Consider the following 40,851-nt stretch of genomic DNA (forward strand, 5'->3'; position numbering starts at 1 on the left):
GCCACCAATGGCACCACCACCGTGGCGGCGGGGAACGCTCCCAATGCCGTGGCTGTGAACCCGGTAACCAACAAGATTTACGTGGCCAATCGAAGCAGCAACAACGTCACGGTGATAGACGGGGCCACCAATGGCACCACCACCGTGGCGGCGGGGAACGCTCCCAATGCCGTGGCTGTGAACCCGGTAACCAACAAGATTTACGTGGCCAATCGAAGCAGCAACAACGTAACGGTAATCGACGGGGTCACCAATGACACCATTATCGTAGCGGCGGGGACCGCTCCCTATGCCGTGTCTTGCAACCCGGTAACCAACAAGATCTTCGTGCCGAATGTCTACAGTGCCAATGTCACGGTGATAGACGGAGCCACCAATACCACCGCTTCCGTGGCGGCGGGAGATAGTTCCCATGCCGTAGCGGTGAATCCGGTAACCAACAAGATCTACGTGGCGAATGGCAGCAGCGCTAACGTAACGGTGATAGACGAGGCCCCTGTTTACGATACCGGGGTGCGGGCGGTGATTAATCCGTTGGCAAACAACAGCACCTATCTGTCCCAGCCGACCTTGGCTGGCAAGGCCGTCAACCGCTGGCCTGCCGGTAAAACCGATATGATGGGTGTCATCAACGACTGCTTGCCCTGCCCCAATTCCTGGCAATGGTCGGCGGGCCCGTTCGACAGCACCTCATCGGATTCCATAGGGTTTAACTTCAACTGGGGTGACTCGCTGATCTGGGGGGAGAACTTCGTCACCTTCGTCCCGCTGGAGATGCAGGCCGCCACCAGCAACAACCTGGGTTTGGGCACGCCATTCGCCGGGAACATGCTGGTCTATCCGGTGTACCGGATAGATTCAACCGCCTATTATGGGGTGGGTGGCCAGCCGGCTGATGGCGGAAAGCCTCTGGTCTTACGGCTGGAACAGAACTGGCCCAATCCCATGAAGGATCGGACAACCATCAGGTATCAACTTTCCAAATCCACGGCAGTCAAGGTGGAAATATACAACGTGGCCGGTCAGAGGGTTAAGACCCTGGTTCAGGGGATACAGCCGGCCGGATATCATACGGTGCAATGGAACGCTATCGGCGTGTCGGCCGGGGTGTACTTCTATCGCTTGCAGACCGGGGAGTTCAGCTCTACCAAGAAGCTGATGATAGTCAGGTAAATATCTAATATCCGCAACGGGCCGCCCCAAGGGGGCGGCCCGTTCTGATCATCTATCAGCGATGCCCGGGCTCAAAACAGCTCACAAACGCTTAAAAATTCTTGACTTTGGGGCTGTTTTAAGCTATCATAATACGTTAATTTGTAAATACATCTACCAACATTGGATAATCAAACAGGAGGATTAAATGACCAAGAGAACCTACCAGCCAAGCCAGGTGAAGAGGGCCAGGAAGCATGGTTTTCGCAAACGGATGGAAACGGCTGACGGCCGGAAGATACTGGCCCGCCGGCGGGCCAAGGGCCGTCATAAGCTGACGGTGTCCGACGAAAAAGTCAGCCTGAAGCACACCTAAGAGCCGGAGAGCGGCAGTTGACGGTAATGGACCAGACATTCAAAAAGGATGAACGGCTGCGGAGATCGCAGGACATTACCGAAGCGCTGAAGACCGGCACCCGCCTGGGCCAAGACGGGATCTCCCTGACCTTCAGGGAAAGGAAAGGGGCGCCCGGCACCAGGGCCGGTTTTATCGTAAGGAAAAAGCTGGGAAAGGCGGTGTCCCGGAACCTGATGAAACGCAGGATGCGCGAAGCATACCGCAGGATCAAGAACCGGCTGAAGCCGGGCTACGATCTGGTATTCTCCGCAAATCAGATAATTGAATACATCAGGGTGCGGGAGGCGATGGCCGAACTTATCAAACGGGGAAAGATCGAACCGGAGGATCAGTAAAACATGCTGAGAGGGTTGCTGACAGCCATATTGGTATCCGTTATCCAACTCTACCGGATGACGGTGGGTCTGCTATTGCCAAATTCCTGCCGGTACAGCCCCTCCTGCTCGGTCTATGCCATGGGGGCCCTTAAGAGCCACGGGCCGTGGCGCGGGCTGTGGCTGGCTGTTCGCCGGGTGCTGCGCTGCCATCCGTTTCATGCCGGCGGTTATGACCCGGTCCCCGGCCTCAAAACAAAAGAAGGGAAGAATATTTAGTAATGGATTCCAACAAAAGAACATTTATCGCGTTGATCATGATCCTGGGGGTATTCGTGGCCTTCCAGTATTTAAGCCCCAAGGGCCAAGCCCCGGTCCAGCAATCGCAGGAACAACAGCCTGTGGCCGCCGTGCCGGAGGCGGAAAGCACCGCCGGACAGCAGGAAGCCTTGATAGCTGCTCAACCCCAAAAAAGAAACGCAGTCAAGGGAGCCGCCCCGCAGATCCCGGTGACCCAGTCAACCTTAGAGACCAAGGATTTTAGGGCAGTGTTCAGCAATCAGGGAGCCTGTCTGGTGGAGTACTCTCTTAAGAGATACAAACTGCCGGACGGCAAGGTGGTCCAGTTCATTCCCGAAAACGGCCAGGCCCTGACCATAGATCTTACCGCCAACGGCGTTCCGGTGGACCTTTCCCAGTATGGATTCACCGTGGACGAGGAGACCGCCAGATCGGTGACCTACCAGACCAAGCTGGCCAACGGCCTGATCGTTACCAAGCGCTATGCGCTGCTGGACAAAGGCCCCGGCCTGGCCCTTAACATCTCCATAGAAAACCCGGACGGAGTCGCCCTGGGCCCGCGCTACAACCTCTCTTGGAATTGCGGCCTCAATTTTACCGAGAAAGACCAGAAGATAGACGAGAACGAGTATGCCGCGATCTCTATGCTGGGTAAGGAGCTGGCTAGCGACAAGGCGGGAAAACTGGCCAAGCCGGACCTGGTCGAGATAGAAGGGGATATCATATTCAGCGGGGTGCGCACCAAATATTTCCTAGCGGCAATGGTCCCGATAAACAAGACGGCGGCTGCGGTCAAGCAGGGGATCAATGAAGGCCGGATATCCAGCCGGCTTTCGTTAAAGGCGGAACCACAGGGATATGACAGCATAGCGATATACTTGGGGCCGATCCACCACCAGATGCTATCCGGTGTTTTTCCCCAGCTTGACAAGGTGGCCGATACCGGGTGGAAGCCTTTGCAGCCGGTAACCCGGGGGATATTATGGCTGCTGCTGTTCCTGCACAGCTTCATCCCCAACTACGGATTGGTGATCATCCTGTTCTCGGTCATCATCAAGGTAGCTTTCTTTCCGCTGTCCTACAAGGGCATGAAATCCATGAAGCACATGCAGCAGCTCCAGCCCAAGATGAAGAAGATCCAGGAGCAGCACAAGAAGGATCCCGGCAAATTGAACCAGGAGACCATGGCCCTTTATAAAAAGCACGGGGTCAATCCGCTGGGCGGCTGCCTGCCCCTGCTTCTCCAGATGCCGGTATTCTTTGCCCTGTACAGCGTGCTGGCCAACACCATCGAACTGCGCCAGGCCCCATTCATCTTCTGGATCAACGATCTGGCCATCAAGGATCCCTATTATGTGCTGCCGGCCCTGATGGGAATAGCCATGTTCTTCCAGCAGAAGATGACCACGGTGGATCCCAAGCAGAAATTCATGATCTATATGATGCCGCCGTTCATGGTGTTCATCTTCAGCAGCTTGCCGGCCGGACTTAACCTCTACTGGCTGATATACAACATCCTCTCCATCGGCGAGCAGTACATCATCCATCTCCGCCACAAACCGATCGAGGACTGATCCGCCGTTCATCAAAAGGCTGGACAGACATCACTTTTAAATTAAGAACCAAATCAAAAGAGAACCAAATGAGCGTATTCATAGAAAAAGAAGCCAAGACCGTCGAACAGGCCATCGATAAGGGCCTGGCCCAAATGGGGATCCAGCGGGAGGACGTGGAGATTGAGATAGTCAGCCTGGGCACCGCCGGATTTCTGGGGATATTCGGGGGCAAGCCGGCCAAGGTCCGGCTTAAAGTACTTCCCCAGCCCAGAGTCAAGCGTCTGGTGGAGAGCATCCTGGAGAAGATGGAAATCCCGGGCATGGTCAGTTCCTTCCACGAGGAGGGGAACATCCTGGTGGCCACAATTGATTCCTTCGAGGGCGAAAAATACCTTAAGTCCAACCAGGGGGCGGCCATCTCCGCCATGGAATATCTGATTAACAAGATCTACCGTGATTCGGAATACGAGGTCCGGCTGGATATCGGGGGCTTTAGGGAGAAGCAGAACGACGACCTGAAATCCCGCGCTTTGCAGCTGGCGGCCAAGGTCAAGGAGAGCGGCCAGGAGCACAAGATGGAGCCGATGCCGCCGCACCAGAGAAAGATCGTCCACAAGACCCTGGAAAACAGCCCCGATGTCAAGACCTTCGCGGTGGGCAACGCCGACTTCCGCCGGGTGATAATCGCCCCGCGTTTGCCGGGAGATAAACCCGGCCAGAGGGGAGCCCCGATAACCCCCCGTCACGAATCCGGAGACAGGGGAAAATTCAGGGGATCCCCAAAAGGCAAGTTACCGCAGCCCCGGCCGGCCGGCAAAGGACAGCCGCAGGCCAGGCCCGCTCCGCCGAAGCCCCAGCCCGCCGGCAAAGTGCAGCCTCAGGTAAGACCCGTTCCGCCAAAGCCCCAGCCCGCCAGGGAGAGGCCGGCTCCCAAGCCGGCGAATGATTTCAAATCGAGGAGCAAAAGCCCCAAGGGGCCCAGACCTCAGACGGCAGCCAAGAACGAGAATGCCTTAAGAAGCACCACCGTTGCCAGCGGCATGGCCAGTCGCCCGTCGGAACCATTCGTGCCCCGCGGTAAAAAGACCAAAGGCGGAAGATAAAAACAATGTCAAGGGCAGAAGATAAAAAGGCTGTGTCCTTTATGTAGATTCATAAAAACCTCTTCATCATATATATGGAGAGGTTTTTATTTAAACAGATACCTAAATAAGATGTTATTAACCAGAGCGGGGTATTGATTGCATATGATATTGTCTGATTGCGTTCGTTTGTCATTCCCGCACTTCATTGCATTCAGCATAAACTCCGGCGGGAATCCAGTGTAAGCCTTCTGGATACCTGCTTTCGCTGGTATGACAAGAAGTTGCGCTGATACATTATTGTCGACATTACGCCGGATAAATGCAATCTATTAACCGCCCCCATTATTATTCTACTCAAACAATGAATAAACCTTCAGAAGTCATACTGATCCAAACCCTGGGCGTGCCCCGGGAACTGGTGCAGCAACGCTTTGCCGAGATACTGCCCGGACATTCCCTGGTCTGGAAGGGCTCCGAATTGGCCGAGGGAAAAGCGCTGGCCGATCTGGTGGGCAATGCCAAGTACCTGATCACCGGCAGCCTGCCGATAGACGGCCAGACCATTCGTAACTGCGCGCTGTCCATGATCTCCATTTCCTTCACCGGGTATGACCACGTGGACCTGGCGGCCTGTCGGGAGAAGGGAATTGCGGTCTACAACACGCCGGGATATTCCACTGATTCGGTGGCCGAGCTGGCGCTGGGTCTGGCCTTGTCTCTTCTTCGCAATATACCTAAGGGCGACTCCCACGCTCGCCAGACCGAGGAGAAGTTCTATGCTTTCCCGAATGGCACGGAGCTTAAGGGAAAGACCGTGGGGATAGTCGGCACCGGGGCCACCGGGAGGGCCGCGGCCAGGCTGTTCGCCGCCTTCGGCTGCAAAGTGCTGGGCTACAACCGGGCCAAAAAAGAGGAATTCATAAAACTGGGCGGGACCTATTGCGGCCTGGACGATCTGCTGAAGAACTCGGACATAGTTTCTCTGCACCTGGCGCTCAATGCCGAGACAAAGCATATCATGAACGCGGAGCGGATAGCCAAGATGAAACCATCCGCCTATCTGATCAACACCGCCCGGGGCGGGTTGATTGACGAGGCGGCTTTGGCCAAGGCGCTCAATAAAAATGAACTGGCGGGCGCCGGGCTGGATGTGTTCGGAAGCGAGCCGCCGGCTAAGGACAACCCCCTGCTGACCGCGCAGAACACAGTGCTAACGCCGCATTTGGGTTATAAGACCGATGAGGCGCTGTTGCGGAAGTTGGAAGTGACTTTCAGGAATATTGCGGATTTTGAGAATGGGATAGGAACCAACCGGGTGGCGTGATTTAACCATTAGATATTAAGTATGAAAGGCATGAAAATGTACAGAAAAATATCTTACATCTCTTTAGCGTTATGTCTATTATTTATCAATGCTATCGGGCAGACACTAAAAGAACAATTCAATGAATTGCTTTCAAAAAAAGATGATTCCGGACAACAAGCATTGCTTAAAAGGTGGGAACAACAGCATCCCAATGACCCGGAATTATATGTAGCCTACTTTAATTATTATGCGAATAAAAGCAGAAAAGAAGTTGTGGAGTTGGGGACACAACCAAAAGGCGAGAAATATCTGAAATTGCTTGACAAAGACAGCACTAAGAAAGAGCCTGTTGGCTATATGTACGGTGATATATATTATGAACCTGAAATATTAAATAAGGGAATTGCATATATTGATAAGGGGATACTTAAATATCCGAATAGGTTGGATATGAGATTTGGTAAGATTTATATGTATGGTCAAATCAAAGATTATGATAACTTTACTAAAGATATCATAAAAACAATTAAATATTCCACTGTTATCAATAATGGATGGACTTGGTCTGATAATAAGCCGTTAGAAGAACCAAAGAAATTCATGTTAAACGCCGTTCAAGACTATGTCAATCAATTATATAATACAGAGGAAGATGCATTACTTGAAAACATGAAGCAAATTTCCGAAACTGTGCTTAAACATTATCCAGACCATGTTGAGAGTATGTCAAATGTTGCAATTGTACATCTTTTGAAGAAGCAATATGAACAAGGTTTAAATATGCTTTTCAAGGCAGAAAAATTAGCGCCTAAAGACCCCATAATTCTAAACAATATCGCTCAGGTGTATAAACGAAAAGGTGATAGTAGAAATGCAATTAAATATTATGAAAAAACCATGAAATATGGTGATGGTCAATCAAAAGAATATGCAAAACAGCAGATTGAAGAACTTAAAAAGAAACAATAATATCTAACAGAAAACATGAACATTCACGAATATCAAGCCCGGCAGCTGCTGTGCGACCATGAGACCACGGTCATACAGATGAGCCTTTTGTGTCCGGCAGCAGACAATAAGTGTCCTGGAAATATATGAATTTAACAAACCTCTTCACCATCGCTGATGGAGAGGTTTTTTTTCTTTACAAGACCGGTAGATTTATGTTTTAATATAATATAACCAAATACCGAAGCTATTAAATATGAAAGGAAGTCGGGTTATGGCGAATTTTGATTTGACCCTGAAAAATCTGGAAGAATTGTTTCCGGAGGGTTTTACCCAGGAACAGTTGGCCAAGGGGAAAACGGTTCTGCTTAAAGAGCTGGCTTATGATCTTCATAAATATTACGGCGGCAAGATGATCACCGTGCCCAAGGCCGGGGTCTACGGTTTCAACTGGTTCAACATCTGGTACACGCCGGGCGTATCAAAGATCTCCACCACCATCAGGGACAACAATGACGCCTCGTTCGAACTTACCAACCGCGGCAACACGGTGGCGGTGGTCTCCGACTCCACCCGGGTGCTGGGCGACGGCGACTGTACCCCTCCCGGCGGCCTGGGGGTGATGGAGGGCAAGGCCTTTTTAATGAAGTATCTGGGCGGCTGCGACGGGGTGGCTCTGTGCATGGACAGCCGCAATAGCAAGGGCGAACACGATGCCCAAAAGATAATAGATTTTGTAAAGATGGCCGAGCCCAGCTTTGGGGCCATCAACCTGGAGGATATCTCACAGCCCAACTGCTACAAAGTGCTGGACACCCTGCGCGAGGAATGCAACATTCCGGTGTGGCACGACGACGCCCAGGGAACCGGCTGCGTTACCCTGGCCGGATTGATCAACGCCCTGAAGATAGTGGGAAAGAATATGTCCGAGGTCAAGATAGTATTCTACGGCGCCGGGGCCTCCAACACCACCATCTTCCGCCTGATCGAGACCGACGGCGGCGACGCCAAGAACATGATCATGTTCGACACCAAGGGCACCCTGGGCTCATTCCGCGAGGACATCAAGAACAACCCGGCCCATTACCGCAAGTGGGAGATCTGCCAGAAGACCAATCCCAAAAATATCAAGACCATGGAGGAGGCCATCAAGGGGGCCGACGTGCTGATATCCCTGTCCACCCCCGGCCCCGATGTCATCAAGCCGGAATGGATAAAATCCATGGCCCCAAAATCCATCGTCTTCGTCTGCGCCAACCCGGTGCCGGAGATATATCCCTACGCCGCCAAAGAGGCCGGGGCCTACATCGTGGCCACCGGGCGGGGCGACTTCCCCAACCAGGTCAACAATTCCCTGGGCTTTCCCGGCATCCTGAAGGGGGCGCTGATGGTGCGGGCCAAGAAGATCACCGACAACATGGCCATCGCCGCCGCCCACTCGCTGGCCGATTACGCCGAGAAGAAAGTGCTGTCGCCGGACAACATCATCCCCAAGATGAGCGACGCCGAGGTATTTCCCACCGAGGCCCGCGATGTGGCCATGCAGGCCATCAAGGACGGGGTGGCCCGGGTAAAGATGACCGCCGAAGAGGCCTTCGCCAAGGCCGAAACTGATATCAAAGAGGCCCGGGAGATAACCGACAGGATGATGGAGCTGGGCCTGATCAAGAAACCGCCGGTGGAAATGCTGGAGGCGGCGGTCAAGCGGGCTATCGCCCAGATAAAATAACCTTTACTACAGAGACACCGAGGCGCAGAGAAAATTCGAATACTTGTTCGAGTGCCCAGCCGTCTAATAATTTAGGACCATCAAAGAAAAAACTCAGTGTCTTTGTGCCTCTGTGGCAAGGATAAATTGTTATAAGGAGAAATATAATGCGGACCATCGAATACAAAAAGATAGTGGACGCGGTCAAGGAGATGTGCCTGGAGGCCAACTACGACCTGCCCCAGGACGTGGTCGACGGTTTTAAGAAGGCGGTGGCCCAGGAGGAATCGCCCCTGGGGAAATCCATTCTGGAGCAGTGCCTGAAGAATGCCCAGATAGCCAAGGATGAACGGGTGCCCATCTGCCAGGATACCGGCCTGTCGGTGTTCTTCATAAATATCGGCCAGGATGTCAAGGTTGAAGGTGGGTTGCTCAAGGATGCCATCAACGAGGGGGTGCGGCAGGGGTACAAGGATGGCTATCTCAGAAAATCATCCCTGGACGACCCCCTGTTCGCCCGGAAGAACACCGGGGATAACACTCCGGCCATCATCCATCTGGACATCGTGGCCGGGGATAAGCTGGACATAACCATGGCCCCCAAGGGCGGCGGGGCCGAGAACATGAGCCGGTTGGCTATGCTGCCGCCATCGGCCGGGGAAAAAGGAGTGATTGATTTCGTGGTGGACACCATCGTCAAGGCCGGGGGAAATCCCTGCCCGCCGACGGTGGTTGGGGTGGGCATCGGCGGCACCTTTGAGAAGGTGGCGTTCTTGGCCAAGAAAGCCCTGCTGTGGCCGCTGAATGCTCCCAACCAGGATGAACGATACGATCAACTTGAAAAGAAGATCCTGCAAAGGATCAACAATTCCGGGGTCGGCCCCCAGGGACTGGGGGGGAATATCACCTCCTTTGCCATCCATGTCGAACATCACCCCTGCCATCTGGCTTCATTGCCGGTAGCGGTAAATGTCAACTGTCATGCCCATCGGCATGCCCATCGCGTATTATAGGAGAAATGCAATATGGCAAATCCCAAAAAAATAACCACCCCCCTCAGCGAGGAGACCGCCCGGTCGCTTAAAATGGGCGATGAGGTACTGATCACCGGAACCATCTATACCGGAAGGGATGCCGCCCATAAAAGGCTGTGCGAGGCTCTGGAGAAGGACGGCAAGCTGCCGGTTGATCTGAAGGGCGAGATCATTTACTATGTGGGGCCCTCGCCGGCCAAACCGGGAAAGGCCATCGGCAGCGCCGGCCCCACCACCAGCTATAGAATGGACGCCTATTCCCCGGCCATGATCCATAAGGGCGGGCTGCGGGGCATGATCGGCAAGGGCGAGCGCGGCGAAGAGGTCATCAAGGCCATGAAGGAAAAGGGAGCGGTGTATTTCGCCGCCATCGGAGGGGCCGCCGCCCTGATCTCCAAGTCCATCAAGAAATCCACCCCCATCCTTTACGAGGAGCTGGGACCCGAGGCGGTATGCAAATACGAGGTGGAGGACTTTCCGGCCATTGTGGCCACCGATTCGGAGGGGAACGATCTGTATAAGGAAGGCCCCAAAAAATTCAAAAAAGCCTGAGGTGCATTCTGAATAGGCGTTCTTAACCCAGCCCTTAAGGACTGGGTTAAGAGCAGAGACTACCCCCCCCCCGGTCTTTGTCTCAACAACAGGAAAACATGCTGAGCTGGTTGAAGCCTGATCCAGCTCGGCATGAATTTTCCCAGATTCGGCATGGCTGAAAAATGACAAAAATTATCCGTATAACATTGGGAGCAGGTTAGATGAATGTCCACGAATATCAAGCCAAGGAATTGCTGAAAAGCTACGGCGTTCCGGTGGACCGGGGGTTCATGGTGCAGTCGCTCGAAGAGATCGGGAGAAAACTAAACGAGCTTCCGGGCCCCGGCTATGTGGTCAAGGCCCAGATACACTCCGGGGGGCGGGGAAAGGGCGGCGGGGTGAAGCTGGCCCGAAGCAAAGAGGAAACCCTGGAGCAGGCCGGGAATATTCTGGGGATAACCCTGGTGACCAACCAGACCGGTCCACAAGGCAGGCTGGTTAGCAGGCTGCTGATCACAGAAGCGGTGGACATAGACAAGGAATATTATATCAGCCTGCTGATAGACCGGGCGGTTCATAAGTACGTCTTTGTGGCTTCCACCGAAGGCGGGATGGAGATAGAAAAAGTGGCCCAGGAAAACCCCGGCAGCATCGTCAAAATTTACATCGATCCTTTCAGCGGGTTTAAGAATTTCCATGGCCTGGAGATGGCCGGAAAACTAGGATTCTCCGGGGACCTGGCCAAGCAGTTGACCGGCATCATGAAGGGGTTGTTCAATCTCTTTACTGAGAAGGACGCCTCGCTGGTGGAGATCAATCCGCTGGTGAAGACCAAAGGGGGCAAACTGCTGGCCATAGATGCCAAGGTCAATTTTGATGACAACGGCCTGGGCCGTCACCCCGATATCATGGAACTGCGCGATGTTGACCAGGAGGATCCCAACGAGGTCCAGGCCTCGAAATACGACCTGAGCTACATCAAGCTGGACGGCACCATCGGCTGCCTGGTCAACGGGGCCGGGCTGGCCATGGCCACCATGGACATCGTCAAGTTTCACGGCGGCAGTCCGGCCAATTTCCTGGATGTGGGCGGCAGCGCCACCGCCGAAAAGGTGACCGAGGCATTCAAGATCATTTTGAGCGACCCCAATGTAAAAGGGATCCTGGTGAACATCTTCGGCGGGATCATGAAATGTGACGTGATCGCCGAGGGTATCGTCTCGGCCTCCAGGAGCCTGGGGGTGAAGGTGCCGATAGTAGCCCGGCTGGACGGCACCAATGTGGGGCAGGGCAAGCGGATCCTGTCCGAGTCGGGCCTGAAGATCATCCCGGCATCGTCCCTAAGCGAGGCGGCCCAACGGATCGTAAAGGAATCGGCATGAATGAGAAATATGCCAGGGGACCGAGCTTTGTTTTTGCCAAGGAGTATGTGATTAAAACCAACGGCGAGCAAATCTGGGACGCTGTGCTGAAGCGTTTACCGCCAGAGTATGAGCAGGTTTGGAGAGGCACACTCCTTATCTCCGATGATTTTCCGTTTCAGGCCTTCAGGGACATGATCAAGGCTTGGTCGGAAACGACGGGAGCCGCCAGTAACGAGGCCACGGCCACGCTTTACGGGTATATCGCCGACCGCAGCCTGAGCTCGGTGTACCGCTTCTTTTTCAAGTTCGCCCAACCGGCGCTGGTGCTTAAGAACTTTCCCAAGCTGTGGGCGCGCTTTTTTAACACCGGGACGGTCACCGTGCCGATGGCCGAGAAGGGGCATGCCGTCATCCAGTTCCAGCTTCCCGAAATATTCCAGGGCTGGCTGGAACCCGCCTGTTACGGCTATTCCAAGAAGGCAATAGAAATGGCCGGGGGCAAGAACGTAAAGATGATGCCCTCGGGGAAAGAGCTGCTCCAAAACGGCACGCTGAAGGCCGCATACGAATTGACCTGGACAGAATAAGCATTGATCGAGAAATCAAATTGTTGAAGGAGTTTCCATGGCGATCCTAGTCGATAAGGACACCCGTTTGATATGCCAGGGCTTCACCGGCCAGCACGGCACGTTCCACACCCTGAAATCGGCCGAATACGGAACCAAGGTGGTGGGCGGCGTGGTGCCCGGAAAAGGGGGGACCGTTCATGAGGGCTTCCCGGTGTTCGACACCGTAGCCCAGGCCAGGGAAAAGGGCGGGGCCAACGCCTCGATGATCTTCGTTCCGGCTAATTTCTGCAAGGATGCCCTGATCGAGGCCATCGACGCCGAGCTGGAGTTGGTGATCTGCATCACCGAGGGCGTTCCGGTCAACGATATGCTGTTCGTCAAACGTTATTTGATGGGAAAGAAAACCAGGCTGATAGGCCCGAACTGCCCCGGGGTCATCTCCCCCGGCCTGGCCAAAGCCGGGATCATGCCGGCCTCCATACATAAGAAGGGCGGGGTGGGAGTGATCTCCCGAAGCGGAACTCTGACCTATGAGGCCGTCAACCAGCTGACCCAGATGGGTATCGGGCAGTCGACCTGCCTTGGGATCGGCGGGGACCCGGTGATAGGCACCACTTTCATCGACGCCTTTGAACTGTTCAAGAAGGACCGCCAGACCAAGGCGGTGCTGATGATCGGCGAGATCGGCGGGTCCATGGAGGAGGAGACCGCCCGGTGGATAAAGAATAATTTCGACAAGCCGGTGGCGGCTTTCATCGCCGGGGCCACCGCCCCCGCAGGGAAGCGGATGGGGCATGCCGGAGCCATCATCTCCGGGGGAAAGGGAACCTACCAGGAGAAGGTCAAGGTCCTGAAATCCTGCGGAATAAAGGTGGCCAAAAGCCCGGCCGAGATGGGGAAGACGCTGAAGAGCGTGTTATAATAAGTCTTATGTCCAAAGGAAAGATTATCTATTGACTTTTTGAGATTATGTGATAAACTTAATTGGTTAGGGACGTTACACCGAAGGTATTTCGGATAATAGAAGGGGATTCAATATCACCTTTTGATGAACGGCATTTTGTTTGTTGAGTCCTTTTTTTATTAGCAAAAATAAAATTTGGAGAATAATGATGGCCAAAATACCTCTGAATTATTCCCCGGTCGAGACCAACGATACCCTGCAACTCAGCGGAGAGAGGATCGGCGACAAGGTCTTTTTGAAGATCGAGGAGATCAGCGGGGAGAAAGTATTCCGCTGCATGCAATGCGGCTCCTGTTCGGCCGGCTGCCCCATGCACGATCGGATGGACATTGCCCCGAACCAGATCTGGAAACTGCTGCAGATGGGCGAGTACGAAAAGGTGAAGAATTCCGAATCTATCTGGGCCTGCCTGTCGTGCTTCACCTGCGGGGTGCGCTGTCCCAAGGGCATCGACCTGGCCAAGGTGATGGAGGCGGTGCGCCAGCTGCTGGTCAGAAAAAGGCTGGACCGGGTGGATGGCAATAAAATACCGAAAGAGATATTGGAGGAGGTTCCCCAAATCGCATTGATCAGTTGTCTGCGCAAGCAGTCCAGCTGATTTTTGTTTTATACCACAGAGGCGTCCCTCTATTCATCGGGATAAACTCCGTCACAATGAAATTCTTGAACAAGCTATACTTTAACACCGACATGATGAAACGGGGCATCAAAAGGGTCATCTTATAAATTATCTCTGGGTCTTTGGGCCTCTGTGGTTAAGGTTTAATGGAAATGGAGAAAACATGAACAAGATATCCTATTATCCTGGCTGTACTCTTAGCAACACTGCAAAGAATTTTGACCTTTCGGCCAGGGAATCGATGAAAGCCCTGGGCTGGGAGCTGGAGGAGTTGCCCAGATGGAACTGTTGCGGCACCGTTTATTCCCTGGCCTCGGACAACCTGATCAACCATGTGGCTCCAATCAGGCTGTTGATCCATACCCAGGAATTGGGCCGGGATAAACTAACCACCCTGTGCAGCATGTGCTACCATACCCTGAAAATGTCCAATCTGATGGTACAGCAAGATAAGGACAAGCTGGAGAAGATCAATTTCTTCATCAAGGACAAGGATGCCGAGTATAAGGGCAAAGTAGAGGTGCTGCATCTGTTGGAGATAATTAAAAACGACATCGGTTTCGATAAAATAAAGGAAAAAACCTCCAAACCGCTAAAAGGGCTTAAGCTGGCGCCGTACTATGGCTGCCTGCTCACACGTCCCAAAGCCGCAGCTATCGATGATGTGGAGATGCCGACCATCATGAGCGATTTTATCAATTCCCTGGGCGCCCAGGCGGTGTACGATCCCTGTCTCACCGAATGCTGCGGATCCTACCACACCGTGATGGACCAGGAGGTGGTGGCCGACAAGGCCGAGCGGATAATATCGTCGGCCATAAAGAACGGCGCCGAGGCCATAATCACCAGCTGTCCGCTGTGCTTCTTCAACCTGGATGAGCGCCAGAAGAACATCCAGGAAAAAACCGGCAAGACCTATGATCTCCCCATCCTGTATTTTACCCAGCTGCTGGCCCTGGGACTGGGATTGGGAGCGGAGGTCTGTAAATTCGACCTGCATCATATCGATCCCCGGCCGCTGCTAAGGGCTAAAAAAATTCTAGAGGAGGAATAAAATAATGTTTATTAGTACTTTTGTTGTGCTCGTTGATATTTCAAAGTATACTCAATTAACAGAGGAAGACCCAAATAAGGCATCACAGGCTTCGCGAATTCTTGAAGATATTACACAGAAAGTTCTAGAGATAAGGGATGGAGAGTATATTAAATCAAAAGGTGATTCGGTATTATTAAAAATTGAAACGTTCGATAATGCATATGATATAACCAAAATGATACATTCTAGATGGTGTTATGCGAAAAAGATTATTGGTATTGATAATGATCTACATTCTTGTATTACATACGGACAAGTTACTTATGATGGCCGACCGAAAGTTGATATTCTTGGAGGCCCTGTAAACCAAACAGATAGAATATCAAAGCAAACACCCACAAATAGCATATATATTTCCGAAGATGTAAAAACACAGATTGCAGGTGATAGTAATTATATAAGTGAAGATAAGGGTGAATTTGATTTGACTGATTTTGGGCAAAAACATTTATATTCTGTTATGCGAAAGAATGACGATTTGATATCTATCGTTAATAAGATCATTAATAAAATCAAAGAAATAAGAAAAACGATTTTAGAGGAAGTAAAATTCACTACAGCTCGAAGTGATCTGCCCCGACTTGGGGATCAACATCCTATGACGGATGATGAAGTCGCTGATAAATTTGAAAAGGCGTTAAGTGGTATTGATGTTTATTTTGTTTCTGAACATAAGACGGCAGTTGAACTAGATGAACTAAAGAAATATAAGTATGTTTGTATCCTTGATCCCATAGATGGTTCAGTAAATTCAATGCATGGTCTGCCCTTTGGTTCTAATTTTGCGATAGGTAAAGTAAGAGATAATGTATTTTCGATTAAGGATATTGATGCAGTAATTGTTGTTGATTATCAAAGTGGTATTTATCATAAATGGGTTATGGGTGATGCTGCGGAGTTAGTGCGTATACTTGACGATGGTTCACAAATCCAATTGGATATTACCTATAAAGATCCATCTTTATTTGAAGTCCCTGATGAAAACAGTTATATTAGAGACGAGAATGGGAAGAAAAGACAAGAAAAATTACTACATGTATTTAGGCAGATGTTCCCTGTCATTCAAAGACGTTCATTAGACAGCACTGGACTGCGTATGTTGGCTGTTGTAGATAGAAATTTAAGAGCTTATGGTGATAACCGTGAAGTAACCTACATTTGGGATACAATACCATCTATTAGGTATATGATGGAGTTTAATGATATAAAACTATTGAAAGGCGACGGCACAGAGTATAAAGGTTCTGATTGGATAATTCGCTCACAAGATAAAAAGACAGTGAAGAATAATATTGGTACATCTTCGATAATTCTTTTCGAACAAGATTACAGCGATTTTATGAAAATCGCCGAGCAAGAAATTTTCAAGCAGGAGTAAATGTATGGAAGCCAAAGTAAACCTGATCCCCATCCACGTGATGGGCAAACAGTACATGGTGCCGGACACCCTAACTGTCATGAAGGCCATGGAGTACGCTGGCTATCAGCTGACCCGGGGCTGCGGCTGCCGGGGCGGCATCTGCGGCGCCTGCGGCATGGCCTTTCGCCTGCCCGACAGCTTCAAGATCGAGGTGGGACTGGCCTGTCAGGCCATGGTCCAGCCCAACATGTACCTGGCCATCCTGCCGTTCTTCCCCACCAAGCGCGGCATCCACGACCTGGACAAGCTCAAGGCCACCGTTGACACCTTCAAGACCCTGTACCCGGAGGTGTTCAAGTGCGTGTCCTGCAACACCTGCACCAAGTCCTGTCCCATGTCCATCGAAGTGATGGATTACATCAATGCGGTCATCCGGGGCGATATCGTGCAGGCGGCCGAGCTCTCTTTCGACTGCGTGATGTGCGGGCTGTGCTCCAGCCGCTGCCCGGCCGAGATCTCCCACGCCAACGTGGCCATCCTGGCCCGGCGGCTGTACGGCTCGCAGATCGCGCCGCCGGCCGAGCACCTGGCCAAACAGGCCAAACAGGTTCGAGAGGGGAAGTTCAAAGAGGGACTGGACCAGCTGAAGAAGGCTGACGTCAACAAGCTGAAGGAACTGTATAAGGCCCGGGAAGCCGAGCCGGACAACACGCCGGATGAATGGGCCCCGAAATCTAACGACTATTTATAAGGAGATGAGCGATGCCATATACCCCTGAACTGAAACAGTTGATCAAAAAGGTCGAGGCCACCAGGCCGGAGCGGGTCCGCCGGAAGAAGGAGGGCCAGGAAATGCCGGCCATGTCGCTGGAGGAACGCCAAGCGGTGCTGGACGCCTTCCATCCGGACTGCAAAAAAACCTCCAAGCGTCCCATCGGGGTCGGAGTCAACAAGGGCTACGCTATCTCCCCGGAGATAGTGGATCAGCTGGAGGCCAAGAGCCGGGTAAACCCCGACAAGGTCGACCTGAACCCGCGCTTTACCACCGACGTGCTGGTGGTGGGCGGGGGCGGGGCCGGCGTGGCCGCGGCCATCATGGCCAAGGAACACGGGGCCAAGGTGCTGATTCTGACCAAGCTGCGGGTGGGCGACGCCAACACCATGATGGCCGAGGGCGGGATCCAGTCCTCTTCCAAACTGCACAAGGACTCTCCCTACTATCACTATCTGGACGTGCTGGGCGGCGGCCATTTCAAGAACGTGCCGGAGCTGGCCGAGGCCCTGGTGGGCGACGCGCCCGAGACCCTGGCCTGGCTGGAGTCCCTGGGCTGCATGTTCACCAAATACCCGGACGGCCGGCTGCTGACCATCCACGGCGGCGGCACCTGCCGCAAGCGGATGCATTACGCGGCCGACATTACCGGGGCCGAGATCATGCGGACCCTGCGGGACGAGGCCCTCAACTTCCCCGAAGACATCAAAGGCATCGACTTCACCTCGGCGGTGGAGCTGATCCTGAACGATAAGGGCCAGTGCGCCGGGGTGGTGGCCTATAACCACGAGACCGAGGAATACTTCACCATCAAAGCCAAGGCGGTGATCATGGCCACCGGCGGCTCGGGCCGGCTCCACATCCAGAATTTTATGACCACCAACCATTACGGGGCCACCGGCGACGGGCTGGTGATGGGCTACCGGGCCGGAGTGGAGTTGAATTTTCTGCATACCGTCCAGTTTCATCCCACCGGCGTCTCCTTCCCCGACCAGATTGAGGGCCTGCTGCTGACCGAAAAATTCCGGGGCATGGGCGCCAACATCCTAAATATCGACGCCGAGCAGTTCGTGTTCGAGCGCGAGCCCCGTGACGTAGAGGCCGCAGCCTTCATCCGCGAATGCGAGGAGCGTAAGAAAGGCGTCGCCACGCCCTCGGGAAAGGTCGGGGTCTGGCTGGATTCGCCCATGATCGACGACCTGAAGGGCAAGGGCACGGTGGAGAAGGAGTTCGTGGGCAAGTGGAAGCTCTACATGCGGCACGACATCGACATCTCCAAGGAGCCGATGCTGACCTATCCCACCCTGCATTACCAGAACGGCGGATTGAAGATCAACGCCCGCTCGGAAACCTCGTTGCCCGGGCTGTATGCCGCCGGAGAGGTGGCCGGGGGGATCCACGGGGAGAACCGGCTGATGGGTAACTCCCTGCTGGATGTATGCGTGTTCGGCCGTCGGGCCGGGCAGTTTGCGGCCGAGTATATCAAGACAACAGCCAAGGACGGAAAGCTCAGCTTGGAACATGTCAAGAAATATCATAAGGAGCTGGAGGCTGCCGGCATCGGCGGAGAAAGGGTCTCTCCCATGCTGCTGCCGGATTACAGCAATCCCGAAGTGCGGAAAAACCAGATAACCACCTGCTACCTGGGGAATATCCGGTAATTACAAACCACTCAATTGTGAAAAACGGATTTAGACAGCGATCCTTAATATTTCAGCCATTAGCTAGGAGCCTTTAATGGAAAAAATCGGAGTCTTTGTCTGCCACTGTGGCCTCAACATCGCCGGAACGGTGGATGTCAAGAAAGTCGTTTCGGCCATCTCCACTTACCGTGATGTGGCCCATGCCGAGGATTATAAATACATGTGTTCGGATCCCGGGCAGAACCTGGTGATCAAGGCCATCAAGGAGAAGGGGCTTACCGGGATAGTGGTGGCCGCCTGCTCTCCCACCCTGCATGAGATCACCTTCCGAAAAGCGGCCGAGCGGGCCGGACTCAATCCCTACAAGGTGGAGATCGCCAACATCCGCGAACAATGCAGCTGGGTCCATGACGATAAGGCCCTGGCCACGGCTAAGGCCATCAAGATAGTCCGGACCATGGTGGAGAAGGCCCGGGGAGATAGCCCCCTGGAGACCATCAAGGTGGATGTCACCAAAAAGGCCCTGGTGATCGGCGGCGGGGTGGCCGGGATCCAGGCGGCCCTGGATATCGCCAACAGCGGATATCCGGTTATTCTGGTGGAACGCCAGCCCTCGATCGGCGGCCACATGGCCCAGCTTTCGGAAACCTTTCCCACCCTTGATTGTTCCCAATGCATCCTGACTCCCAAGATGGTCGACGTCAGCAAGCACCCCAACATCACCCTTTACACCTATTCCGAGGTGGAGGAGGTTTCGGGCTATGTGGGAAATTTCAAGGTTCGGATCAAAAAGAAGGCCGCCTATGTGGACCGGGAAAAATGCACCGGCTGCGGGCTGTGCTCAGAAAAATGCCCCAGCAAAAACAATTCCAGCGAATTCGAGAGGGGGATGGCATCCAGGAAGGCCATCTACACCCCCTTCCCCCAGGCGGTCCCCAATAAGCCGGTGATCGACCGGGAGAGCTGCACCTATTTTCAAACCGGCAAATGCGGGATATGCGCCAAGGTATGCACGGTGGGAGCCATCAATTACGAGCAGCAGGATGAGATGATCGAGGAACAGGTGGGCTCAATCGTGATAGCCACCGGATACGAGGTCCATCCGGTCAGCAAATTCGCCGAGTACGGTTACGGCACCATCCCCGATGTGATAGATGGTTTGCAGTTCGAAAGGATGCTGTCGGCCTCCGGGCCCACCGAGGGAGAGGTAAAAAGGCCCTCGGACGGCAAGATCCCCAAGGAGGTGGTTTTCATCCAGTGCGCCGGCTCGCGGGATCCGGAGAAATACTTTCCCTATTGCTCCAAGATCTGCTGCATGTATACCGCCAAACACGCCAAACTTTACAAGCACAAGGTGCATGACGGACAGCCTTATGTCTTTTACATAGATATCCGGGCGGGAGGCAAGAAGTACGAGGAGTTTGTCCAGCAGGCCATCGAGGAGGAGAAGGTGGTCTATCTGCGGGGCAAGGTTTCCCGGGTCTATCAGGACGGCGACAAGGTAATGGTCTGCGGCGAGGATACCCTGTTGGGCAAAAAGGTGGAGATAGCTGCCGATCTGGTGGTGCTGGCCTCGGCCATTACCGCCCAGTCCGATTCCAGGGAGCTGGCCCAGAAATTGAAAGTGGCGGTAGATGAATTCGGGTTCTTCAGCGAAGCCCATCCCAAGCTTCGTCCGGTGGAAAGCAATACCGGCGGATTTTTCCTGGCCGGCGCCGCCCAGGCCCCCAAGGATATTCCGGAGGCCGTGGCCCAGGCCAGCGCCACCGCCGCCAAGGTGTTGTCCCTGTTCAGCGGAAAGTACCTGGAGCACGAGCCGATAGTGGCCAAGGTGAACGAGGATCTTTGCTCGGGATGCCGGATCTGCGTCCCGGCCTGCCCCTACGGCGCCCGGGAGTACGATAAAGAGAAAAAAGTGGCCAAGGTCAATGAAGTGCTTTGCGAGGGTTGCGGAGCCTGCGTTTCGGCCTGCGCCTCTGGTGCCACCCAGCAGAACAATTTTTCCGACCAGCAATTTTATGAAATGATATCCACCGCATTGGAGGAGAGCAATGTTTGAGCCGAAAATGATTTGCTTCTATTGTAAGTGGTGCACTTACACCGGAGCCGACCTGGCCGGGACCAGCCGGATGAAATATGTGTCCAACGGAGTGGTCCTCAAAACGATGTGCTCCAGTCGGATCGATCCCCAACATATTCTGGAGGCCTTCAAAAAAGGGGCCGACGGAGTGTTGATCGGCGGTTGCCATTACGGCGACTGTCATTATGTTACCGGAAACCAGCTGACCCATAACCGGGTAGCCATGCTGCAAAAAATACTGCCCGATTTCGGCATAGATCCCCAGAGGCTTCGGATAGAATGGATCTCGGCGGCCGAGGGCGCCAAGCTGGTGAAGGTCATCAACACCTTTACCGAAGATTTAAGAGCAATGGGACCGAGGAGGAAAGAATAAGATGGCAAAATTAAAATTGGGCATATACTGGGCGGCCACCTGCGGGGGCTGTGATGTTTCCGTATTAGACACCCATGAGCGGCTACTCAAGATCGTGGAGGCGGCCGATATCTATTTCTGGCCCATCGCCATGGATTTCAAATACAAGGATGTTGAAGCTATGGCCGACGGCTTTCTGGACGTCTGCCTGTTCAACGGCGCCATCCGGAATTCGGAGAACGAGCATCTGGCCAAACTGTTAAGGAAAAAATCAAAGGTGATGGTGGCCTACGGGGCCTGCGCCGCCTTTGGCGGCATCCCGGCCCTGGCCAATTTCACCACCAGGGAAAAAATATTAGAGAAGGCCTATAAAACCACGGTCTCCACCGATAATCCCCAGGGAGTATACCCCCAGCCCTCCACCAAAATGCCGGAAGGAGAGCTTACCATTCCCGAGTTCTACAATAACGTCTATAAGCTGAGCGATATCGTAGCGGTGGAATACACCATCCCGGGCTGCCCGCCACCAGCCGATCTGCTGATGACTGCGGTGGAGGCCATCGTTACCGGCAAACTGCCCCCGGCGGGAAGCACCATTGCCGGAGAGAAGACCCTGTGCGACGAGTGCCCTCTGGAGAAATCCGAGAAGCCGGTGATTACCGAGATCAAGCGGCCCTTCCAGGTGATCCCCGACGGCAAGAAATGCCTGCTGGAACAGGGGCTGATCTGCATGGGCCCGGCCACCCTCAGCGGCTGCGGGGCAGCCTGCATAAAGGTCAACATGCCCTGCCGGGGCTGCTTCGGCCCGGCCAAGGACATCAAGGACCAGGGGGCCAAAATGCTGTCGGCCCTGGCCAGCATCGTCAAGTTCGATGACGAACAAAAGGCCGATAAAATAATCAACTCCATGGTAGATGCAACCGGGACACTCTATCGTTTTGGAGGCGCCAACGCAATTTTAAGTCCCACCAGATCAAAGGGGGAAAAGCCATGAAGAGAATAACCATAGATCCCATCACCCGCCTGGAAGGCCACGGGAAGATCGATATTTTTCTTAACGACCAGGGAAATGTGGAGAATGCCTATTTTCAAATCCCCGAGCTCCGGGGATTCGAGCAGTTCTGCATCGGCCGCCCGGTGGAGGAGATGCCCCGGATAACCACCCGGCTGTGTGGCGTCTGCCCCGGGGCCCATCATATGGCTTCGGCCAAGGCGGTGGACAATGTTTATAAGGCCGATCCCACCCCGGCGGCCAAAAAATTAAGGGAGCTTTTCTATAACGCCCATGTGGTGCATTCCCACATCGCCCATTTCTATGCCCTGGGCGCGCCGGATTTTATCGTGGGCCCGGAGGCCGATCCGGCCAAGCGGAACATCCTGGGGGTGATCGAGAAAGTGGGGCTGGAGGCGGGAACCGAGGTGATCAAGCATCGGGCCTATGCCCAGAAGATACAGGAGATAATCGGCGGCAAGGCCACCCATCCGGTGTGCGCCCTGCCGGGGGGCATGAGCAAGGCCCTTAAAAAAGAGGAGCGGGACGAGATGGAGAAGTGGATAATCTCCACCATCGAGTTCGCCAAATTCACCCTGAAGGCCTTCGAGGACATCGTGCTCAAGAACCAGGAATACGTAGATCTGATCCTGAGCGACGTCTACATGCTGAAGACCTATTACATCGGCATGGTGGATGAGAACAACCGCCCCAATTTCTATCACGGCAAGATCAGGATCGTGGATCCCGACGGCAAGGAATTCGCCAAGTTCGACCAGCAGGATTACCTGGACCATGTCCGGGAGCACGTGGAATCGTGGACCTATCTTAAATTCCCCTTTCTTAAGAATGTGGGATGGAAGGGTTTGATTGACGGGAAAGAAAGCGGCGTGGTCCGGGCCGCCCCCCTGGCCCGGCTCAATGTATCCGAGGGAATGGCCACTCCGCTGGCCGATGCCGAATATCAGAAGATGTTCCAGACCCTGGGCGGCAAGCCGGTGCATCATACCCTGGCCATGCACTGGGCCCGGATAATCGAGTTGATGTATTCGGCCGAGAGACAGCTGGAGCTGATCCGGGATCCCGAAATAACCTCCCCGGATGTCAGGACCATTCCCACCGAGACCCCCAGCGAAGGGGTGGGGATAGTGGAGGCTCCGCGGGGAACCCTGATTCATCACTATAAGACCGACTCCAATGGGATCCTGACGGATGTCAACCTGGTGGTGGCCACCGTCTTCAACAACGCCGCCATGTGCCTGGACATCAAGAGCGCCGCCCAGAAACTGATAAAGAACGGCAACGTCACCCAGGGAATTTTAAATAAAGTGGAGATGGCCTTCCGGGCCTACGATCCCTGCTTTGCCTGTTCCACCAACACCCTGCCGGGCGAGATGCCGCTGATCGTGAAACTCCATAATGCCGACGGCAGCCTGGCCGACGAGTGGCGGCGCGATTAGCAATTGAGCGAAAAAGCCAAAACTCTGATTCTGGGGATGGGGAACGCCATCGCCTCGGACGATGCCATCGGCCTGATCATCGCCGAAAGGATCAAACAGGATCAAAAATTTTCGGGCATAGATGTTGAGACCATCGAAAGCGGCGGGCTGGCCATTCTGGAGATGCTGCAGGGCTACGATACGGCCATAATAATTGACTCCATCAAGACCGGCCTGCATCGGCCCGGCGAGATACTCCGGTTCCGACCGGAGGACTTCGACTGCACCCAGCGCAGCGCCGGGGTTCATGATGTCGGTTTCTTTACCTCCCTGAAGCTGGGCCGGAAGCTTAATATGAAGATCCCGGAGCGGATAGAGATCATAGCGGTGGAGATACTGGAGAACCGCCTGGTAAGCGAGGATATCACCCCGGAGGTAAGGGCGGCCGTCGGTCCGGTGATCGAAATGATAAAAGGCATGCTGTGACAGTCCCGCAGGAAAGAAGAACCTCCCGGAAAGACGGGAGGTTCTTCTTTTACAGGCCGGCAAACTGACCTTGGGGGCAAATACAATAATTAGTGCTTGACTTTGCCTCCGGTTTGAAAATATACTATTACCATCAACCTGCCTTGATAAACCGTATCTTTTACCACATAGCAGGTTCAGCCCTACTTGATGTTCCAACCACTAACATAAGTAACAAAACACACAGCGTTACTTGATGGGCTTTGTAACCAAAGGAGAATGAAAATGCAATTCATACATCTGTTGTTGATACCTACACTGATGACAGCATCGATTCAGGATTCATTATTGAATAACTATAAGAGAGATTATGAGATACTGTATCACACTTCTATAAATGAGGTTAAAAAAATTACCACAGGTGAGCAGATTGATTTAGATTCCACGCAAAACGCCTTTCATATTCTGTTTAAGATGCAGAGACGGAGTTGTGTTAATATGATGATGAATATATTGAAATATCCGGGTGATGTTAGATACAAGATACCAGAGACATATCAAATCGGAGTTAGCCCGATAATTGGCATAAAAATACTGGCTGCCTTGGTACTATCAAATTGCATTGAAAAAAGAGACCCAAGTGAAATTATTTCTTTTAGAAACGGTTTAAGCAAAAGTGATTTTGATGATAAATATAATATTTCGATAAGCACACTGGATAATATAATAGCTAGTTGTAAAAATGAAAAGAAAAAGGAAAGTGCGGTAGCGATAATAAGTGCTTTAAAAAATAAGCAAGATAAAGATGAGGCAATAATTAATTTGTTGGATAGTATCTTAATTAAACCTAAGATGGAATACGATCTTACACCTCGGTCAGATGTTTTATTGCCGTATTTAAACAATTATATAAAACCAGGTTTTAATGATGAAATAAGAATAAAAGCAATAGAAGCTATGGCTAGGTTAGATCCAGATGGGTCCGTAGAGTACATTTATAAATATCTTTGGGATAAGGATAAAATAATCAGAAGAACAGTATTGGAATGTTTAGGGTATAGCACTAACAGCACATTATTGCCAATTTTTAAATATATTAGTGAAAACGATGTTGATGGAGAAATCAGGCGTTTATCTGAAGATATGTATCGGTATAATTCCACAGGAATCAAAAGATGAGGAGTTTCCTGCAGTAAGTCTGCCTGTTTAAGGAGTGACCCAAAACTTATTGTAAATGAAAATATATTAGATAATGGCGTTTGTAACATTACTGATTATGGTATTACTTCCAAACAAAGTTTTAGCAAATATATGCTAATTGCTTGTCAGGGGTAAGCAAATTGTTGGGTTCAGACAAGGAAGGGGATATTGATAAATAGCGGTTAAGTTGATATTTATACAGTTAGCTTAGTGCGCAATCTATTATTAACCGAAAAGGGAAGCATCCTATGGATCTGCTTATCTCGATGATCTGGCTGGGCCTGCTGGCCGGGGTGGCCGGCATTCTAAGCTTTCCCGCCAGCCGGGAAACCTTCGTGATCATCACCAAGGCCCACCCCCTCGTTATGGGAATGGCCAAATTCGCCCTGCTGGGGACCATGGGGGAACTGCTGGGGACCAAGGTGATCACCGGGCGCTGGCGGCTTAAGGGGATCCGTCTTCATCAGCGGATCGCTGTCTGGGCCTTTCTGGGTCTGGTCTTCACCGTCATTCTGCCGCTTTTTTCCTACGGCATAGACGGGCTGTTGGGGAACGGTCTGCTGCCCGGCAGGAACATCAGGCTGCTGGAGGCCTTCTGGAAATCCTTTTTCATGCAGCTGATCTTCGCCTTCCCCTTCATGGTCTTCCACCGGATAACCGATACCCTGATAGAGAAAAATAAGCTATTTGCCAGGTGGCCGCTGATCGAGACAGTTGTGAACATCGACTGGAAAAATATGTTTACCGTGGTGGGCTGGTCCATCATCTGGTTCTGGCTGCCGGTGCAGACCATCAATTACCTTCTGCCTCCGGAATTCCGAGTGGTGGTGGCCGCCCTGCTGGCGGTGGCGCTGGGCTTTATTCTGGGCCTGGCAAAAAGACTCTCGGTCAAGAATACGATAGGAAATGCCGTTGGGTCTTGAAAGCAGAGGCAATCAAACGGTTGTAGAAAACAGCCCATCGCAAATAAAGAGGTTTTTAATGAAAGATAGTTACAAGCTGATAATCGGGGGCCGGGAGGCTGAATCGTCAAAGACCCAAAAGGTATTTGATAAATACACCAATGAAGCGATAGCGGAAATATTCGTTGCCGGGCCAACCGAAACCGACCGGGCCTTGTCCTGCGCCGCCGATGCCCGAAGGGTCATGGCCGACCTGCCGGTTCATCGCCGGGCGGAGATCATCAGAAAGGTCGCCGGCATACTGGAGGAAAAAAAAGAGGAGCTGGCAATCATGATCTCCCGGGAGGCCGGCAAGCCTCTAAGATACTCCCGGGCCGAGGTGGAGCGGTGCATCGAGAATATCGAATACATATCCGAGGAGGCCAAGAGGATACACGGTGAAACCATGCCCATCGACGCCGGAAAGTCGGGCGAAGGGCGGGTGGGTCATTACGAGAGGCACCCCATCGGCGTGGTGGCGGCCGTCACCCCCTTCAATTTTCCCCTGAACCTGGCGGCCCACAAGGTGGCTCCGGCCATCGCCGCCGGCTGCCCGGTGATCCTCAAACCGGCCACAGCCACGCCGCTGTCGGGCATAGAGCTTATCAAGGCTTTTCTCGAGGCCGGCCTGCCCCAGGAGGCCATCAGCGTTCTGCCTGGGCCGGGAAGCGAAGTCGGCGAGATGCTGATCAGGGACGACCGGGTATCCAAGATAAGCTTCACCGGAAGCCGGGAGGTGGGTGAACATATCATCAGGAACGCCGGGTTGAAGCGGGTCACTCTCGAGCTGGGATCCAACAGCGCGGTAGTGATAGATGAGGATGTCGAGGACATGGACTACGCCGTAAAACGTTGTGTTTTGGGGGCGTTCTACAATCAGGGCCAGGTCTGCATCTCTGTGCAGAGGATATATGTGCATCAAAGCCGGTATGCGGAATTCATGGATAAATTCGCCGCGGGAACCCAAAGGCTTAAAATAGGCAATCCCCTGGATCAGGATACCGATATCGGCCCAATGATAGCGGCATCGGAGGCCGACCGGGTTCAGGACTGGGTGAAGGAGGCCGTGACCCAGGGGGCCCAGGTCGTCTGCGGAGGGAACAGGGAGGAAAATATATATCATCCCACCATCCTCATCAATACCAAACCGGAGATGAAAGTGGTCAAGGAGGAAATATTCGGCCCGGTGGCGGTGGTGGAAAAAGTCTCCAGTTTTGAAGAGGGCATTACCAAATGCGATCAGAGCCAGTACGGCCTACAGGCCGGCATATTTACCTCCAATATCAGCCGGGCATTGACGGCCATTAAAAGGATCAATGTGGGAGGCATACTTATCAACGATTTCCCATCCTACCGGATCGACCACATGCCCTATGGGGGCAATAAAAACAGCGGAATGGGCAGGGAGGGGGCAAAATTTGCCATCGAGGAGATGACCACCCTGAGAATGGTTATCTTCAACATGAATAAATAAGAGCCGCAAATTTCTGCGGCCGACATAATTTAACCCTGTAAAAATAGAGTGAGAAGAAAGCGATAATGTTACTGAAGCCACCATTATTAAAAACCAAACTGGTATTGAGCTTTTCCAGCATCATAGTGGTGGGGGTCTCCCTGTCGGCCTTGGTGGGCATCATACTTATCGGCAATACCGTTATCGGACAGGCTCAGGATAAAGTAAGGCTGGACCTTAATACTGCCCGGGAGATCTACCAGCAGGAAGGGAAAATGGTAAATAACACCATGTACCTGTTGGCCCAAAGATACGATCTATTAGACGCGGTAAAGCAAGAAAACAGAAGATATCTTTTAAGGGAGCTTCGGAAAATTAAGGAAAAGGAACAATTGGATATACTATCCGTTACTGATTTAAAAAGCCGGGTAATAATGCGGGGACGAAATCCAGTTGCTTTTGGCGACAAACCTTATAATGAACTGATCGACTGGGTTCTTCGTAACAAGCTGCCAGCAACCTCTACGGAAAGCATTCCGGCCGATGAACTGGTTAAAGAGGGCGGGGATTTAGCCCAGAGCGCCAGGGTCAATATGATCCCCACCCCTAAGGCGCGGACGATAAAAGACACTGTAGAAACATCCGGTTTAATGATCATGGCTGCCTCCCCCCTGTTTGATAAAAACGGGCAGTTTATTGGAATTCTATATGGCGGAAAATTGATAAACAACAGTTATGAAATTGTTGATAAGGTTAAGGATATCGTTTACAAAGGAGAAAAATATAAAGGGAAGGATATTGGGACAACCACTATTTTTCTGAACGATCTCAGGATATCAACCAATGTTCACGGAGTAACCGGAACCAGGGCGGTGGGAACCAGAGTTTCTCAAGAAGTATATGATCAGGTGATGACCAGGGGGCTCTCTTGGATAGGCAGGGCTTTCGTGGTCAACGACTGGTACCGGACGGCCTATGAACCGATTCAAAACATCAACGGAAAAATTGTGGGCATTCTTTATGTAGGTATGCTTGAAGCGCCATATATAGATTTGAGAAATAGAACCCTGGGCCTTTTCCTGGCCATTGCCGGCCTGACGGTGATCCTACTGTGGTTCTCGGCCAACTACCTGGCCGGCCGGATCGTCGGGCCGATCAAGGACCTGGTCTTGGCCAACAGCCAGGTGGCAGGGGGCGATCTTTCGGTCAGGGTTCAAATATCATCCCAGGATGAAATAGGCCAGTTGTCGGAATCCTTCAACAAAATGACCGCCGAGCTGCAGCGGACCACCGGGGAATACCGAGCGTTGACCCTGACCCTGGAACAAAAGGTGCGTGAAAAAACAGAAGAACTGCAGGCCGCCCAGGCCCAGCTGATCCAGACCGAAAAGCTGTCTTCTTTGGGCAAAATGGCAGCCGGGGTGGCTCACGAGATAAACAATCCCCTGACCTCGATCCTGATAAACAGCCATTTGATGTTGGAAAAGATAAAGGGGCGCTCCAAGACCAAGGAAAGTCTCCAGCTGATAATCGACGAGACATCCCGCTGCAGCTCCATCGTCAAAAGGCTGCTGGAATTCTCCCGGCAGAGTCCGCCGGAAAAAAAGCCGGAGGATATCAACAGCCTGATCGTGATGTTGCTAAAGCTTTTCAAGAACCAGCTGCTGTTCAACCGGATCGATCTGAAGACAAGCCTGGATAAGCGGCTGCCCCAGGTGGTGGTTGACGCCAATAAAATAAAACAGGTCTTTACCAATATCTTAGTCAATGCCATCGACGCCATGCCCCAGGGCGGAACCTTCAAGGTGGGCACCGGGGTCTCCAGTGATCTGCGCTTTGCCGAAATATTTTTCCAGGACAACGGAATCGGGATCCCCAAGGATGTCGTCAACAAGGTGTTCGATCCGTTCTTCACTACCAAGGGCATTAAGGGCACCGGTCTGGGGCTGGCCATCAGCTATGGCATCATCCAGCAGCACAACGGAGCCATTGATATCATCAACCAAAAAACCAAGGGAGTCAGGGTGCTGGTAAGGCTGCCGATAAGTGATAATCAGTAAATAGGGGATTGAACGATGGCTGGAAAATTAAAAATACTAGTGGTGGACGACGAGCTGCCGGTCTGTAAAAGCATCGCCAGCGTACTGGAAAACAGAAACAGCTTGGTGGAGACCGCTTTGAGCGGCGAGGAAGCCCTGAAAAAGGACCTGAAGCAACGCTATGATCTGATAATAACCGATCTGATGATGCCCGGAATCAGCGGCCTGGAGGTGTTGGCGACAATAAAAAAGAGGCGAGCCCGGGCCGCTGTCATAATGATCACCGGATTCCCGTCGATAAAAACAGCCGTGGAGTCAATAAAATCAGGGGCTTTCGACTATCTTCCCAAGCCCTTCACCCCCCAGGACCTGCGCAATATAGTCCAGAGGGTAAGGGCGAGCCGAAAAACAGACCGAACCGCCGAAACCGCCCCGAAGATGAAAACGCATCAGCCGCAGTTGTACTGCATTCCGGATAATTCTTGGGTCCAGGTCGGCCGGGACGGTCTGGTAACGGTGGGCATTCATCATAAGTTTTTGAAAGGCCTGGGGCCGGCCTCCGCCATCGAGCTTCCTGAGGTGGGTGATAAAATAATCCAGGGGGAAGCCTATGCTGCTATCCGCGACACTAAAAAGCATTCTCACCGCCTGTGGATGCCGGTATCGGGACAGATCGCCTCGGTAAACAAGGAGATAAAAAACGACATGTCCTTATTGGAACGTGAGCCTTACGGACGGGGATGGCTGGTAAAAGTGAGCCCGACCCAGCTGGAAGACGATCTGAACAGCCTGTTGGTCCTGAATTCGTGAAGCAGTCTAAAATGCCGACACCCCGCATAAAAAATATTGTGAGCGCTTTCAACCAGCGCCTGGCCGAATACATACCGAGCCGGATGTCGTTCCTGGACGAGCAGGGACGATGGCAGAAAGACCCCGGGGAGGTATGGGAAAAGGCCTCCGCCGAACTGTGGTACCGGCTATGGGAGCAGGCCACCGCCTCCGGGCGGCCGGCAGATTTTGAAAACCTGGTAACAATCCTGGCTTCAAGAGAGGCCGATTGGAGAAGCATAAAAAAAACATTCGGTCAGGGCCCAGCAGCCTCCAGCCCTGAGGCAGTCCTGATAACCTTCCTGAACGCCTTATGCCGGTTGATAGAATTCTCCTGTTATAAAAATAATGCCAGCCGGCCGGTGGCCGAATGGGACCAGCAGGGCAGAAGGTTGTCAGAAGAATACGCCTTAAAAACACAGGAGGCTTACAATCGATGGGGGGTGGCAGGCCAGGAAGATTCTCGGGCCAATGCCCTTGATCGGCTGGCCGATGAGCTGCTGCAGGGTTCCGAGATGTTCGTTAAAATATCCCGGCTGATTGCCGAGGAGGACCGGTTGAACCGGAAGATCAAAGGACTGCTGACCGGGCCATCCGATCCAAAGCTCAGGAGCGAGGCGTACGAACTGATCCTGGAACAGCTCGACGGTTCCGTGGCTTGGCCGGTTGACCGGCTGCAGCACATGGTAAGGCCCTGCTTGGGGCTGCTGGGCAATCCCGACATTCCAATATCCAGCGGCATTCAGTACGAGGCTACCTGCATCTTGGGAAAGGTTCGGGACAGGCGGTGCGCTGAAGCCATAGTAGATCAATTGAAACTGGTGGACGGAAAGCATGATAACCTCAGCTCCGGCTTGCTTTACGTTTTAGGTCGGCTTGAGGAGCCCAAGGCCGCGGGGTCTTTTATCGAAAAATTAAAGGCTGGATCGCCCGGGCTGGAAATACGAGAGGCAATATGGGCATTGGGGAAACTTGAAGAAACACCGGCTCCGGCAATACCTTTTCTTGTTGCGCAAGCTGATAACAGGGACAGGGATGTAAAGGCAGTTTTGGCCTGGGCCTTGGGGAGAATAGGCCGAGCCCGGTTAAGGGAAGCCGGGGCTGTCGAACCAGAGGTTGTTGCGGCGTTGTTGAAACTGCTTAAGGACGATCATCTGCGGGTATCGGAAGAGGCTTTATTGGGTTTGAAAAACCTTGGATTACCGGAGCTGTTTAACCGTCTGCATATGCACAACACCGCCGGAAAAGATCTATTGTCGCTTCAACCAAGCCGTCAGGGATTGTATGAACTTTCGGAGACTTTGTGGTACTTGATGGAAAAACAATCACCGATTGTAATGGCTGTCACTGGAGATTCAGGGACCGGCAAGACCTATTTCTGCCAGTGTCTGACCAACGGATTTGGCCGATGGGCACCAAAGGACATTCTGTATTTAGCCCGGGATAACGCGGACCACAATGATATCTTCAACCGGATGCTGGGTTTGAAATTTCTAAAGAAACGCGTCCTGCCGCAATTCTATCAGAACTATCCCCTGTCGGAGGAGGACGACCGCCCGGAGGAATATTTTGAGCAATTTATGAAGGAGAATCGGGATAAAAAATTGATTATCCTGGACGGCTGGAGGGACGATGCCTATTTTCACCATTTGGTCAACTTGTTTAATGAGTATGAACATTTAGACGTACTTTTAAAATTTCGGGCCGCATACTCCACCCGTCGGATAAACCTTGAGGAGCGGGAAGGGTTGTTGGATAACGTAACCACCTGCCTGTCATATGTGGAAGAACAGAATCTCCGGGAGACCAGGTTGCATCGCGACGGCAGAGTGCTGATATATCAACTGGAAAACTCCCTTCCCGCCCGGCCGGACCGGGAAGAAATTCAGGGGCTGTTTCAGCAAAGGAAGATCGAAAGCTGGGGACGTTTCATCCGGGTTGGCAGGTTTGGCCAGGCAACCGGAAAGATGCAGAGCATTCATAAAAATAGTGGCTGTCAAAAAGAAAAGATAGAAATCATAAAGGAAAGTTCAGCCGTTGGAGAAAAGCTGGCAATAGACCCCTGTGAAAAACCATATATCCGGAGAACGAGCGTTAATTCAAAATCCACCCGGTATTTACTGGAAACCATAGAAACAGAGGGTATTTCACTAAATTGCATTGCTCTGATGGGCCCCGGTCAGGTGGCTTTCGGGGGAAAGGACGGTCAAGTGGGGGTCTTCTCCGGACCCAGCAATCATCTGAAATATCACACCGTCCCCGGCGGAGATATCAGGCAAATTGCTATACTGGGAGACGAAATATGGTCCCTTGACGGTGCTGGCCGATTGGCCGTCACTTCCTTAAAGCAAGGATATTATAGCAACTGGGGAAAGAACCAACCACTGGTAACGGCCATTGCCTCAAACCGCGATCAGCTGATTGCCACCGGGCATTCGGACGGGAGCATTCGCCTGTGGAACCAAGGAGAGGGACTGGTCGGCTCGGCAAAGCTATCCCGGAAAAACATTGCGGCAATTGCAATGGGGCCCGGGAACAGGGTGTTTTCCCTTGATGGTGGTGGTAAATTGACCGTCTGGGAAACGGGAAAAGGTTTAGCCTTATCATATAACACCGGCCTGGCCGGCGGGGCAAACCTTTGCCGATATCCGGGAGGAATGATAGCCATCGGCCGGACCGGCAAAGGCTCCAAGGGTATCACTGAGATTGGGATTATCGATTGCCTGACGGGCCAGATGGAAACCCTGGCTTCCGATATAGAGGGCGAGGTAGCCAGTATCAGCGCGTATTTCGATGGCCGCCTGTTGGTGGGCTTAAAAGGGCGGCCCGGCAATAAAAATGCCGGCACCTTAATGATAATAAAGCCCGGTAAAAACGCCCCGGGTTATTGGCTGTTGCCGGGGCATAAAATCGAAAGCCGGAGCTGCCTGAGCATGGGGCCTCAAATTCTCACCTGCGGCAGCGACACTGGTTCAGATGATTCGTTAAAAATCTGGGGATCGGCCGATTACGTTAAACAGGAAAGAAAACGATCAAGTTTATTGGACAGCAGCATGATAAAACACAGCCATTTCCAAAATATTTTATGACCTGCTTTTAGGACCAGATGCTGCCCCCATTCGTGATGCTCCATAATTTATAGGTCAAGAGGAAAAATGAGTGAATATTCAAAAATAATTATAACAACTTTGGCGTTTGTATTATTTGCCGGCTGCCGTCAAAAGGCCGAAAAAACTTACCGGCCGGATAAAACAGAGCAAGTCCAACCGGAGCGGCATGGGAGAATCAAGCTTACCGTGGGGCAGAGTGTCTTATGGGTGGAAGTGGTAGATAACCCAAGATCCCGGGAGCAGGGACTGATGTTTCGGAAAAGTATGCCGGAGGACGAGGGGATGCTTTTCATCTTCGAGTATCCCCAGATGCAGTCCTTCTGGATGAAGAACACCTTCCTGCCCCTGGATATAGCCTTTATATCCGACCAGGGCGTAATTATCAACATCCTGACCATGAAGCCCCTGGACGAGGGGCCGCGCTATCATTCGCTGGCTCCGGCTCTTTATGTGATCGAGGCCAACGCCGGTTGGTTTGGGCAGAACGGGGTCAAAGCCGGGGATAAGGTGATTTTTTAATTGCCTATAACTGCGACAACGCTGGCTGGCATCTTTGAACAGGATGGGCGTACAAAAGTCGAAATAAACGAAACGGGGCGATATTATCGCCCCGTTTCGTTTTAAATAGGATATATCATTTATCGGATTTTATCACCTTCTTCTCAATATACCCTTTCAGTAAATTCAAGTCGTCGGAATATATCTCCATAAACCGCACCCCGATGGTGTATTGTCCGTTTTTCAATGCGCTGCAACGCACCACCCGTCCGATAGCCGCCAAATCATATTTGCTTTTGCCCCTGGCAAAATCAAGTTTTAACTGCAGGGTATCGTCTTTGCTTAGTTTTTTGCCGGAATGAAAAAGTATCCCCCCGGAGCTCAAGTTTTTCACCTTGGCCGGTTTTAAGCCGCTGGTGTCAATGATCTCCTTAAGGGCTTTATATTTTACCCTTATTTCCACCGGCAGCCGTATGAACTTTCTTCTTTCTTTTGACTTGGCTGATTTTTTCATCAACGTATCCCTTCAATGGATAACAATTTTTTCTTGACGTTTATTCCCCAGGCAAAGCCGCCCAGCGAGCCGTCGGAGGCTATTACCCGGTGGCAGGGGATTACTATCGGCAGCGGATTGGCCCCCACTGCCTGGCCAACGGCGCGGTAAGCTTTGGGCCGGCCGATCTCCCTGGCCAGCATGCCGTAGGTCATCATCTGCCCGGGCAACAGGCCGGACAGCTTTTCCCAGACCTTTCTCTGGAAGGCTGTGCCGCGGCTAAGGTCTGCCTTGAAGCTGAAGACCACCGGCAGCCCCCGGAAATACTTGTCCAGCTGTTTTTTGATAGGTATAAAAGGTTTTTCGCTGCGCACCAGATCGTAATGCCTGATCGGAAGAGCCATTAGGAAGGCCAGCTCGGAGCCTTTTCCCGGAGCAATGCTCAGCAAACCCTTATCGGTGGCGGCCAGGTATAGCTGGCCGATGGGTGAGCTGTATCTGGTAAAGTATATTTTGGTATATCTGACCATTTTTATCACTCCCGTTGCATTAAGAATAATTGATTAGCGATATTTTGTCAATAAATAAATTAAATTAAAATTTTGCTTTTTTATATCCATAGTGTTATAATAATTGATTATAAGTTGTGAAACATATCAATCAATATATTGCAGGGAAGATATGAAAACCGTTAAAATAGCAGCTAAAAAGAAGGGACTAAAAAAGCCCAGCCCGGTCAGTAAAAAAAAGACCGATAAAAAGGCTCAAGTTCCCGAACCGGCAGTAATTAAAAAAGCCCTCGTCACTGACGATCTGAAAAAGCAGATCGCCGAATGGCAGTCCAACAGCGTTGCTCCATTGCTGGCCAAATATCCCGAAAGAAAAGAGAAATTTATACTCACTTCGGGGGCCGAGGTCAACCGGCTTTATACCCCGGATGATGTCGGGGAAGTGGATTATCCCAAAGAGCTGGGCTTCCCCGGGCAATATCCTTACACCCGAGGCGTCCAGCCAACCATGTACCGGGGCAAGTTCTGGACCATGCGGCAGTATGCCGGTTTCGGGGATGCTGCCGAATCCAACAAACGTTATAAATATCTTCTCGCCCAGGGCCAGACCGGCCTGTCGATCGCTTTTGACCTTCCAACCCAGATCGGATATGATTCCGATCACCCGATGTCAACCGGGGAGGTGGGAAAGGTCGGAGTGGCGATAGACTCGCTTACCGATATGGAGATCCTTTTCGACGGAATTCCCTTGGACAAGGTATCCACCTCCATGACCATTAACGCTCCGGCCTCGGTATTGCTGGCCATGTATATTGCAGTTGCCGAAAAACAGGGAGTTGGTCCGTCTCAGATACACGGCACCATCCAAAACGATATCTTAAAGGAATATATAGCCCGGGGAACCTATATTTTTCCGCCCGAGCCTTCCATGCGCCTGATCACGGATATCTTTGAATACTGCGCCAAGGAAGTGCCCAAATGGAACACCATTTCCATTTCGGGCTACCATATCAGGGAGGCCGGAGCCAGCGCCACCCAGGAGGTGGCATTCACCCTGGCCGATGGAATCGCCTATGTTCAGGCCGCCCTGGATACCGGGTTGAACGTGGACGACTTTGCCAGCCGGCTGTCGTTCTTCTTCAATGCCAACAATAATCTGTTCGAAGAGGTGGCCAAGTTCCGGGCGGCCCGGAGAATGTGGGCCAGGATCATGAAGGAACGTTTTAACGCCCAAAAGCCCAGCTCGCTGATGCTTCGTTTCCACTCGCAAACAGCCGGGTCCACCATGACCGCCCAGCAGCCGGATAATAACATAGTCCGGGTAACCATTCAAACCTTAGCGGCTGTCATGGGCGGGGCCCAGAGCTTGCATACCAACTCCAAGGACGAAGCCCTGGCCCTGCCGACCGAGGAATCGGTAAGGATAGCCCTGCGTACCCAGCAGATCGTAGCCTATGAATCGGGGGTGGCCGACACTATAGATCCCCTAGCGGGTTCGTATTATATCGAAGCCAAAACCAATGAGATCGAGAAGACCGCCATGGAATACATAAATAAGATAGACAAGATGGGTGGCATGGTCCGGGCGGTGGAGAAGGGCTATATTCAGAGCGAGATCCAGGAGTCGGCTTACCGCTATCAACTGGATGTTGAGAGTAAAGAACGGGTAGTGGTGGGGGTCAATAAATTCATCGTCCAGGAAGAACCGATGAAAAATCTGCTTAAGGTTTCACAGGCGGTGGCCGAGGCTCAGATAATAAAAATAAACCAGATAAAGGCCAAGCGCGATAATATGGCGGTTCAAAGTTCGCTGGAAAAGATTCGCCAGGCCGCTCAAGGCAAGGATAATCTGATGCCGCTCATTTTAACTGCGGTCAAGCAGTATGCCACTCTGGGGGAAATATGCCAAGTGCTCCGGGAGGAATTCGGCGAATACCGGGAATCGGTGGTACTATAAAACAGGTCAATCCTCTCGCCGGGCAAAATCGGAATGAGAGGGGCAGATAAATTTTCATGGAGAAATTACATATATGTCAAACAAAAAGACCAGAATATTAATTGCTAAGCCCGGCTTGGATGGGCACGATCGGGGGGCTAAGTTCATTGCCCGAGCGCTACGGGACGCCGGCTTCGAAGTGATATATACCGGTTTGAGGCAAACCCCGGAAGCCATTGCCAGTGCGGCCATACAGGAGGACGTTCAATGGGTGGGACTGTCCTGTCTTTCGGGGGCTCACAACTCCCTGTTTCCCAAAGTGGTGGAAATCTTGAAACAGAGGCAGGCGGAAGATATCAAGGTGTTCGGCGGAGGGGTTATCCCGGCCGACGATATACCGGCATTGAAGGAAGCGGGGATAAAGGAGATATTTACCCCCGGCGCAACCTCCAAGTCGGTGATAGATTATATCAATTCAAATTGAGTCAGTAAATGTGTTTTAAACATTGACAAACAGCATCCGGCCGCACTTGATAAATGGCGCAAAGAGATTTATATTTTTTAAACAATTAATTTTATAAAAACCTGTGAAGAACTTGGTTCAAAAGATACTGGCCGGGGATATCCGCTCGATAGCTCGAGCGATAACCTTGGCTGAAAACGAGGATTATCAGGCTGTCGAGCTGTTGAGATCCTTATATCCCCATACCGGGCAAGCCTATTTAGTGGGCATAACCGGCCCTCCCGGTGGGGGGAAATCCACGTTGGTTGACAGAATGATCGCCTACTACCGGAAGCTGGGCTTAAAGGTGGCCGTTATCGGGATAGACCCTTCCAGCACCTTCACTGGCGGCGCCCTTTTGGGTGACCGGGTAAGAATGCAGGCCCACGCTACCGACAACGGGGTGTTCATTCGTTCCATGGGCAGTCGGGGGCATCTGGGAGGATTGGCTGTGGCCACGGCCGATTCCGCCAAGATCCTGGATGCGGCCGGTTATGATATTATAATCTTCGAGACGGTGGGGATAGGCCAATCCGAAATAGAAGTGGCCAGCCAGGTGGACACCACGGTCCTGGTAACCGTGCCGGGTTTGGGGGATGATATTCAGGTGCTGAAGGCCGGCACCATGGAGATCGCAGACATTTTCGTGGTAAATAAGGCCGACCGTGACGGGGTGGAAAAAAGCGTCATGGCTATAGAACAGCTGCTCTCAACCTGGGATATGACCGAAGACGATTTCGTGCCGCCGATCCTAAAAGTCACCGCCAAAGATAATATTGGCATTGGGGAGTTGGCCCAAGCCATTGAACAGCATAAAAAGCACCTTAATGATAGCGGCAAGTTTGAAACCCGCAGAAGGAACCGGGCCGTTACCGAAGTCCATACCTTGATCCTGAATCAGCTTGATAAGTGGGCCCGCGACAAAATGACCAAGGATATCACCACTAGGGATAATATTGAGGAGGTATATTTAAAATTCATTGACCCTCATACCGTCGCCAGGGAGGCATTAAGGGAACTGGAGATGGAGACTATGTGGGATAAATGGGGACAGGGGGCCGACGGGGGAGGTTAGACAGAAGCAAATCTATTATTGGACTCTATTGCCGCTGAAACATCCCGAGTATAAAATGTTTTTGACAATCCGATAGATACCGTCAGAGGGATTGGGAAAGGAAAGGTACGATGATCAGGGAGTTTATGGAGCTTAGCTATTTTAATAATCAAATATCAGATTATTTAATAAGCCTGGCAATTTTGGCGGGCTCCGTTATAATAATCAAAGTCGTGGATCTGATAGCGGTCCACCGGCTGAAGAAAATCACCGCCCGGACCGAGAGCCAATTCGACGACCGCCTGGTTGAGGCCGTTGATAAAAAGATCGTCCCGCTGCTATACCTGGGGGCAGTCTACCTGAGCACCAAGAACCTGATGATTACGCCGCTGATTCAGAAGATCATCAACGTTTCCGGGGCCGTGATCCTGACCTACCTGGCGGCCAAGTTCATTCTGTCCCTGTCAGTTTATTCTGTGGAGGCCTATTGGAAGAAGCGGGGCGGGGAGGACTCTTCACAGAACGCCGCCTACCGGGGGATACTGACCATACTCAAACTGGTAGTCTGGGGTCTGGCCTTGATCATCCTGTTGGACAACCTCGGGGTTAAGGTCTCGGCCCTGGTGGCCGGGCTGGGCATCGGCGGCTTGGCAATAGCCTTTGCTGCCCAGAAGGTGCTGGGCGACCTGTTCAGCTACTTCTCCATCTTCTTCGACCGGCCGTTCGAGATCGGCGATTTCGTGGTGGTGGGCGAATTCATGGGGACGGTGGAACACATCGGGATCAAGAGCACCCGGATCCGCAGTTTGAGCGGCGAACAGCTGATATTTGCCAACACCGACCTTACCAATTCCCGCCTGCGCAATTACAAGCGGATGATCAATCGCCGGGTGCTGTTCAAGATCGGGGTCACCTATGGTACTGATCCCAAGAAGGTGAAGGATATCCCGGGTATGATCGGGAAGATCATCCGGGATGTTCCCTGCGCCATCTTTGACCGGGCGCATTTTTCCTCCTACGGTGATTTCAGCCTTAACTTCGAGATCGTCTATTACGTGGAAGGCGGGGATTATCTGAAATATATGGACATCCAGCAACAGATCAACCTGGCCATCATGGAGGCATTCGCCAAAAAGAAGATAGAATTTGCCTATCCCACCCAGACCATACATTTAACTAAGATATAAAAAATAAAATATACCGGAGAATCAAAAATGCATATCCATGGGATTGATCATATCGGCATAGCCGTGAAAAACCTCGAAGAGGCTCAGAAATTTTACACCGAAGGATTGAGCCTGGCGCTGGAAGCAACCGAGACGGTGGAGAGCCAAAAGGTGAAAGTAGCCTTCATTCCGGTGGGAGACAGTCGCATCGAACTGCTGGAGTCCACCGCGCCGGACGGCAATATCGCCAAGTTCATCGAGGCCAAGGGAGAGGGCATCCACCACCTGGCGCTGAAGGTGGATAATATCGAAAAGGCCCTGGAGGAGCTGACTGCCAAAGGGTATCAGCTGATAGACAAGGTTCCCCGAGTGGGGGCCGGCGGCCACAAGATCGCCTTCGTGCATCCCAAGTCCACCAAAGGGGTTTTGCTGGAGCTTTCCGAGAGCCATTAAAATAATACCTTGGTCATCCTTCATCCGGCCTTGCTTTGAAGTATCCTCAGGATGACAATTGCTGTCACCCTGAGATTGCTCTTGTGCTTGACAGGTTGAATGGGTGAGTAAGAATAAATGTTTCGGTTATGTAACAGGCTTTTAGCCACCCAGACCGCATCTGCGGCCTGGGTTTTTTGCTTAGTCTTAGTCATCCTGAGATTGGCTATTTGACAGGCTCTCGAAGGATCTGACAGAATTGCGTTTTGCAGATAGATTCTTCGGTGGGAAAGCAGGCGGTAAAACTCAGAATGACGGGATCTGGGAATTTTATTGGTCTGTGGGGTTAAAAGAATCTCTCGCAATGACAAAAAGCAAAAACAGAGAGGGGAGTGTTATGAATAAATATGCCCTGCTGGTGATAGATGTTCAGAATTATTTTTTCGATAAAAATTCACAGGCCTATCTGCCGGACAGCGTAAAGATCATTCCTAAAATAAATAATTTGATAAAATTCGCCCGCGATAAAAAATGGTCGGTCATCTATACCAGCCATACTGCACCATCAAGGCCAGGAAATCTCATGGCCGAACGCTGGGAGCATCTGCCGTCGGGATGGGA

Annotated in this window: 39 protein-coding genes; 37 read left to right on the forward strand and 2 right to left on the reverse strand. The window is 52.1% G+C overall.

Features of this window, described 5'->3' with window-relative positions; translation table 11 throughout:
• The 31 genes from KJ869_08255 to KJ869_08405 form a co-directional block, all read left to right on the forward strand.
• The coding region (locus KJ869_08255; GenBank protein MBU1577184.1) for a T9SS type A sorting domain-containing protein at positions 1-1,173 on the forward strand (1,173 nt) is incomplete at its 5' end.
• A gap of 187 nt (positions 1,174-1,360) precedes the next feature.
• The gene (rpmH, locus tag KJ869_08260) at positions 1,361-1,528 is read left to right on the forward strand and encodes a 50S ribosomal protein L34 (protein MBU1577185.1); all 168 of its coding nucleotides are present in this window, start codon (positions 1,361-1,363) and stop codon (positions 1,526-1,528) included.
• A gap of 26 nt (positions 1,529-1,554) precedes the next feature.
• Positions 1,555-1,905, forward strand: coding sequence for a ribonuclease P protein component (gene rnpA / locus KJ869_08265; GenBank protein ID MBU1577186.1), 351 nt, complete (start codon positions 1,555-1,557; stop codon positions 1,903-1,905).
• Positions 1,906-1,920: 15 nt separating this feature from the next.
• Positions 1,921-2,163, forward strand: coding sequence for a membrane protein insertion efficiency factor YidD (gene yidD, locus KJ869_08270; protein ID MBU1577187.1), 243 nt, complete (start codon positions 1,921-1,923; stop codon positions 2,161-2,163).
• Between the two features lie 2 nt (positions 2,164-2,165).
• Positions 2,166-3,758 (forward strand): membrane protein insertase YidC, encoded by a 1,593-nt coding sequence (gene yidC, locus KJ869_08275; protein ID MBU1577188.1) that lies wholly within the window; start codon positions 2,166-2,168, stop codon positions 3,756-3,758.
• A gap of 68 nt (positions 3,759-3,826) precedes the next feature.
• On the forward strand, positions 3,827-4,843 hold the full coding sequence (locus KJ869_08280; protein MBU1577189.1) for a Jag N-terminal domain-containing protein: 1,017 nt from the start codon (positions 3,827-3,829) through the stop codon (positions 4,841-4,843).
• Between the two features lie 343 nt (positions 4,844-5,186).
• On the forward strand, positions 5,187-6,149 hold the full coding sequence (locus KJ869_08285; protein ID MBU1577190.1) for a hydroxyacid dehydrogenase: 963 nt from the start codon (positions 5,187-5,189) through the stop codon (positions 6,147-6,149).
• A 36-nt stretch (positions 6,150-6,185) separates the two neighbouring features.
• Complete coding sequence (locus KJ869_08290; protein ID MBU1577191.1) at positions 6,186-7,100, forward strand: tetratricopeptide repeat protein; 915 nt, start codon at positions 6,186-6,188, stop codon at positions 7,098-7,100.
• 253 nt (positions 7,101-7,353) lie between these two features.
• A complete protein-coding gene (locus KJ869_08295; GenBank protein MBU1577192.1) occupies positions 7,354-8,808 on the forward strand; it encodes an NADP-dependent malic enzyme in 1,455 nt (484 codons plus the stop codon).
• A gap of 146 nt (positions 8,809-8,954) precedes the next feature.
• Positions 8,955-9,800: a fumarate hydratase gene (locus KJ869_08300; protein MBU1577193.1), complete on the forward strand. Its 846-nt coding sequence runs from the start codon at positions 8,955-8,957 to the stop codon at positions 9,798-9,800.
• Positions 9,801-9,812: 12 nt separating this feature from the next.
• Positions 9,813-10,373, forward strand: coding sequence for a Fe-S-containing hydro-lyase (locus tag KJ869_08305; protein ID MBU1577194.1), 561 nt, complete (start codon positions 9,813-9,815; stop codon positions 10,371-10,373).
• A gap of 203 nt (positions 10,374-10,576) precedes the next feature.
• Positions 10,577-11,737 carry an ADP-forming succinate--CoA ligase subunit beta gene (gene sucC, locus KJ869_08310; GenBank protein ID MBU1577195.1) on the forward strand — a complete coding sequence of 387 codons (1,161 nt, stop codon included), beginning with the start codon at positions 10,577-10,579 and terminating at the stop codon, positions 11,735-11,737.
• A complete protein-coding gene (locus KJ869_08315; protein ID MBU1577196.1) occupies positions 11,734-12,306 on the forward strand; it encodes a hypothetical protein in 573 nt (190 codons plus the stop codon). The genes sucC and KJ869_08315 overlap by 4 nt, the downstream gene beginning before the upstream one ends.
• Positions 12,307-12,343: 37 nt before the next feature.
• The gene (gene sucD, locus KJ869_08320) at positions 12,344-13,210 is read left to right on the forward strand and encodes a succinate--CoA ligase subunit alpha (protein MBU1577197.1); all 867 of its coding nucleotides are present in this window, start codon (positions 12,344-12,346) and stop codon (positions 13,208-13,210) included.
• A gap of 190 nt (positions 13,211-13,400) precedes the next feature.
• On the forward strand, positions 13,401-13,850 hold the full coding sequence (locus KJ869_08325) for a 4Fe-4S dicluster domain-containing protein (GenBank protein MBU1577198.1): 450 nt from the start codon (positions 13,401-13,403) through the stop codon (positions 13,848-13,850).
• 184 nt (positions 13,851-14,034) lie between these two features.
• Complete coding sequence (locus tag KJ869_08330) at positions 14,035-14,925, forward strand: CoB--CoM heterodisulfide reductase iron-sulfur subunit B family protein (GenBank protein MBU1577199.1); 891 nt, start codon at positions 14,035-14,037, stop codon at positions 14,923-14,925.
• A gap of 4 nt (positions 14,926-14,929) precedes the next feature.
• Complete coding sequence (locus KJ869_08335) at positions 14,930-16,345, forward strand: hypothetical protein (GenBank protein MBU1577200.1); 1,416 nt, start codon at positions 14,930-14,932, stop codon at positions 16,343-16,345.
• A gap of 4 nt (positions 16,346-16,349) precedes the next feature.
• Positions 16,350-17,078: a 4Fe-4S dicluster domain-containing protein gene (locus KJ869_08340; protein MBU1577201.1), complete on the forward strand. Its 729-nt coding sequence runs from the start codon at positions 16,350-16,352 to the stop codon at positions 17,076-17,078.
• Between the two features lie 11 nt (positions 17,079-17,089).
• Positions 17,090-18,760 (forward strand): FAD-binding protein, encoded by a 1,671-nt coding sequence (locus KJ869_08345; GenBank protein ID MBU1577202.1) that lies wholly within the window; start codon positions 17,090-17,092, stop codon positions 18,758-18,760.
• A 76-nt stretch (positions 18,761-18,836) separates the two neighbouring features.
• A complete protein-coding gene (locus KJ869_08350) occupies positions 18,837-20,801 on the forward strand; it encodes a CoB--CoM heterodisulfide reductase iron-sulfur subunit A family protein (GenBank protein ID MBU1577203.1) in 1,965 nt (654 codons plus the stop codon).
• On the forward strand, positions 20,794-21,195 hold the full coding sequence (locus KJ869_08355) for a hydrogenase iron-sulfur subunit (protein MBU1577204.1): 402 nt from the start codon (positions 20,794-20,796) through the stop codon (positions 21,193-21,195). The genes KJ869_08350 and KJ869_08355 overlap by 8 nt, the downstream gene beginning before the upstream one ends.
• Position 21,196: 1 nt before the next feature.
• The gene (locus tag KJ869_08360; GenBank protein MBU1577205.1) at positions 21,197-22,168 is read left to right on the forward strand and encodes an oxidoreductase; all 972 of its coding nucleotides are present in this window, start codon (positions 21,197-21,199) and stop codon (positions 22,166-22,168) included.
• A complete protein-coding gene (locus KJ869_08365; protein MBU1577206.1) occupies positions 22,165-23,625 on the forward strand; it encodes a Ni/Fe hydrogenase subunit alpha in 1,461 nt (486 codons plus the stop codon). The genes KJ869_08360 and KJ869_08365 overlap by 4 nt, the downstream gene beginning before the upstream one ends.
• Positions 23,626-23,628: 3 nt before the next feature.
• Positions 23,629-24,090 (forward strand): hydrogenase maturation protease, encoded by a 462-nt coding sequence (locus KJ869_08370; protein ID MBU1577207.1) that lies wholly within the window; start codon positions 23,629-23,631, stop codon positions 24,088-24,090.
• A 264-nt stretch (positions 24,091-24,354) separates the two neighbouring features.
• A complete protein-coding gene (locus KJ869_08375; protein MBU1577208.1) occupies positions 24,355-25,248 on the forward strand; it encodes a HEAT repeat domain-containing protein in 894 nt (297 codons plus the stop codon).
• 269 nt (positions 25,249-25,517) lie between these two features.
• On the forward strand, positions 25,518-26,192 hold the full coding sequence (locus KJ869_08380) for a hypothetical protein (protein MBU1577209.1): 675 nt from the start codon (positions 25,518-25,520) through the stop codon (positions 26,190-26,192).
• 58 nt (positions 26,193-26,250) lie between these two features.
• Positions 26,251-27,684 carry an aldehyde dehydrogenase family protein gene (locus KJ869_08385; GenBank protein ID MBU1577210.1) on the forward strand — a complete coding sequence of 478 codons (1,434 nt, stop codon included), beginning with the start codon at positions 26,251-26,253 and terminating at the stop codon, positions 27,682-27,684.
• 65 nt (positions 27,685-27,749) lie between these two features.
• Positions 27,750-29,723 carry a cache domain-containing protein gene (locus KJ869_08390; GenBank protein ID MBU1577211.1) on the forward strand — a complete coding sequence of 658 codons (1,974 nt, stop codon included), beginning with the start codon at positions 27,750-27,752 and terminating at the stop codon, positions 29,721-29,723.
• A gap of 15 nt (positions 29,724-29,738) precedes the next feature.
• Positions 29,739-30,512 (forward strand): response regulator, encoded by a 774-nt coding sequence (locus KJ869_08395; protein MBU1577212.1) that lies wholly within the window; start codon positions 29,739-29,741, stop codon positions 30,510-30,512.
• A gap of 38 nt (positions 30,513-30,550) precedes the next feature.
• Entirely contained in the window at positions 30,551-33,619 is a 3,069-nt protein-coding gene (locus KJ869_08400) for a hypothetical protein (GenBank protein MBU1577213.1), read from the forward strand.
• Positions 33,620-33,685: 66 nt separating this feature from the next.
• Entirely contained in the window at positions 33,686-34,159 is a 474-nt protein-coding gene (locus KJ869_08405; protein MBU1577214.1) for a DUF192 domain-containing protein, read from the forward strand.
• A gap of 115 nt (positions 34,160-34,274) precedes the next feature.
• Here KJ869_08405 and KJ869_08410 read toward each other — a convergent pair whose 3' ends face one another.
• Both KJ869_08410 and KJ869_08415 read right to left on the reverse strand, forming a co-directional pair.
• Entirely contained in the window at positions 34,275-34,652 is a 378-nt protein-coding gene (locus tag KJ869_08410) for a PilZ domain-containing protein (protein MBU1577215.1), read from the reverse strand.
• Entirely contained in the window at positions 34,652-35,161 is a 510-nt protein-coding gene (locus tag KJ869_08415) for a methylated-DNA--[protein]-cysteine S-methyltransferase (protein MBU1577216.1), read from the reverse strand. The genes KJ869_08410 and KJ869_08415 overlap by 1 nt, the downstream gene beginning before the upstream one ends.
• A 151-nt stretch (positions 35,162-35,312) precedes the next feature.
• Here KJ869_08415 and KJ869_08420 point away from each other — a divergent pair, with 151 nt between their 5' ends.
• The 6 genes from KJ869_08420 to KJ869_08445 all read left to right on the forward strand — a co-directional run.
• Complete coding sequence (locus KJ869_08420) at positions 35,313-37,097, forward strand: methylmalonyl-CoA mutase family protein (protein MBU1577217.1); 1,785 nt, start codon at positions 35,313-35,315, stop codon at positions 37,095-37,097.
• Between the two features lie 73 nt (positions 37,098-37,170).
• On the forward strand, positions 37,171-37,560 hold the full coding sequence (locus tag KJ869_08425; protein ID MBU1577218.1) for a cobalamin B12-binding domain-containing protein: 390 nt from the start codon (positions 37,171-37,173) through the stop codon (positions 37,558-37,560).
• A gap of 103 nt (positions 37,561-37,663) precedes the next feature.
• Positions 37,664-38,653 (forward strand): methylmalonyl Co-A mutase-associated GTPase MeaB, encoded by a 990-nt coding sequence (gene meaB / locus KJ869_08430; GenBank protein MBU1577219.1) that lies wholly within the window; start codon positions 37,664-37,666, stop codon positions 38,651-38,653.
• A 110-nt stretch (positions 38,654-38,763) separates the two neighbouring features.
• On the forward strand, positions 38,764-39,819 hold the full coding sequence (locus tag KJ869_08435; GenBank protein MBU1577220.1) for a mechanosensitive ion channel family protein: 1,056 nt from the start codon (positions 38,764-38,766) through the stop codon (positions 39,817-39,819).
• Positions 39,820-39,846: 27 nt separating this feature from the next.
• Complete coding sequence (gene mce, locus KJ869_08440; GenBank protein MBU1577221.1) at positions 39,847-40,251, forward strand: methylmalonyl-CoA epimerase; 405 nt, start codon at positions 39,847-39,849, stop codon at positions 40,249-40,251.
• Between the two features lie 376 nt (positions 40,252-40,627).
• On the forward strand, positions 40,628-40,851 hold a 224-nt coding region (locus KJ869_08445; GenBank protein ID MBU1577222.1), incomplete at its 3' end, for an isochorismatase family protein.

Source organism: Candidatus Edwardsbacteria bacterium (genome assembly GCA_018821925.1).
Classification (GTDB): domain Bacteria; phylum Edwardsbacteria; class AC1; order AC1; family EtOH8; genus UBA2226.

Bases quoted from the DNA above. Each gene is read 5' to 3' on its own strand.
- KJ869_08340 (MBU1577201.1), top strand. From the start codon at position 16,350: ATGGAAGCCAAAGTAAACCTGATCCCCATCCACGTGATGGGCAAACAG.
- KJ869_08420 (MBU1577217.1), top strand. From the start codon at position 35,313: ATGAAAACCGTTAAAATAGCAGCTAAAAAGAAGGGACTAAAAAAGCCC.
- KJ869_08375 (MBU1577208.1), top strand. From the start codon at position 24,355: ATGCAATTCATACATCTGTTGTTGATACCTACACTGATGACAGCATCG.
- KJ869_08300 (MBU1577193.1), top strand. From the start codon at position 8,955: ATGCGGACCATCGAATACAAAAAGATAGTGGACGCGGTCAAGGAGATG.
- KJ869_08415 (MBU1577216.1), bottom strand. From the start codon at position 35,161: ATGGTCAGATATACCAAAATATACTTTACCAGATACAGCTCACCCATC.
- yidC (MBU1577188.1), top strand. From the start codon at position 2,166: ATGGATTCCAACAAAAGAACATTTATCGCGTTGATCATGATCCTGGGG.
- KJ869_08280 (MBU1577189.1), top strand. From the start codon at position 3,827: ATGAGCGTATTCATAGAAAAAGAAGCCAAGACCGTCGAACAGGCCATC.
- KJ869_08435 (MBU1577220.1), top strand. From the start codon at position 38,764: ATGATCAGGGAGTTTATGGAGCTTAGCTATTTTAATAATCAAATATCA.
- KJ869_08315 (MBU1577196.1), top strand. From the start codon at position 11,734: ATGAATGAGAAATATGCCAGGGGACCGAGCTTTGTTTTTGCCAAGGAG.
- KJ869_08295 (MBU1577192.1), top strand. From the start codon at position 7,354: ATGGCGAATTTTGATTTGACCCTGAAAAATCTGGAAGAATTGTTTCCG.
- KJ869_08290 (MBU1577191.1), top strand. From the start codon at position 6,186: ATGTACAGAAAAATATCTTACATCTCTTTAGCGTTATGTCTATTATTT.
- sucD (MBU1577197.1), top strand. From the start codon at position 12,344: ATGGCGATCCTAGTCGATAAGGACACCCGTTTGATATGCCAGGGCTTC.
- KJ869_08425 (MBU1577218.1), top strand. From the start codon at position 37,171: ATGTCAAACAAAAAGACCAGAATATTAATTGCTAAGCCCGGCTTGGAT.
- KJ869_08330 (MBU1577199.1), top strand. From the start codon at position 14,035: ATGAACAAGATATCCTATTATCCTGGCTGTACTCTTAGCAACACTGCA.
- KJ869_08405 (MBU1577214.1), top strand. From the start codon at position 33,686: ATGAGTGAATATTCAAAAATAATTATAACAACTTTGGCGTTTGTATTA.
- KJ869_08350 (MBU1577203.1), top strand. From the start codon at position 18,837: ATGGAAAAAATCGGAGTCTTTGTCTGCCACTGTGGCCTCAACATCGCC.
- KJ869_08380 (MBU1577209.1), top strand. From the start codon at position 25,518: ATGGATCTGCTTATCTCGATGATCTGGCTGGGCCTGCTGGCCGGGGTG.
- KJ869_08305 (MBU1577194.1), top strand. From the start codon at position 9,813: ATGGCAAATCCCAAAAAAATAACCACCCCCCTCAGCGAGGAGACCGCC.
- mce (MBU1577221.1), top strand. From the start codon at position 39,847: ATGCATATCCATGGGATTGATCATATCGGCATAGCCGTGAAAAACCTC.
- KJ869_08365 (MBU1577206.1), top strand. From the start codon at position 22,165: ATGAAGAGAATAACCATAGATCCCATCACCCGCCTGGAAGGCCACGGG.
- KJ869_08390 (MBU1577211.1), top strand. From the start codon at position 27,750: ATGTTACTGAAGCCACCATTATTAAAAACCAAACTGGTATTGAGCTTT.
- rnpA (MBU1577186.1), top strand. From the start codon at position 1,555: ATGGACCAGACATTCAAAAAGGATGAACGGCTGCGGAGATCGCAGGAC.
- KJ869_08325 (MBU1577198.1), top strand. From the start codon at position 13,401: ATGGCCAAAATACCTCTGAATTATTCCCCGGTCGAGACCAACGATACC.
- KJ869_08355 (MBU1577204.1), top strand. From the start codon at position 20,794: ATGTTTGAGCCGAAAATGATTTGCTTCTATTGTAAGTGGTGCACTTAC.
- KJ869_08335 (MBU1577200.1), top strand. From the start codon at position 14,930: ATGTTTATTAGTACTTTTGTTGTGCTCGTTGATATTTCAAAGTATACT.
- rpmH (MBU1577185.1), top strand. From the start codon at position 1,361: ATGACCAAGAGAACCTACCAGCCAAGCCAGGTGAAGAGGGCCAGGAAG.
- KJ869_08385 (MBU1577210.1), top strand. From the start codon at position 26,251: ATGAAAGATAGTTACAAGCTGATAATCGGGGGCCGGGAGGCTGAATCG.
- KJ869_08395 (MBU1577212.1), top strand. From the start codon at position 29,739: ATGGCTGGAAAATTAAAAATACTAGTGGTGGACGACGAGCTGCCGGTC.
- KJ869_08285 (MBU1577190.1), top strand. From the start codon at position 5,187: ATGAATAAACCTTCAGAAGTCATACTGATCCAAACCCTGGGCGTGCCC.
- sucC (MBU1577195.1), top strand. From the start codon at position 10,577: ATGAATGTCCACGAATATCAAGCCAAGGAATTGCTGAAAAGCTACGGC.
- KJ869_08410 (MBU1577215.1), bottom strand. From the start codon at position 34,652: ATGAAAAAATCAGCCAAGTCAAAAGAAAGAAGAAAGTTCATACGGCTG.
- KJ869_08360 (MBU1577205.1), top strand. From the start codon at position 21,197: ATGGCAAAATTAAAATTGGGCATATACTGGGCGGCCACCTGCGGGGGC.
- KJ869_08345 (MBU1577202.1), top strand. From the start codon at position 17,090: ATGCCATATACCCCTGAACTGAAACAGTTGATCAAAAAGGTCGAGGCC.